This window comes from Metapseudomonas otitidis (assembly GCF_011397855.1).
In the GTDB taxonomy this organism is placed as follows: Bacteria; Pseudomonadota; Gammaproteobacteria; order Pseudomonadales; family Pseudomonadaceae; genus Metapseudomonas; species Metapseudomonas otitidis.
The window spans coordinates 5698359-5753758 of the sequence record NZ_AP022642.1; the positions used below are offsets into that span (position 1 = coordinate 5698359).

52 protein-coding genes, 1 tRNA gene and 2 riboswitches (2 of these 55 cut by a window edge) are annotated in these 55400 nt (G+C 67.5%); of the genes, 27 read left to right on the forward strand and 26 right to left on the reverse strand.

Features of this window, described 5'->3' with window-relative positions:
* From PotMrB4_RS26370 to PotMrB4_RS26400, 7 genes are all read right to left on the reverse strand, one after another.
* On the reverse strand, nucleotides 1–379 hold the 5' portion of the coding sequence (locus PotMrB4_RS26370) for a lipocalin family protein (protein WP_172434867.1). It extends 173 nt beyond the left edge of the window; 379 of the gene's 552 nt are visible here — the first part of the coding sequence; the start codon lies at nucleotides 377–379; its stop codon lies beyond the left edge, outside the window.
* The gene (locus PotMrB4_RS26375) at nucleotides 379–633 is read right to left on the reverse strand and encodes a lipoprotein (RefSeq protein ID WP_044405457.1); all 255 of its coding nucleotides are present in this window, start codon (nucleotides 631–633) and stop codon (nucleotides 379–381) included. Before PotMrB4_RS26375 ends, PotMrB4_RS26370 begins: the two co-directional genes overlap by 1 nt.
* Before the next feature lie 69 nt (nucleotides 634–702).
* Nucleotides 703–1302 carry a DUF924 family protein gene (locus tag PotMrB4_RS26380; protein ID WP_172434868.1) on the reverse strand — a complete coding sequence of 200 codons (600 nt, stop codon included), beginning with the start codon at nucleotides 1300–1302 and terminating at the stop codon, nucleotides 703–705.
* A 3-nt stretch (nucleotides 1303–1305) separates the two neighbouring features.
* Complete coding sequence (locus tag PotMrB4_RS26385) at nucleotides 1306–2316, reverse strand: class 1 fructose-bisphosphatase (protein ID WP_044405451.1); 1011 nt, start codon at nucleotides 2314–2316, stop codon at nucleotides 1306–1308.
* A gap of 159 nt (nucleotides 2317–2475) precedes the next feature.
* Nucleotides 2476–4125: a histidine kinase N-terminal 7TM domain-containing diguanylate cyclase gene (locus PotMrB4_RS26390; protein ID WP_232060771.1), complete on the reverse strand. Its 1650-nt coding sequence runs from the start codon at nucleotides 4123–4125 to the stop codon at nucleotides 2476–2478.
* Between the two features lie 183 nt (nucleotides 4126–4308).
* Nucleotides 4309–5673, reverse strand: coding sequence for a DUF3999 domain-containing protein (locus tag PotMrB4_RS26395; RefSeq protein WP_044405446.1), 1365 nt, complete (start codon nucleotides 5671–5673; stop codon nucleotides 4309–4311).
* Entirely contained in the window at nucleotides 5670–9362 is a 3693-nt protein-coding gene (locus PotMrB4_RS26400; protein WP_172434870.1) for a DUF2339 domain-containing protein, read from the reverse strand. Before PotMrB4_RS26400 ends, PotMrB4_RS26395 begins: the two co-directional genes overlap by 4 nt.
* A gap of 238 nt (nucleotides 9363–9600) precedes the next feature.
* On the opposite strand from PotMrB4_RS26400, the gene PotMrB4_RS26405 reads away from it, so the two are divergent.
* Nucleotides 9601–9999 (forward strand): YkgJ family cysteine cluster protein, encoded by a 399-nt coding sequence (locus tag PotMrB4_RS26405; protein ID WP_142013676.1) that lies wholly within the window; start codon nucleotides 9601–9603, stop codon nucleotides 9997–9999.
* Between the two features lie 66 nt (nucleotides 10000–10065).
* On the opposite strand, the gene PotMrB4_RS26410 is transcribed toward PotMrB4_RS26405, so the two are convergent.
* Nucleotides 10066–10974, reverse strand: coding sequence for a DUF808 domain-containing protein (locus PotMrB4_RS26410; RefSeq protein ID WP_172434871.1), 909 nt, complete (start codon nucleotides 10972–10974; stop codon nucleotides 10066–10068).
* A 170-nt stretch (nucleotides 10975–11144) separates the two neighbouring features.
* Nucleotides 11145–12929 carry a phosphoethanolamine transferase CptA gene (gene cptA / locus PotMrB4_RS26415; RefSeq protein ID WP_172434872.1) on the reverse strand — a complete coding sequence of 595 codons (1785 nt, stop codon included), beginning with the start codon at nucleotides 12927–12929 and terminating at the stop codon, nucleotides 11145–11147.
* Nucleotides 12930–13468: 539 nt separating this feature from the next.
* Here cptA and PotMrB4_RS26420 point away from each other — a divergent pair.
* From PotMrB4_RS26420 to PotMrB4_RS26430, 3 genes are all read left to right on the forward strand, one after another.
* Nucleotides 13469–14953 (forward strand): M4 family metallopeptidase, encoded by a 1485-nt coding sequence (locus tag PotMrB4_RS26420; RefSeq protein ID WP_172434873.1) that lies wholly within the window; start codon nucleotides 13469–13471, stop codon nucleotides 14951–14953.
* A gap of 224 nt (nucleotides 14954–15177) precedes the next feature.
* Nucleotides 15178–16821, forward strand: a complete 1644-nt coding sequence (locus PotMrB4_RS26425; RefSeq protein WP_172434874.1) for a methyl-accepting chemotaxis protein — start codon at nucleotides 15178–15180, stop codon at nucleotides 16819–16821.
* 47 nt (nucleotides 16822–16868) lie between these two features.
* Nucleotides 16869–16959, forward strand: a riboswitch (glycine riboswitch).
* Nucleotides 16960–17059, forward strand: a riboswitch (glycine riboswitch).
* Between the two features lie 21 nt (nucleotides 17060–17080).
* Complete coding sequence (locus PotMrB4_RS26430) at nucleotides 17081–17701, forward strand: trimeric intracellular cation channel family protein (protein ID WP_160480254.1); 621 nt, start codon at nucleotides 17081–17083, stop codon at nucleotides 17699–17701.
* Between the two features lie 59 nt (nucleotides 17702–17760).
* Here the strand turns inward: PotMrB4_RS26430 and PotMrB4_RS26435 are convergent, their stop codons facing one another.
* The 3 genes from PotMrB4_RS26435 to thiI all read right to left on the reverse strand — a co-directional run bounded on the left by PotMrB4_RS26435 (nucleotide 17761) and on the right by thiI (nucleotide 21620).
* Nucleotides 17761–18111, reverse strand: a complete 351-nt coding sequence (locus PotMrB4_RS26435; RefSeq protein WP_172434875.1) for a hypothetical protein — start codon at nucleotides 18109–18111, stop codon at nucleotides 17761–17763.
* 107 nt (nucleotides 18112–18218) lie between these two features.
* Nucleotides 18219–20036: a translational GTPase TypA gene (typA, locus tag PotMrB4_RS26440; protein ID WP_044405428.1), complete on the reverse strand. Its 1818-nt coding sequence runs from the start codon at nucleotides 20034–20036 to the stop codon at nucleotides 18219–18221.
* A 129-nt stretch (nucleotides 20037–20165) separates the two neighbouring features.
* Entirely contained in the window at nucleotides 20166–21620 is a 1455-nt protein-coding gene (gene thiI / locus PotMrB4_RS26445; protein ID WP_172434876.1) for a tRNA uracil 4-sulfurtransferase ThiI, read from the reverse strand.
* Between the two features lie 331 nt (nucleotides 21621–21951).
* Between thiI and glnA the strand changes: the two genes are divergently transcribed.
* The 5 genes from glnA (at nucleotide 21952) to ntrC (ending at nucleotide 27431) form a co-directional block, all read left to right on the forward strand.
* A complete protein-coding gene (gene glnA, locus PotMrB4_RS26450) occupies nucleotides 21952–23355 on the forward strand; it encodes a glutamate--ammonia ligase (RefSeq protein WP_044405511.1) in 1404 nt (467 codons plus the stop codon).
* A 196-nt stretch (nucleotides 23356–23551) separates the two neighbouring features.
* On the forward strand, nucleotides 23552–24103 hold the full coding sequence (locus tag PotMrB4_RS26455) for a DUF4124 domain-containing protein (protein WP_172434877.1): 552 nt from the start codon (nucleotides 23552–23554) through the stop codon (nucleotides 24101–24103).
* A gap of 2 nt (nucleotides 24104–24105) precedes the next feature.
* Nucleotides 24106–24723: a DUF4124 domain-containing protein gene (locus PotMrB4_RS26460; protein ID WP_172434878.1), complete on the forward strand. Its 618-nt coding sequence runs from the start codon at nucleotides 24106–24108 to the stop codon at nucleotides 24721–24723.
* Nucleotides 24724–24912: 189 nt separating this feature from the next.
* Entirely contained in the window at nucleotides 24913–25998 is a 1086-nt protein-coding gene (gene glnL / locus PotMrB4_RS26465; protein WP_044405420.1) for a nitrogen regulation protein NR(II), read from the forward strand.
* Nucleotides 25995–27431, forward strand: coding sequence for a nitrogen regulation protein NR(I) (gene ntrC, locus PotMrB4_RS26470; RefSeq protein ID WP_044405418.1), 1437 nt, complete (start codon nucleotides 25995–25997; stop codon nucleotides 27429–27431). Before glnL ends, ntrC begins: the two co-directional genes overlap by 4 nt.
* A gap of 628 nt (nucleotides 27432–28059) precedes the next feature.
* Here ntrC and PotMrB4_RS26475 read toward each other — a convergent pair.
* The gene (locus PotMrB4_RS26475) at nucleotides 28060–28434 is read right to left on the reverse strand and encodes a hypothetical protein (RefSeq protein ID WP_232060772.1); all 375 of its coding nucleotides are present in this window, start codon (nucleotides 28432–28434) and stop codon (nucleotides 28060–28062) included.
* Between the two features lie 64 nt (nucleotides 28435–28498).
* On the opposite strand from PotMrB4_RS26475, the gene PotMrB4_RS26480 reads away from it, so the two are divergent.
* Nucleotides 28499–28960, forward strand: coding sequence for a tRNA (cytidine(34)-2'-O)-methyltransferase (locus PotMrB4_RS26480; RefSeq protein ID WP_044405415.1), 462 nt, complete (start codon nucleotides 28499–28501; stop codon nucleotides 28958–28960).
* A gap of 67 nt (nucleotides 28961–29027) precedes the next feature.
* Here PotMrB4_RS26480 and secB read toward each other — a convergent pair whose 3' ends face one another.
* Genes secB through PotMrB4_RS26495 form a run of 3 tightly spaced genes read right to left on the reverse strand, consistent with a single transcriptional unit; the run spans nucleotide 29028 to nucleotide 30204 of the window.
* Nucleotides 29028–29498 carry a protein-export chaperone SecB gene (gene secB / locus PotMrB4_RS26485; RefSeq protein WP_044405414.1) on the reverse strand — a complete coding sequence of 157 codons (471 nt, stop codon included), beginning with the start codon at nucleotides 29496–29498 and terminating at the stop codon, nucleotides 29028–29030.
* Between the two features lie 36 nt (nucleotides 29499–29534).
* Complete coding sequence (gene grxC / locus PotMrB4_RS26490; protein WP_044405413.1) at nucleotides 29535–29789, reverse strand: glutaredoxin 3; 255 nt, start codon at nucleotides 29787–29789, stop codon at nucleotides 29535–29537.
* Between the two features lies 1 nt (nucleotide 29790).
* A complete protein-coding gene (locus tag PotMrB4_RS26495; protein WP_172434879.1) occupies nucleotides 29791–30204 on the reverse strand; it encodes a rhodanese-like domain-containing protein in 414 nt (137 codons plus the stop codon).
* 143 nt (nucleotides 30205–30347) lie between these two features.
* Between PotMrB4_RS26495 and gpmI the strand changes: the two genes are divergently transcribed.
* From gpmI to PotMrB4_RS26520, 5 genes are all read left to right on the forward strand, one after another.
* Nucleotides 30348–31883 carry a 2,3-bisphosphoglycerate-independent phosphoglycerate mutase gene (gene gpmI / locus PotMrB4_RS26500; RefSeq protein WP_172434880.1) on the forward strand — a complete coding sequence of 512 codons (1536 nt, stop codon included), beginning with the start codon at nucleotides 30348–30350 and terminating at the stop codon, nucleotides 31881–31883.
* 126 nt (nucleotides 31884–32009) lie between these two features.
* Nucleotides 32010–33272 (forward strand): murein hydrolase activator EnvC family protein, encoded by a 1263-nt coding sequence (locus PotMrB4_RS26505; RefSeq protein ID WP_172434881.1) that lies wholly within the window; start codon nucleotides 32010–32012, stop codon nucleotides 33270–33272.
* A 31-nt stretch (nucleotides 33273–33303) separates the two neighbouring features.
* Nucleotides 33304–34638, forward strand: a complete 1335-nt coding sequence (locus tag PotMrB4_RS26510) for a S41 family peptidase (RefSeq protein WP_074973843.1) — start codon at nucleotides 33304–33306, stop codon at nucleotides 34636–34638.
* Between the two features lies 1 nt (nucleotide 34639).
* A complete protein-coding gene (locus PotMrB4_RS26515) occupies nucleotides 34640–35623 on the forward strand; it encodes a divergent polysaccharide deacetylase family protein (RefSeq protein ID WP_232060773.1) in 984 nt (327 codons plus the stop codon).
* Nucleotides 35624–35693: 70 nt separating this feature from the next.
* Nucleotides 35694–37193 carry a hypothetical protein gene (locus PotMrB4_RS26520; protein ID WP_172434882.1) on the forward strand — a complete coding sequence of 500 codons (1500 nt, stop codon included), beginning with the start codon at nucleotides 35694–35696 and terminating at the stop codon, nucleotides 37191–37193.
* A 46-nt stretch (nucleotides 37194–37239) separates the two neighbouring features.
* Here PotMrB4_RS26520 and PotMrB4_RS26525 read toward each other — a convergent pair whose 3' ends face one another.
* The 9 genes from PotMrB4_RS26525 to PotMrB4_RS26565 form a co-directional block, all read right to left on the reverse strand.
* Entirely contained in the window at nucleotides 37240–37995 is a 756-nt protein-coding gene (locus PotMrB4_RS26525; protein ID WP_069559958.1) for a substrate-binding periplasmic protein, read from the reverse strand.
* A gap of 134 nt (nucleotides 37996–38129) precedes the next feature.
* Nucleotides 38130–38885, reverse strand: a complete 756-nt coding sequence (locus PotMrB4_RS26530; protein ID WP_172434883.1) for a substrate-binding periplasmic protein — start codon at nucleotides 38883–38885, stop codon at nucleotides 38130–38132.
* Between the two features lie 134 nt (nucleotides 38886–39019).
* Entirely contained in the window at nucleotides 39020–39790 is a 771-nt protein-coding gene (hisF, locus tag PotMrB4_RS26535; protein WP_044405405.1) for an imidazole glycerol phosphate synthase subunit HisF, read from the reverse strand.
* 22 nt (nucleotides 39791–39812) lie between these two features.
* Nucleotides 39813–40109 carry a chorismate mutase gene (locus PotMrB4_RS26540; RefSeq protein WP_142013648.1) on the reverse strand — a complete coding sequence of 99 codons (297 nt, stop codon included), beginning with the start codon at nucleotides 40107–40109 and terminating at the stop codon, nucleotides 39813–39815.
* Between the two features lie 4 nt (nucleotides 40110–40113).
* Complete coding sequence (gene hisA, locus PotMrB4_RS26545) at nucleotides 40114–40851, reverse strand: 1-(5-phosphoribosyl)-5-[(5-phosphoribosylamino)methylideneamino]imidazole-4-carboxamide isomerase (RefSeq protein WP_044405404.1); 738 nt, start codon at nucleotides 40849–40851, stop codon at nucleotides 40114–40116.
* 40 nt (nucleotides 40852–40891) lie between these two features.
* On the reverse strand, nucleotides 40892–41149 hold the full coding sequence (locus PotMrB4_RS26550; RefSeq protein WP_044405403.1) for a DUF2164 domain-containing protein: 258 nt from the start codon (nucleotides 41147–41149) through the stop codon (nucleotides 40892–40894).
* A gap of 4 nt (nucleotides 41150–41153) precedes the next feature.
* Nucleotides 41154–41792, reverse strand: a complete 639-nt coding sequence (hisH, locus tag PotMrB4_RS26555; RefSeq protein ID WP_044405402.1) for an imidazole glycerol phosphate synthase subunit HisH — start codon at nucleotides 41790–41792, stop codon at nucleotides 41154–41156.
* A complete protein-coding gene (gene hisB / locus PotMrB4_RS26560) occupies nucleotides 41792–42385 on the reverse strand; it encodes an imidazoleglycerol-phosphate dehydratase HisB (protein WP_069559962.1) in 594 nt (197 codons plus the stop codon). The genes hisH and hisB overlap by 1 nt, the downstream gene beginning before the upstream one ends.
* 131 nt (nucleotides 42386–42516) lie before the next feature.
* Nucleotides 42517–44175, reverse strand: coding sequence for an OFA family MFS transporter (locus tag PotMrB4_RS26565; protein ID WP_172434884.1), 1659 nt, complete (start codon nucleotides 44173–44175; stop codon nucleotides 42517–42519).
* Between the two features lie 170 nt (nucleotides 44176–44345).
* On the opposite strand from PotMrB4_RS26565, the gene PotMrB4_RS26570 reads away from it, so the two are divergent.
* On the forward strand, nucleotides 44346–44747 hold the full coding sequence (locus PotMrB4_RS26570) for an acetyl-CoA sensor PanZ family protein (RefSeq protein ID WP_074973856.1): 402 nt from the start codon (nucleotides 44346–44348) through the stop codon (nucleotides 44745–44747).
* Here PotMrB4_RS26570 and PotMrB4_RS26575 read toward each other — a convergent pair.
* A complete protein-coding gene (locus PotMrB4_RS26575) occupies nucleotides 44744–45958 on the reverse strand; it encodes a sterol desaturase family protein (protein ID WP_172434885.1) in 1215 nt (404 codons plus the stop codon). The genes PotMrB4_RS26570 and PotMrB4_RS26575 overlap by 4 nt on opposite strands.
* 195 nt (nucleotides 45959–46153) lie before the next feature.
* On the opposite strand from PotMrB4_RS26575, the gene PotMrB4_RS26580 reads away from it, so the two are divergent.
* The 11 genes from PotMrB4_RS26580 to PotMrB4_RS26630 form a co-directional block, all read left to right on the forward strand.
* A complete protein-coding gene (locus tag PotMrB4_RS26580; protein ID WP_172434886.1) occupies nucleotides 46154–48364 on the forward strand; it encodes an AsmA family protein in 2211 nt (736 codons plus the stop codon).
* Entirely contained in the window at nucleotides 48361–49428 is a 1068-nt protein-coding gene (mutY, locus tag PotMrB4_RS26585) for an A/G-specific adenine glycosylase (protein ID WP_172434887.1), read from the forward strand. The genes PotMrB4_RS26580 and mutY overlap by 4 nt, the downstream gene beginning before the upstream one ends.
* Complete coding sequence (locus tag PotMrB4_RS26590) at nucleotides 49425–49697, forward strand: oxidative damage protection protein (RefSeq protein WP_044405395.1); 273 nt, start codon at nucleotides 49425–49427, stop codon at nucleotides 49695–49697. Before mutY ends, PotMrB4_RS26590 begins: the two co-directional genes overlap by 4 nt.
* A 77-nt stretch (nucleotides 49698–49774) precedes the next feature.
* A tRNA-Phe gene (locus PotMrB4_RS26595) sits at nucleotides 49775–49850 on the forward strand.
* A 204-nt stretch (nucleotides 49851–50054) separates the two neighbouring features.
* Nucleotides 50055–50729 (forward strand): thermostable hemolysin, encoded by a 675-nt coding sequence (locus tag PotMrB4_RS26600; RefSeq protein ID WP_172434888.1) that lies wholly within the window; start codon nucleotides 50055–50057, stop codon nucleotides 50727–50729.
* Nucleotides 50719–52185 carry an AMP-binding protein gene (locus tag PotMrB4_RS26605; protein WP_172434889.1) on the forward strand — a complete coding sequence of 489 codons (1467 nt, stop codon included), beginning with the start codon at nucleotides 50719–50721 and terminating at the stop codon, nucleotides 52183–52185. Before PotMrB4_RS26600 ends, PotMrB4_RS26605 begins: the two co-directional genes overlap by 11 nt.
* Nucleotides 52186–52196: 11 nt before the next feature.
* Nucleotides 52197–52883: a TenA family transcriptional regulator gene (locus tag PotMrB4_RS26610; RefSeq protein WP_044405387.1), complete on the forward strand. Its 687-nt coding sequence runs from the start codon at nucleotides 52197–52199 to the stop codon at nucleotides 52881–52883.
* On the forward strand, nucleotides 52870–53676 hold the full coding sequence (locus PotMrB4_RS26615; protein WP_044405385.1) for an SDR family oxidoreductase: 807 nt from the start codon (nucleotides 52870–52872) through the stop codon (nucleotides 53674–53676). Before PotMrB4_RS26610 ends, PotMrB4_RS26615 begins: the two co-directional genes overlap by 14 nt.
* Nucleotides 53673–54323, forward strand: a complete 651-nt coding sequence (locus PotMrB4_RS26620; protein WP_172434890.1) for a tetratricopeptide repeat protein — start codon at nucleotides 53673–53675, stop codon at nucleotides 54321–54323. Before PotMrB4_RS26615 ends, PotMrB4_RS26620 begins: the two co-directional genes overlap by 4 nt.
* Before the next feature lie 2 nt (nucleotides 54324–54325).
* Nucleotides 54326–54988, forward strand: coding sequence for a response regulator (locus tag PotMrB4_RS26625; RefSeq protein WP_044405381.1), 663 nt, complete (start codon nucleotides 54326–54328; stop codon nucleotides 54986–54988).
* Nucleotides 54985–55400, forward strand: partial view of a sensor histidine kinase gene (locus tag PotMrB4_RS26630; RefSeq protein ID WP_172434891.1) — the beginning only. Its footprint extends 964 nt past the window's final position; the window shows 416 of its 1380 coding nt (coding positions 1–416); the start codon lies at nucleotides 54985–54987; the stop codon falls past the right edge of the window. Before PotMrB4_RS26625 ends, PotMrB4_RS26630 begins: the two co-directional genes overlap by 4 nt.

Below are 55400 nucleotides of genomic sequence, written 5' to 3' on the forward strand. Positions count from 1 at the left end.
CGTCCAGGTAGAGCACCCAGTAGTCACCCTTGGCGAGGTCCGGGAAGAGCCGGGTGAAGACGTTGTCGAAGCGCACCCAGAGCTTGTCGGTCTGCCCCTCCACCTGGGGCACGGCGTAGCCGCGTGCCTCCTGCCACTCGCCCTCGGGGGTGCGGCAGCGGTTGAGCACGCCGACGCGGCCCTCGCCTTCCAGGCTGTAGTGGGCCTCGGACTGGGCGCAGTTGCGCTGGAAGAACATCGGCAGGCGCGCCAGCTCGTACCAGGTGCCCTGGTAGCGCTGCAGGTCCACCTGCCCGGCGGTACGCGGCGGTTCCGCCGGGCTGCCGGTGCCGGCACAGCCGGCCAGCAGCAGGGCGGCAGCAAACAGGGCCCGGCGCATCATTTCAGCCCCTTGCCCTGGTACATCACCACCTTGTCGGCGGCGAACTGGATGCTGATGAAGGTCTGCTGGTCACCCCAGGTGCAACTGGTGAGGCCGACCGCGCCGGAGCATTCGGTGGGTTCGCCGATCAGTTGCTCCACCTCGGTCTTGGCCATGCCGGCCTTGATCTTGGAGTAGTTCTCCTGGTTGATCTTGTTACACGCGGCGAGTGCGACGCAGACGGACAGCAGGGCGAGGATACGCAGGCGCATGGATGACTCCGTTCAGGGGTAGGAACGCCGCAAAGCTTGGCACAGCGAGGCGGCGGATGCCCATTGGATTCAGAAGCGCGAGCCGGGTTCCTCGAGGAAACGCAGCTCCGCCTCGGTGGAGGCGCGCGACAGGATGGCGTTGCGGTGGGGAAAGCGACCGAAGCGGGCGATCACCGCGCGGTGCCGCTCGGCGTAGTCCAGGTAGCTGTCGAAGGGGCTGCGCTCGGTCTCGGGTACCGCATCCCGCAGGGCGGCGAAGCGCTGCACGGCCTCGTCCTGCAGGGCCAGGTCCTCGGCGTGCTCCAGCACCAGGTAGGCGAAGACGCGGCGGATCGGCGGGAGCTGCCGGTCCCACGCCTGCGCCAGGCCGTCGCGGACCTGCTCGCGGGCCAGGGCATCGCCGGCAAAGGCGCGGGGCTGGTCGCGGAAGATCATGCGCGGCAACTGGTCCAGCAACAGCAGCCGGGCCAGCCAGCCGTCCGGGCACTGGCCCCACTCGGCGAGGCCGCCGGCCAGGGCCTGCTCCACCCGCGGGCCGAAGTGCTCCCCGGCCTCGCGGTCCTGGCTGTCACGCTTGCCGAACCACAGGCCCTGGCGGCTCGCCACCACCTCGCTGGCCGGGGCCTCGGGCCCGAACCACCAGTCCAGCAGTGGCTGCCAGGGCTGCATGGGTTACTCCAGGTGGTAGCCGGTGACCCGGGCCACTTCTTCCTTGGAGCCCAGGAACACCGGCACGCGCTGGTGCAGGGACTCGGGCTGGAGGTCGAGGATGCGCTGGCGACCGTTGGTGGCGGCACCGCCGGCCTGCTCGATGATGAAGGACATCGGGTTGGCTTCGTACATCAGCCGCAGCTTGCCGGGCTTCTCCGGCTCACGGGCGTCCCAGGGGTACATGAACACGCCACCACGGGTCAGGATGCGGTGCACGTCGGCCACCATGGAGGCGATCCAGCGCATGTTGTAGTTCTTGCCCAGCGGGCCTTCCTTGCCGGCCAGCATCTCGCCCACGTAGCGGCTCACCGGGGCTTCCCAGTGACGCTGGTTGGACATGTTGATGGCGAACTCGGCGGTGGTTTCCGGCACGCGGATGGTGTCGTGGGTGAGCACGAAGGAGCCCAGCTCGCGGTCCAGGGTGAAGCCCTTCACGCCGTCGCCCAGGGTCAGCATGAGCATGGTCTGCGGGCCGTAGATGGCGTAGCCGGCGGCGACCTGCTGGGTGCCGGGCTGGAGGAAGGCTTGTTCGTTCAGGCTGTCGTTCTGCGAGAGGTACTTATCCGGGCAGCGCAGCACCGAGAAGATGGTGCCGACCGAGACGTTGACGTCGATGTTGGAGGAGCCGTCCAGCGGGTCGAACACCAGCAGGTACGCGCCCTTGGGGTACTTGCCAGGGATCTGGTAGGCGTTGTCCATTTCCTCGGAGGCCATGCCGGCCAGGTGGCCGCCCCATTCGTTGGCTTCTAGCAGGATCTCGTTGGAGAGCACGTCGAGCTTCTTCTGCACTTCGCCCTGGACGTTCTCGGTGCCCATGCTGCCCAGCACGCCACCCAGCGCGCCCTTGGACACCGCGTGGCTGATCTCCTTGCACGCACGCGCCACCACCTCGATGAGGAAGCGCAGATCGGCAGGGGTGTTGTGGCTACGGGTCTGCTCGATCAGATAGCGACTGAGGGTAACGCGGGACATGAATTGGCTCCGGATGGAATGGGGAAAAAACGCGCGCAGTTTAGCGCGACTCGCGGCGCATTGCTTCACGCCAGGCGACACGGCGGACGGCAGGCAGGGCCCTGACGAAGCGGTGCCGAAGGATCAGACGCGACACGGGCGCACAGGTTCAGTGACGGCTCAGGACGAAAGGCTCGCCAGGCTGCAGACGCGGTTGCGGCCGTTGCGCTTGGCCTCGTAGAGGGCGGCGTCGGCGATCTGCAGCAGCTCGTCGAGGCCCTGCCCCTGGCCCGGCCAGACCGCCAGGCCGGCGGACAGGGTCACCCGCAGCTCGCCGTTGCGGGTCACCAGGGCGGTGGTGGCCAGTTCACGGCGGATCGCCTCCAGGCGCTCGGCCGCCTCGTGGGCATCGGCCCCGGGCATCACCAGCAGGAACTCCTCGCCGCCGAAGCGGAATACCGCGTCCGAGCTGCGCAGGCTGCACTCCAGGTAGCCGGCGACGCCCTTGAGCACGTCGTCCCCCACCAGGTGGCCGTGGCGGTCGTTGAGCTGCTTGAAGTGGTCCAGGTCGATCAGCGCCAGGGCGATCGGGCTCTGCTCGCGCAGGCCACGGGCCATCTCGCGCTCGAAGAACTCACTGAGGTAGCGGCGGTTGTAGAGGCCGGTGAGCGGGTCGCGCAGGGCCTGCTGGCGCAACTGCTCGTGGAGGCTGGAGATGGTCCGCAGGCGCTCCTCGCTGGTGGCCAGGGCCTCGGCCAGCTGCAGCTCGCTGCAATGCCGCGCGGTGACGTCGCGCAGGTAGATCATCCGCCCCAGCACGTGGTTGCCGGTGCGGGTCAGCCGCTCGATGGCCCGGCAGCGCACCTCGAAGTAGCGCTCCGGCGCCTCCAGGGTGAGCATCGCCTCCAGATTGCCCGACTCCTGCAACAGCGCCTGCAGCGGCTGGCCGACCACCGGCCACTCCGCCAGCACCCGGCCCTGCCAGCCACCGCGCAGACCGGCCAGGCGCAGGGCCGCCGGGTTGGCCTCGATGACACGGCCCTTGGCATCCACCACCAGCACCGGGTCGGGCAGTTCCTCCAGCAGCAGGTGGCGCGCCACCGGCATCAGGTCGAACAGGCGCACACCGACGATCAGCCAGGAGAACGCCGCCAGGGTGAAGGCGAAGCTGAAGGGGGTCGGATCGAACCCGAACAGGGTCCAGCCGAAGATCACGTAGGACGCATTGGCGACCCAGGGCACGCAGGTGACGAAGACGAACGCCAGGTAGTGCCGGCGGTGCAGGCCGTGGCTGGCCAGCACCGCGCGCGCCACCACGTAGAGGCAGAACAGCATCTGCAGGTAGACGTAGACCGCCACGCCGTGGAACAGCACCCCGTGCTCATAGCGCACCGGTGCGCCGGGCAGGTCGCTCAGCGGCGACGTGCCCGGCCCGTAGAAGGCCTGGTGCCAGGGGTTGCTGGCCGCCAGCGCCCAGGCCAGCAGCGGCGCGATGGACAGCGCCAGGTAACGGCGCGGCGACAGGGGCTCACGGATGCTGTTGACGTACTGCCAGAGGAACACCGCCCAGAGCGTCGGCACCCCGACAATGCCCGGCCAGGCCATGGTGGCCCACAGCACCTTGCACGAGGCGCCCTCGGCAGCCAGCTCCAGTCCGGCGGCACCCAGCCACCAGAGGATGCCCAGGTGCATGAGGATGAAACTGGCGCGGCCAGGGAAGTAGCGCTGTCGACCGACCCAGCGCGCCAGCAGGATGACCCCGACCGCCACCACCCCGGTGAACAGCACCGGCGGCGTGAGGCTCCAGCCCGGGATCGAACACAGGCTCACCGACACGCTTCCACAGGGCGAACAGCCTCGGCACGCCGGACAAGGGCATGGGGCAGCGGGGAGGAAGCGCGTTTCACGGCGTCGGAACCTGTCTGGAAGGGAGGCGCGGCCCATGCCGCGCGACCGGGCAAAGATACAGCAAAAAGCCACCATTCATGTGACAGATGGTGGCAATGACGCCGCTTATGCGCCCTTGTTCTGGGTACGCAGCAGGCTGACCGCCATCATCACCAGCAGCCCCACGCCCAGCAGCAGGACGGCCCAGAGGCCGAAGCGCTTCCAGTCGGTCTGCTCGGCCTGGACAGCGGCCTTCTCCTCCGCCACGGCCTGGGTGACGCGCAGGTCGCCCTCGATCCGCGCCTGGCCCATCTTCGCCAGCGAGTCGTTCCGCAGGCCGGGCACCAGGGTGCCCAGCGGCAGCGCCGAGGACGTGGCCGCCGGGCGTCCGACGGCCAGCACGAAGGGGCCGGTGCCCCGCGCGAGGAACACCACCTCGGTGGCGCGCATGCCCACCCGCAGCGCCGGGCCCTGGGTGCCGAAGCCGCCGGCACGCAGGTCCACCTTCAGGCGCACCTGCTGGATGCGGTCCCAGCCGGAGAGGATCAGCTCGTCATGGACGTTCTCCTTGCCCTCCCCCGGCAGGCGGTAGAGCAGGCCCGAAGTGAGCGGCCGCCACTGGCCGGCCGGGTCGTTGCGCGATTGCAGCTGGACCGGTGCCAGGGTGTTGGGCTGCTCCAGGGCGAAACGCAGGCGCTCGGCGGCGATGGGCAGCGGCAGGTCCCAGCGGTACTCACCCTCCCCTTCACTGCGCGCCGGCAGCGGATCGGACCAGACCATCGGCGCCGGTCGGCTCTCGCGGCTGGCCGTGGTGACCCGCGCGGCGGACAGCACCGGAGCCTCGGCGTCCAGCCACAACAGGCGCAGGTAGCGGGCGGGCTGGCCCGGCAGCGCCACTTCACGCTGGTCGATGCGATCCCCGCCGAAGCTCAGCCGGGCCAGTTGGCCGGTGCCCCAGGGGCGCCAGTCCTGCAGGTCGTCGCTGGCCTCGATGGAGAAGCGCTGGAAGCCCTCCTCGCCCGTCGTCCAGTCCAGCACCAGGCGCTCCAGCGGGCCCTGGGCGGCGCTGGCGTCCAGCAGCCAGCCGCGCAGGCGCTCGCCCGGTGCGGCGGGCTCCTCCGGCACCACTTCCACCAGGGTGCCGGTGGTGCTGCGCTCCACCCGCACGCGGGGCGCGCTGTCCACATTGGCCGGGCCACGCAGGGGGAACCACTTGAGGTCCAGCGCCTGCTCGGTGCGGGCGGTGCTGCCTTCGCTGCGGGTCAGCGAGTAGGCCAGCGGCTCGCCCTCGGCGTTGAACACCCGCAGGTCACGCAGATCGCCATGGGCTGCCGCCAGTTGCAGGGCCATGGGCAGCTCCAGGCGGTACCAGGGGCCTTGCCCCTCCACCTTGAGCGGCACCTGGGCGGTGTAGTCGGCGAGCTTCTCGGCGGCGAATGCCGGGCTGGCCACTGCCAGGCAGGCGCCCAGCAACAGGGTTAGACGACTCATGTACTGACCTGCTCCGTTTCAGCGGCGCCCCGCTTGGGCGGCAAGGGCGCGAAGTAACCGACGACCAGCAGCAGCACGCCGACGCCGATGAAGGAAATGATGCGTTCCAGGCCGCCCCGGTTGCCCAGTTCGACGAAGAACAGCTTGGCCACCACCACGCCGATCAGCGCCGCGCCCACCAGCCACAGCTCGCGGTGCACGCGGCGGTGGCCGCCGACCATCAGGCCGAGGGCGATGGTGGTCCAGACCAGGGACAGCCCCGCCTGTACCAGCATGGAATCCAGCTGGGCCTGCAGGGTGAAGGGCACGCCGCCCCAGTGGTGGGCGGTGCGGAACACCACGGCCGTGGCCAGGGCGAACAGCGAGGCGCCCACCACCACCTGGGGCAGCCAGCGCTCCACGTCTTCGCCCAGGCCGAACTCGGGCAGGTAGTCGCGCAGCCACAGGCTGACCCCCAGCAGGGCGAACAGCAGGCCCAGCTCCAGCGGGTTGACCAGCGGCAGGTAGGGCAGCGGATCGGCGCTGCCGTCGCTCCAGGCGTTGGCCACCCAGAACCAGCCGAGCATCATCAGCGCCAGCGGCAGCGCGGCCCACAGGCGGTACTCGCGCGGGTGCGCGGACACCGGCCAGGGCAGGCGCGGCAGGCGGGTCATCGCCAGCAGGTAGAGGCTCGGCAGCAGCGCCCAGCCCAGCCAGCGCCAGGCGTTGTAGTGCTCGGAAAGCAGCAGGAGCAGGTAGCGCAGCTCCAGCGCCAGCACACCGAGGATCAACCAGCAGCCGAGCACGTGGGCGGCACTGCGCGCGCCCTCCGGCAGCAGGTCATGCAGGCGCTTGAGCACCAGCAGGTGAGCGGCGAACACCAGCCCCCAGCCCAGCCAGCCGAAGTCGGCCGCCGGGTGGTAGCGCGGCGTCCAGGCACCGAGCAGGGCCACCAGCGCCGCCGGCACCAGCAGCAGGCAGAGCAGTGCCAGGCCTTCCCAGCGCTCACGACGCGCCAGTTGCGACCAGGCCGCCACGCTCAGGGCCGCCAGCACCAGCGCCAGGGGCACGCGCAGCGCCGGCTCGGCGAAGCGGATGATCTCCAACAGCCCCGCCAGGGCCCACCAGCCGGCACTCCACACCAGCAGCAGCTGGGCCAGGTGGCCGAGGCTGACGCCCGGCAGGCGCGGGTCTTCGCGGCGGTGCTCGCGGTGCAGGCGCCAGGCCCCCACCAGCGCCGCCAGGGCCAGCACGGCCGGCGTCCAGAAGCCGGCATGGGCCAGCGGGCGCAGCCCCTCGCTGCTCAGCTCACCCAGCAGCAGCGGGCTGACCGCCAGGAAGGTGATGCCGGCCACGGCCTGCAGCCCCAGGCCGAAGACGAAGCTGGCGCGCAGCTGCAGGTGCAGGCTGAGCCAGATGATCAGCAGGCCGCTGCCGCCCCAGACGGCGGCGGCCGAGCGCCACGGCAGGACGAACAGCACCGCCAGGTTGATGAACACCAGGCCCGCCAGCAGCACCACGGACATGCCACGCAGCAGGCGCGCGTCGTCGCGCACCATCTCGTCCCGCGCGGCCACCAGCATGCCGCCGATCAGCGCCAGGCCGATCAGCGAGGCGGTGATCAGGCTGCGCCAGCCCAGCGCGCCGCCGGCGCCCAGGCTGTCGCGGTCGATGCCCAGCAGGAACACCGCCCCACCCAGCAACTGCACCGCAAAGGCGGCGAAGAGGAAGGTGCGCGAACGCAGGCGCAGGCCAGCGAACAGCGTGGCCAGGCCGGCCAGCGCCCAGGCGATGGCGGTGCCTTCGGCGTACCAGCACAGCGGCGCGATCAGGTAGAGGAAGCCCAGGCCACAGGCCGCCAGCACCGGCTGCAGGCCAGGCTCGTGGCTGCGCAGGCGGTCCGCCGGGGTGATGCGCAGCTGCCAGTAGCTGAACAGGCCGGCCACGCCCAGCATCAGGGCGCCCAGGGGCGCGCCTTCCAGCAGGCTGTTGCGGCCCAGCTCCAGGCCGCTGATGAAGGCCAGCGCCGCACCGGCCTGCAGGGCCAGGGCGAAGGCGCGGGCCAGCGGGCGGCCCTGGCGCAGGCCGAGCCAGAAGATGCCGGCCCCTTCCACCGCCCAGGCGGCGGAGGTCCAGCGGGCGTCCAGCCCCAGCGGGATGGCCAGGGTGCCGAACACCACGCCCAGAGCCAGGCAGGTTTCCACCAGCAGCAGCGCGCGGCCGGCGGTGCGCCCGGCCACCAGGCGCGCCAGCACCATGTAGAACAGGCCGAGGGCCAGGGCGCTGAAGGCGGCACCGAATTCCAGGTGGCGGATCACCGCGTACTGCAGGCCGAAGCCCACCAGCGGCGGGCCGAACAGCACGGTGGCGTCTAGGTAGTCGCCCTGGCGGACCGACCAGTTCAACAGCGCGTCACGCTCCGTCGGTGCGTTGGCCGCCTCGCGCAGGCGCCGACGGGCGAACAGCAGGCCGATGGCCACGTACATCAGGAAGAACAGCACCAGGAAGGGCTCGGTGCTGGCGAACAGCTCCGGCTTATAGCTGTTAATGCCCCAGGCCATGCCGATGCCGAAGGTGCCGACGAAGCCGATCAGGTTGAGCAGGCGCCAGGCCTTGAACCAGGCGATGGCGAAGATGCCGGCATTGAGCAGGGCGAAGTAGGAGAACAGCGCCACATGGTTGCCGCTGCCGGTGGAGGTGAGGATCGGCGCGGCGAAACCACCCAGCGCCGCAGCAGCGGCCAGGCCGAGTGCATCCTGCAGCACCGCGAGCACGGCCGAGCACAGCGTGACCACCACCAGCAGCACCAGCGCGGCCTTCGGGTCCAGCAGCGGGTGCAGGCGCATGGCCGCGAACACCGTCAGGTACAGCACCGCGATCCCCGCGCCCTGCAGCATCAAGGCATAGGACGGGTTGCGGCGACGCAACCACCAGCCGAGCCCCAGCAGGGCGATGGCGGCCGCCGCCACGCCGGCGTAGCGCACCTGGATCGGCACCACCATGCCTTCGGTGGCGTAGCGCAGCAGGAAGGCCAGGCCGAGGAACAGCAGCAGCACACCGACGCGCAGCACGGTATTGCCGCCGAACAGCCAGGCCTTGGCCGCGGCAAACCCGCGCTCGAACAGCGAGGGCTCGTAGCGATAACCCGGCTCGCTGCGGGGCGCCGGAGCATGCCGGACGATGGGGCGTGGTGCAGGTTGTTCCGGTTGCTGAGGCGCCGCTTCGGCGGCGGCAACGGGTTCGGGGAGGGGCTCGAGGGTCCAGTCCAGCGGCGCTTCGGGCGCGGCAGGCCCCTCGGCGGCGACCTGCGCAGCCACAGGCGGCTCCACGTCGGCCGGCAGTTCCCAGACCAGCTCGGTCTCTTCAGGCTGCGGCTCGGGCCGGGCGGTGACCTCGGGCTGAGGCACGGCGGCGGGCGTTTCCACCGCCGGGGCGGGCGGCGCGTCGGCCACCGGGGCGCGGGCCGGCCGCTCGGCGGTGCGTTTCTCCACCTCCAGCAGGCGCTGGAACAGGGCTTCGGTGCCCTTTTCGAAGCGGGTGGAGAATTCGCGGAGTTCCTTCTGCAGGCGGGCATTTTCCTGCCCCAGGCCCTGCAGGCGGATCGCCTGCCCCAGGCCGAGGCCCATCAGCCCCCCCAGCAAGGCGCCGGTGATCGATTCACCAGCCGCCGCCCCCATGGCCAAGCCGACCAGCATGAAAATCCATTGCATGCGCTGTCTTCCCGAGAGTGAGAAAGTCGCCGTGCCGGCATCGAGGCCGGGCCTTGCGGCGATGCGCCAGTATATTCGGCGCAAGGTACCGCGCCCTACAGACGAATGCCGGTTGCCTCACAGACACAGCAATTTCACGGAAATTCGGGCCGTCACGCGCCGGTCGGCGGCGCGCTGTTCACAAATTGGCCAATCCCGCTATGATGCGCGCCCCTCCAAGCCCTGACCCTGCCCTGACATGAAGACCCTGCTGATCGTCGGCGCCGATCTCGATCGCACCGAAACCTGGATCCGCTACGAGAAAAGCATGTGCCACGCGTGCGTTTCCAGCTGCTGCACCATGCCGGTGGAAGCCCGCCTGAGCGACCTGATCCGCATGGAGCTGGTGGACGAATTCGAGCGCGGCGAGCCGCTGAAGAACATCGCCAAGCGGCTGATGAAGGACGGGGTGGTGGAGCGCTTCAACCAGAAGACCGGGCTCTTCACGCTGACGCGGATGAGCAACAACGACTGCTACTTCCTGAACCGCAAGACGCGCCTGTGCACCATCTACGACAAGCGCCCGGAAACCTGCCGCAACCACCCGAAGATCGGCCCCCGCCCCGGCTACTGCGCCTTCAAGCCGATCGAAGCCTGATCGCCCTCGCCCGGACGGAACTCCTGCAGCCCGGGCTTACGCCCGGGAATGCGCAGCGGCTGAAGGTCAGCCCTTGCCCAGCACCTTTTTCACCAGGCTCACGCCCATCAGCACCACGGCGCCGGCGAGGATGCCGACCACGCCGTTGACCAGGGTCGGGACGGCCACGCCCATGGAGCCGGCAGCCTCGGCCAGGTGATGGATGGGTTCATGGGCGGCGGGGATACCGTGGGTGAGGATGCCGCCACCGACCAGGAACATCGCGGCGGTACCGATCACCGAGAGCGCCTTCATCATGTACGGCGCGGCCCGCAGGATGCCGCGACCGATGGCCTGGGCCGTCGCACTGGCCTTGCGCACCAGGTAGAAACCCAGGTCGTCGAGTTTGACGATGCCGGCCACCAGGCCATAGACGCCCACGGTCATGATCGCGGCGATGCCCACCAGCACCGCGACCTGCACGGCGAAGCTGGACTCGCTGACGGTGCCGAGGGTGATGGCGATGATTTCGGCCGAGAGGATGAAGTCGGTGCGGATCGCGCCCTTGATCTTGTCCTTCTCGAAGGTCACCAGGTCGACGTCGCTCTTGGCCAGGGCGTCGACGTGTTCGGCATGGGCCTTCTCGTCGTCTTCGGCGCTGTGCAGCCACTTGTGGGCGAGCTTCTCGAAGCCTTCGAAGCACAGGTAGGCGCCGCCCACCATCAGCAGCGGGGTCACCAGCCAGGGGGCGACGGCGCTGATCAGCAACGCGGCCGGCACCAGGATGGCCTTGTTCACCGCCGAGCCCTTGGCCACGGCCCACACCACCGGCAACTCACGCTCGGCCTGCACGCCGGAAACCTGCTGGGCATTGAGCGCGAGGTCGTCGCCCAATACGCCGGCGGTCTTCTTCGCGGCAACCTTGGTCATAAGGGATACGTCGTCGAGCACGCTGGCGATGTCGTCGATCAGGGTGAGCAGGCTGGCTCCGGCCATGGGGGAATCCTTCGTCGGTTGGGCGGTGGAACGCTGGGGCGGCATGATGCAACAGCGCCCCGCCCCATTCCATGCACGGGATGGAAAAAACCGACAAAAAAGACGCCCTCACCGCTCATGCAAAGGCGACGTGATCGGACGAAGGGGTGAAGCGACGCGGGCCGCTGGGATCAGCCCCGGGTACTGGGCGGGCCGCTCTTGAGCGGCAGTTCGTCACCCTCGCGGGCTACCTCCACCGGGGCGGGCGCCCTGGGCTTTGGCTTGATCAGGCTGAAGTCGATCAGCGACTTGGGCTGGTCCGGGTTGCCGATCAGCCGCGGGCGCTCCTTGAACGCGGCGTTCACCACGCTGCGACTGGGGTCGAAGGTGTCGAAGCGCAGGCCCGCCAGGTCCGCCCAGGTGTAGATCAGCGCACTGCTGCTCAGCGGACGCGACTCGACGCCGGCCACTTGCTGCGGGTGGTCACGCTTCCACTTCGGGCTGCTCCAGACCATGAAGGGGATGGTGTACATGGGCGAGGTGGGCGCCGCCTCGTTGCGGCCCAGCACCGTGGGGTGCTCGGGGTCGAACACCGCCTCACCGTGGTCGGACAGGTAGAGCAGGAAGCCGTTGGGGTCGGTGGCCTTGAAGCGCTCGATCAGGGTGGAGACCACGTGGTCGTTGAACAGCACGGCGTTGTCGTAGCTGTTGTAGGTGGGCAGCTGGTCGTCGGTGACGTTCGGCGGCACGCCCTGGCGGTCGGTGAAGCGCTCGAACTCTTCCGGGTAGCGGTACTGGTAGCTCATGTGGGTACCCAGCAGGTGCACCACGATGAACTTGCGCGGGGCGTCCTCGGCCAGGACCTTGGAGAACGGCTCGAAGACGTCATCGTCGTACTGGCGGGCGTTCTGGTTGCGATTGTTGTTCAGGTAGAACTGCTCGTCCGCCTGCTTGGAGAAGGTGGTGAGCATGGTGTTGCGCTTGGTCAGGGTCTGCTGGTTGGTGATCCAGTAGGTCTTGTAGCCGGCCTGCTTCATCACGTTGACGATGGAAGGCGTGGACAGGTAGGCGTCGGGGTGCTGCTCGTCGGCGAAGGTCAGCACCTGCTGCAGCGCCTCGATGGTGTAGGGGCGCGGGGTGACGACGTTGTCGAACACCTGCAGCTCGCTGCGCAGGCGGTCGAGGTTGGGCGTGGTGGCGCGGGGGTAGCCGTACAGGCTCATGCGCTGGCGGTTGGTGGACTCGCCGATGACCAGCACCAGGGTGGCCGGTGCGTTGCCGAGGCTGTCCTTCAGGCCCGGCAGGGTGGCCACGGCGCGGTTGCCTTCCAGCAGGTCCTGCATGTTCGACAGTTGCTGGCGGTACTGGCGGTAGCCCACGGCCAGTTGCCAGGGCACGGCCGGCTCCAGGCGCTTGTCGATGGCGTCCATGGCCTCGGCCATGTTGGCGTTCACCACCATCTGCCGGGTCACCGGGTAGCCCAGCAGGGCGATGCCCAGCACCAGGCTGGCCACCCAGGCGGTACGCCGGGGCAGGTGGATCGGCCGCAGACCGCGCCACAGCAGCCAGGCCACGCCGGCGTAGGCCAGCACCACCAGCGGGATCCACCAGGCGAGGTACTGGGTCAGGTACTCGCTGGCCTCGGCGGTGTTGGACTCGAACATGATGAAGATGACGCTCTGGGAGAACTCCTGGCCGTACACCAGGAAGTAGAAGAACGCCGGCAGGGAGGCGAGCCACAGGAGCACGCCGATGACGCCGGCGATCAGCCGGGTACGGGCGGGGAACAGCAGCACCGGGATCAGCCACAGGCCGCTCAGCAGGAAGGCCTGGCGGAAGCCGGTGAAACCACTGGTGCCGGTGGCGAGGATCAGGGTCTGGGTGAGGCCTGAGAACAGCCAGAAGTACAGGAACAACCGGCCAATGCCGGCCCAGTCGACCTTTCCGCGCTTCCCTGCAACCTGTGCTTGCGACATACAGACTCCCCAGTTCGAGCTTCGGATGCCGACAGGGTCGGCGCTATCCGAAGGGACTGTGCCGAACCCCCTGTGAAAACTTCGTCAAAGCAAAGTCCCACGTCCGACACAACGTAGATGACATCAATTCGCCATATAACTGACATGGTTAACGGACGCTATGGCGAAAATGCCGACTTGACCAACGGCCTCGCACAAGAAGTCGAAGCCGGCTATAACGCTCCAGGCGACCTCTCGCCCTTCGCTGCACGTCCTTTCGTCGCCTTCCCTGACTGCACCAATTTGGGTCATCCCAGCGAAACCCTTGTCGCACTAGGATTTAAGCAGGACTTAAGTTCTTCGAATTGACTCGATATCAATAAATTCTCTTCGAACATCTTTGATATTCGAAATCACCCGTCTATATCTAAGCGCTCATCGCCCTGGCCCGGGCCACCCACCGGGCCTGCGCGGTGTCTCGCTCCGCTCTCACCCCCACAAGGCCGCCGGAGCAACACGGAGTCACCCTCCGTTTCCCAACAAAAAAGGAGAACCACGCCATGCAAAGGAAACTGTTCCAGCACTCGTTGATCGTGGCTGCCCTGGCCACCCCCGCGATGGGATTCGCGGCGGAACTGATCGACGTATCCACCCTCCCCACCCCGCGCTCCGGCCTGGCCGGTGGCGACATCCGCGCCGCCCTCGGCGTGGCGGACGATGACCTGGTCAAGGAATCGAGCACCCGCCTGCCCAGCGGCACCCAGGTCACCCGCTACCAGCAGTACTACAAGGGCGTCCGCGTCTGGGGCGAGGCCATCACCGAGGCCGCCACCGGCAGCCAGCCCCGGCGCGCCGGGCGACTGGTGGCCGGCATCGAGCAGGACCTGGTGCGCGACGCCACCCCGACCCTCAGCGCCGAGCAGGCCCTGCAGCAGGCCCGCAGCCTGGTGAACACCAGCCAGCCGGTGAGCAACGAGCAGAGCGAACTGGTGGTGCGCCTGAACGAGCAGAAGCAGGCCCAGCTGGCCTATGTGGTCTCGTTCTTCGTCGGCGGGCCGGAGCCGTCGCGGCCCCACGTGATGATCGAGGCCAACACCGGCGAGGTGCTGCGCCGCTGGGAGGGCCTGGCCCACGCCGAAGCCACCGGCCCGGGTGGCAACACCAAGACCGGCCGCTACCTGTACGGCACCCAGTACGGCCCGCTGATCGTCAATGACCGCTGCGAGATGAACAGCGGCGACGTGATCACCGTGAACCTCGGCAACAGCACCAGCAACACCAGCACCAAGCCCTTCCGCTTCGCCTGCCCGTACAACGAGTACAAGCTGACCAACGGCGCCTACTCGCCCCTCAACGACGCCCACTACTTCGGCAACGTGGTGTTCCAGATGTACGGCAACTGGTTCGGCGGCCTGCGCCCGCTGAACGAGAAGAAGCTGTACATGAAAGTCCACTACGGCAACGGCTACGAGAACGCGTTCTGGGACGGCCAGGCGATGACCTTCGGCGACGGCAAGAACCGCTTCTACCCGCTGGTTTCCCTCGACGTGTCGGCCCACGAGGTCAGCCACGGCTTCACCGAGCTGAACTCCGGCCTGGTCTACGAGGGGCAGTCGGGCGGCATGAACGAGGCCTTCTCGGACATGGCCGGCGAGGCCGCCGAGTACTACATGAAGGGCCAGAACGACTGGAAGGTGGGCGCCGAGATCTTCAAGGGCACCGGCTCACTGCGCTACATGGACCAGCCGAGCCGTGACGGCAGTTCCATCGACAACGCCAGCGACTACTACGACGGCATCGACGTGCACCACGCCAGCGGGGTGTACAACCGGGCCTTCTACCTGCTGGCCCAGTCCACCGGCTGGAACACCCGCAAGGCCTTCGAAGTGTTCGTCGACGCCAACCGCTTCTACTGGACCGAGACCAGCACCTACGACCAGGGGGCCTGCGGCGTGATCCGCTCGGCACAGAACCGCAGCCGGTCGACGGCGGACGTGATCGCCGCGTTCAAGGCCGTGGGCGTGAGTTGCAAGACAGCGCTGTAATCCAGGCCTGACGCATGACCCCAGCAGGTTCGCCTGCCGGGGTCATTTCTCAACCGAGGCAAAGCCCGGCAAATGAAATCTCCGGCTCCCGGCAGACAAGAAAATTCCAGAAAACCCAGGCACGACCTGGCCACTTGCCATTCAAGTTCTGTCAGAGTATTCCGAAACAAAATGTAGGCCGGCGCAACGACGGCCGGACTCCCCTCTCGGATGGAACTGACCTCATGCCGTCGCTGCGTTCTGTCAGCCTGCAGACCAAGATTCTGCTGGCCATCACCCTGGTCAACCTGATCAGCATCGCCACCTTCATCAGCTACGCGCAGTACGTGAAGTCGCTGGACATCCGCGAGCAGATGGACAACCGCCTGCGCGCCGCCGCCCATGCCGTGCCGCGCCTGCTGGGCAACGACTACCTGGAACGCACACGAACCGCCGACGGCCTGCGCGAGGGCGAGTACCTGCAGCAGGTGCGCAACCTGGGCGAGTACGCCGGCGAGGTGGGCCTGAAGTTCGCCTACACCCTGATGGTCGACGGCAGCGGCCGGGTCTTCTACCTCTCCGACGGCGCCAGCGGCGACGAGATCGCCAGCGACAGCTACGCCAAGCACCTGGAGGAGTACAAGGACGCCAGCCCGGCGGTGATCCAGGCGGCCCGCAGCGGCCAGGCGCAGTTCGACGAATATACCGACAGCTACGGGACCTTCCGCTCCATCTTCCTGCCGATGCGCACCGCCAGCGGCCAGCCCTATGTCGTCGGCGTGGACGTGACCCTGACCAGCCTCGACCAGGCCATCACCGACAGCCTGCACAGCCTGCTGCTGATCGGCAGCGTGACCCTGGGCATCGGCCTGCTGCTGTCCTGGCTGGTGACCCGCATGCTGGTGCATGCCATTCGCGGCCTGACCAGCCAGCTCAACCAGATCGCCCAGAACCGCGACCTCTCCCGCCCGCTGGCCGTCACCAGCGAGGACGAGCTGGGGCAGATGGGCACGCGCCTCTCCGGCCTGCTGCAGGACCTGCGCCAGACCCTTGCCGGCGCCCTCGGCATGGCCGACAGCAACCAGCAGCTGGCGGAAACCTTCCTCCGCCGCGCCGACGACATCACCCAGCAGATCCAGCAGGCCGCCCACCAATTGGCGGACGTGGATCACCACGGCCAGTCCATCCAGCAGGCCGCCGGGCAATCCTCCAACCTGGCCGGCGCGGTGCGCAGCAACCTCGAGCGCACCAGCAGCGAGCTGAGCCGGGCCCACCAGGAGCTGCAGCAGCTGATCGCCGACGTGCACGGCAGCACCTCGTCCAACATCGAACTGGCCACCGACCTCGACGGCCTCAGCCGCGAGGCGGAGCAGATCGGCCAGGTGCTGCAGATGATTGCCGGCATCTCCGAACAGACCAACCTGCTGGCCCTCAACGCTGCCATCGAAGCCGCCCGCGCCGGGGACGCCGGCCGGGGTTTCGCCGTGGTGGCCGACGAGGTGCGCAAGCTGGCGGGCCAGACCAAGAGCGTGTTGAGCGACGCCCACCGGGTGATCGACCAGGTGACTGGCGCCATCCGCCAGATCGCCCAGCGAATGGGCAGCACCGCAGAGCGTTCCCGCGCCCTGGCCGGCAATGCCGACGAGGCGCTGGACGCACTGGACACCCTGGTGCGCCAGATGGGCGAGGTGAACGCCAACGTCGAGCAGGCCCTGGCCAGCAGCGAGCACATCCAGCACGCCGTGGCCGACATGTCCGGCCGCCTGGGGGACATGCGCAGCGCCTTCGAGCATACCCGCCAGGACGTGGACGCCATCAACCATTCCGCCGCCGAACTGGGCGACACGGCCCGCGCCCTGAAGAGCGGGCTGGGCGTGTTCCGCACCTGACACAGGGAAGCTGACCGCTCGCACAACTTTGGTGCAACGCATATACTCCGCGCCCCGCAGGAGAGAGGGGCGCCATGCGCTCCCGCCGAAGGCGCAAACTCCCATAATCGCTCAGGCAGCAGTCACTGCGGATTTCCATGATCGCCAACTGGAGAGCGGCCGCCGGCGAGCGGCCCACCGAAGGGGCAAACGGCACGCGCCGTAGAAACTCTCAGGTACACAGGACAGGGGGAGGGGCAGCACAACGCAGGAGTTCTGTGTGCTTACCTCTGTCTACCTGATCGCCATCTGTGCAGAAGCCATGTCCGGCGCCCTCGCTGCCGGTCGTCGCAACATGGACCTGTTCGGCGTCAGCCTCATCGCCTTCCTCACCGCCCTGGGCGGCGGCACCGTCCGCGACATCCTCCTCGGCCACTACCCGGTGAGCTGGACCCAGCACCCCGAGTACATCTTCCTCACCATCGGCGCCGGCCTGATGGCCATGCTGCTGTCACGCTTCATGCACCACCTGCGGCAGCTGTTCCTGGTGCTGGATGCCATGGGCCTGATCGCCTTCACGGTGATCGGCTGCAATGTCGCCCTGGGCCTGGACTACGCGCTGCCGGTGGTGGCGATGGCCGGGATCATCACCGGCATCTTCGGCGGCATCCTCCGCGACATCCTCTGCAACCGCACCCCGCAGGTGCTGCGCCAGGAGCTCTACGCCAGCGTCTCCCTGCTGGTCGCCCTGCTCTACCTGGGCCTGCGCCAGCAGGGCGTGAACGAGGACATCAACCTGCTCGCCTCCTTCAGCGTCGGCCTGCTGCTACGCCTTTCGGCGATCCGCTTCGGCTGGTCGCTGCCGATGTTTTCCTATGCTCCGGGGCGGTGGGAGCACTAGCCCTTTTCGAACCGCACGGGCAGAAGAGGCTCCACGCGCCCCACTGCCCGCTCTAGCCATCAGCACTCGATGCCGACCATCCATTGGGTCTTGTCAGCGTTGCTGCGGTCCAGATCAGCACGACGGACGAGCGGGTCGGTGCATCCCCGAGGCTTGATGTACTCCTCCGCTACGCGCGCCGCCTCATCGATCGTCATTGCGCGGCGGTCATCGCGCTCCACGGTGATGTAGAAGGGCTTCTGGAACATCACGATGTAGGCGTCCAGCGTGTAGCGCTGACCCGCGATCTCGAGGTTGGCGTGGTACTCGTCGAAGCGAGTGAGATGGCGGGTGTCGAGGGTGCGCGGTGATGCACAGCCAAGGGTCAGCAAGGCCAGGCCTGCCAGGCAAGCCAGCGAAGTCACTTTCATGGGTCTCTCCTGATGAAACAGCGGCACTGCCAGGGGTGGCAGTGCCTCTCAACAAAAAGTCCCCGCCGGATCGCTCCGGCGGGGGCTTTTCAGTTACTGATCGGAGATCAGACCTTGCTGCGCTCGTAGCGCTTGCGGTCGTTCTCGTTCAGCATTTTCTTGCGCAGGCGGATGGACTTCGGCGTCACTTCCACCAGTTCGTCGTCGGCGATGAATTCCAGCGCCTGCTCCAGGGTGAACTTGATCGGCGGAACCAGGGCGATGACTTCGTCCTTGCCGGAAGCGCGCATGTTGTCGAGCTTCTTGCCCTTGGTGGGGTTGATCACCAGGTCGTTGTCACGGCTGTTGATGCCGCACAGTTGGCCTTCGTAGATCTCGTCGCCCGGGGCGAGGAACAGCTTGCCGCGGCTCTGCAGGGTTTCCAGCGAGTAGGTCAGGGCGGTGCCGGTGGCCATGGAGACCAGTACGCCGTTCTGACGGTTGGTGACTTCGCCGGCCTTGATCGGGCCGTAGTGGCTGAAGGTCGAGGTCAGGATGCCGGTGCCCGAGGTCAGGGTCAGGAAGTTGTTGCGGAAGCCGATCAGGCCACGTGCCGGGATGGTGTACTCCAGGCGGACGCGACCCTTGCCGTCGGGGATCATGTTGGTCAGATCGCCCTTGCGCAGGCCCATCTGCTCCATCACCGAGCCCTGGTGCTGCTCTTCGATGTCGATGGTGACGTTCTCGTAGGGCTCCTGCTTCTCGCCGTCCTTCTCGATGATCACCACTTCCGGACGGCCTACGCCCATCTCGAAGCCTTCACGGCGCATGGTTTCGATCAGTACGGACAGATGCAGCTCGCCACGACCGGAGACCTTGAACTTCTCGGCGGAATCGCCCGCTTCGACGCGCAGGGCGACGTTGTGCAGCAGTTCCTTCTCCAGACGGTCCTTGATGTTGCGGCTGGTGACGAACTTGCCTTCCTTGCCGGCGAAGGGCGAGTCGTTGACCTGGAAGGTCATGCTCACGGTGGGCTGGTCGACGGTCAGCGGCGGCAGGGCTTCGACGTTTTGCGGGTCGCACAGGGTGTCGGAGATGAACAGTTCGTCCATGCCGCTGACGCAGACGATGTCACCGGCTTCGGCTTCGGCGACTTCGACGCGCTGCAGGCCGGAGTGACCCATGATCTTCAGGACGCGGCCGTTGCGCTTGCTGCCGTCGTCGCTGACGGCCACCACCGGGGTGTTGGTCTTGATCTTGCCACGGGCGATGCGGCCGATGCCGATCACGCCGAGGAAGCTGTTGTAGTCCAGCTGGGAGATCTGCATCTGGAACGGGCCTTCGGTGTCCACCACCGGGGCCGGGACGTGGTCGATGATCGCCTGGAACAGGGCGTCCATGTTGTCGTCCATCTTCTCGTGGTCGAGGCCGGCGATGCCGTTCAGGGCGCTGGCGTAGACGATCGGGAAGTCGAGCTGCTCGTCGGTGGCGCCGAGGTTGTCGAACAGGTCGAAGATCTGGTCGATGACCCAGTCAGGACGCGCGCCCGGACGGTCGATCTTGTTGACCACGACGATCGGACGCAGGCCGGCCTTGAAGGCTTTCTGGGTCACGAAGCGGGTCTGCGGCATGGGGCCGTCCTGGGCGTCGACCACCAGCAGCACGGAGTCCACCATGGACATCACGCGCTCCACCTCGCCACCGAAGTCGGCGTGGCCGGGGGTGTCGACGATGTTGATGTTGTAGCCGTTCCACTTGATGGCGGTGTTCTTCGCCAGGATGGTGATGCCGCGCTCTTTCTCCTGGTCGTTGGAGTCCATCACGCGCTCGGATTCCGCTTCTTTGCGGTCGAGGGTGCCGGAGAGCTTCAGCAGTTTGTCTACCAGGGTGGTCTTGCCATGGTCGACGTGGGCGATGATGGCGATGTTGCGCAGTTTTTCGATCACGGGTGTATCTCGATCAGGGGATTCGGTGTGCCGCTGAGTCTAGGCGGCCTGTATGAAGATCAGTCGATTCGGCGCGGCCGCCGGTCGGGGGGGCGGTGACGGATGCTGCCGCCGTAGAGCCCGGGCTGTTTAAGCCGGGCGATAAACGCGCACATTCGTATGCCCCTCGCTGAGCAGGTGGTGAGCGTGGAGGCGGCTCATGACGCCCTTGTCGCAATACAGGAGGTACTGGCGGTTGGCGTCCAGGTCCTTGAAGCGGCTGTTGATCGCGTAGAAGGGCAGCGCTTGCACGTCGATGCCTTCCAGCGCCAGCGGCTCGTCTTCCTGGGCGTCGGGGTGGCGGATGTCGAGGATGATCTGCCCCGGCAGGGCCTCGCGCACTTCCTCCACCTGCAGGCCCTGGCCCATCTCGTCGATCACGCGGTCGATGGCCACCAGGCGGGCGCGTTCCAGGGCGCGCTCCAGAACGGCCATGTCGAATTGCTCTTCCTCGTGCTCGATGCGGCCCGGCTTGGCGCGGGTGGTGGGGTTCACCGAGATCACGCCGCAGTACTCGGGCATGTGCTTGGCGAACTCGGCGGTGCCGATGCGGGTGGCGGTGTCGATGATGTCCTGCTTGTGGCTGGCGATCAGCGGGCGCAGCACCAGCATGTCGGTGGCCGAGTCGATCACCGAGAGGTTGGGCAGGGTCTGGCTGGACACCTGGGAGATGGCCTCGCCGGTCACCAGGGCGTCGATGTGCAGCTTCTTCGCCATGTGGGTGGCGGCGCGCAGCATCATGCGCTTGAGCACCACGCCCATCTGGCTGTTGTCGACCTTGCCGAGGATCTCGCCTACCACTTCCTCGAAGGGCACGCTGATGAACAGCACGCGCTGGGAGCGGCCGTACTTCTCCCACAGGTAGTGGGCCACTTCCATCACGCCCACTTCATGGGCACGGCCGCCGAGGTTGAAGAAGCAGAAGTGGGTCATCAGGCCGCGGCGCATCATCTGGAAGGCGGCGACGGTGGAGTCGAAACCACCGGACATCAGCACCAGGGTCTGCTCCAGCGAGCCCAGCGGGTAGCCGCCGAGGCCTTCGTGCTGGTGGTGGATGACGAACAGGCGCTGGTCGCGCACTTCCATCCGCACTTCCACTTCCGGGTTCTTCAGGGAGATGCCGGCGGCACCGCATTCGCGACGCAGGCGGCTGCCGACGTGGCGCTCCAGCTCCATGGAGCTGAAGCTGTGCTTGCCGGCACGCTTGCAGCGCACGGCGAAGATCTTGCCGGGCAGCTGGTCGGCGTAGTGCAGCTTGCACTTCTCGAAGACGTCGTCGAAATCACCCAGCGGGTATTCGTTGATTTCCAGGAAATGGGTGATGCCCGGCGTGCAGCTCAGGCGCTCGATCATCTCGGCCAGCAGCTTGGGCTCGGTGCACTGTGTCACCAGCTCCAGGTTGTCCCAGACGCCAGACACCTCGACATCCGAGTCGAGGTCGCGCAGCACGGACCGGATGTTCTTCGCGAGCTGGCGGATGAAGTGCTTGCGCACCGGCCGGCTCTTGATGGTGATTTCTGGGAAGACCTTGATGATGAGTTTCATGGAAAAACTGCGCCCGCAAAGGCGACGGAAAAAGAGGGGCGCGGATTATAGCGGAAATTGTTCAAGCTTTGACCAAAATCAATCACGCACCACAATCGAGCACCAATAAGGTGCACGACACATCAAACCGGCACGTTTATGGTGCGCAAAACTGTGCACAAACCGGCCGCAGTCCCCGCCCTGCCTGAGCTGTGGGGCTCCGGCCCATTCCTGGGCACTGGCACGCAAATTGCTCCCTTGTGAGGCAGGTCGCCCTGGCGGACTATCCCGCCCCGGCTTCACCTTTATTGGGGGTCGCATGAATGCCGCCCTCATCCACCTGGAGGACAACATGTCGAAGTCGCTTCAACTGATTAAAGAACACGACGTGAAGTGGATTGATCTGCGCTTCACCGACACCAAAGGCAAGCAGCAGCACGTGACCATGCCGGCCCGTGACGCCGACGACGATTTCTTCGAACACGGCAAGATGTTCGACGGTTCGTCCATCGCCGGCTGGAAAGGTATCGAAGCCTCCGACATGATCCTGCTGCCGGATGACAGCACCGCCGTCCTGGACCCCTTCACCGAAGAGCCGACCCTGATCCTGGTCTGCGACATCATCGAGCCGAGCACCATGCAAGGCTACGACCGCGACCCGCGCGCCATCGCCCGTCGCGCCGAGGAATACCTGAAGTCCACCGGTATCGGTGACACCGTATTCGTCGGTCCGGAGCCCGAGTTCTTCATCTTCGACGAAGTGAAGTTCAAGTCCGACATCTCCGGCTCCATGTTCAAGATCTTCTCCGAGCAGGCCTCCTGGAACACCGACGCCGACATCGAAGGCGGCAACAAGGGCCACCGTCCGGGCGTGAAGGGCGGCTACTTCCCGGTACCGCCGGTCGACCACGACCACGAAATCCGTACCGCCATGTGCAACGCCCTGGAAGAAATGGGCCTGGTGGTCGAAGTTCACCACCACGAAGTGGCCACCGCCGGCCAGAACGAGATCGGTGTGAAGTTCAACACCCTCGTTGCCAAGGCTGACGAAGTCCAGACCCTGAAGTACTGCGTGCACAACGTCGCCGACGCCTACGGCAAGACCGTGACCTTCATGCCGAAGCCCCTGTACGGCGACAACGGCTCGGGCATGCACGTTCACATGTCCATCTCCAAGGATGGCAAGAACACCTTCGCTGGCGAAGGCTATGCCGGCCTGTCCGATACCGCCCTGTACTTCATCGGCGGCATCATCAAGCACGGCAAGGCGCTGAACGGCTTCACCAACCCGTCCACCAACTCCTACAAGCGTCTGGTGCCCGGCTTCGAAGCCCCGGTCATGCTGGCCTACTCCGCCCGCAACCGTTCCGCCTCGATCCGCATCCCGTACGTCAACAGCCCGAAAGCCCGCCGCATCGAAGCGCGCTTCCCGGACCCGGCTGCCAACCCCTACCTGTGCTTCGCAGCCCTGCTGATGGCCGGCCTGGACGGCATCCAGAACAAGATCCACCCCGGCGATGCCGCCGACAAGAACCTGTACGACCTGCCGCCGGAAGAGGCGAAAGAGATCCCGCAGGTGTGCGGCAGCCTGAAGGAAGCCCTGGAAGAGCTGGACAAGGGCCGTGCCTTCCTGACCAAGGGCGGCGTGTTCTCCGACGACTTCATCGATGCCTACATCGAGCTGAAGAGCGAAGAAGAGATCAAGGTGCGCACCTTCGTGCACCCGCTGGAATACGACCTGTACTACAGCGTCTGATCCAGTCGCCTGCCCAGGCAGCGTGCCGCACCAGCGGCACGTTTCGAGAGGCCTCCTTCGGGAGGCCTTTTTTCATCCCCGCAACCCGTTCCCGGCCCGGGTTTTCAGCGACACCGCACAGCACCGGCAGCCCGAACTTGCCAGCACCGCCTACCGATGCAAGGCTTAGCGCCATTCCCATCCGGAGAGACCGGCCATGCGCCCCATGCTCGCCTGCCTGCTGCTGACGCTCGCCCTGCCCGCCAGCGCGCAGATCTACAAGTACACCGACGCCAACGGCCACACCGTGTTCACCAACCAGCCGCCGGAAGGGGGCAAGGTGGAAACGGTCGACCTGCCGCCGACCAACACCGTCGAGGCCCAGAAACCCGTTGCCCCGCCGCCGGTTACGCCCGAGAAGAAGGCCAGTGCCGCCTACGAACAACTGAGCCTTGAATTGCCGGATGAAGAGGCCCTGCGCGCCAATAACGGTACCTTCAGCGTTCCGGTACGCATAAAGCCACGCCTGCAGCCTGGCCACAGCCTGCGCCTGGTGATGGACGGACAACCCTACGGCGAGCCAGCCAATGTGCCCCGCTTGCAGGTGGTCAGCGCGGACCGGGGCGAACACAGCCTGGCTGTCCAGGTGCTGGTGGGTGACAAGGTGCTACAGCAGAGTGATGCCCAGACCTTTACCCTGCAGCGGGTCAATACCCATAGCCCGGCCCTTCGCCCGAAACCTATTCCCAAACCCACTCCCAAACCCTAGTCATGCGCACGCTCCTGCTCTGCCTGCTTATCGCCAGCCTGCCCGCCGTCGCCCAGGTCTACACCTACGTCGACGAGGAGGGAAACCGCGTCTTCACCGACCAGCCCAAGCCCGGCAATGCCAAGCGCATCGAACTGGCCCCCTCCAACGCCATGACCCCGCAGCGCGGCGCGCCGCTGGTGGCGCCGCCGGCCCCCATCCCCCGCGAACAGGGCTACCAGGTGCTGCGCATCCTGATCCCCGAGCCTGATGCCACCGTCACCGGCGACGGCGGCCTGATCGTCACCGCCACCAGCGATCCGGTACTGCGCGACGGCCACAACTACCGCCTGGTGCTCGACGGCAACGTCCAGGGTGAGCCCGGCCGCAGCCCGGTCTTCCCCCTCAGCAACCTGGACCGGGGCACCCACCAGCTGGCGGTGGAGATCATCGACACGCAGGGCCGCGTGGTGGAGCGCACACCCAACCAGCCGGTGCATGTGAAGCGCGTGTCCCTCGACCAGAAGCGCCGTGTGAACCCCTGCAAGAAAGCCGACTGGGGCGTGCGCCCCGAATGCCCGCTGAAGGACAAGCCGAAAGAGCCGGACAAGGGCATCATCGGCATCCTGCCGTTCCTCTGATCGCGCCTCGCACCATTTCGGTGCGAGCAGGCGCACCACTTTCTATACTCTCCCCATTTTGGTTCGCCCGCTGCGCCCCGGCATGCGCCGTCGCGTGGCCGGGTACCGCTGTGGGCGGCATTCCGCGCGTCTTTTCAGGGCTTGGTTTGCTTCTTGCATTTTCCCGCGCATCGCCGAGATGACCGACCCATGACCATCAACGACGCCCTGCATCGACTGCTGCTCGACAACCTGACCACCGCGGTGATCCTGCTCAATGCCGACCTGCGCCTTGAGTACATGAACCCGGCGGCGGAAATGCTCCTGGCCGTCAGCGGCCAGCGCAGCCACGGCCAGTTCATCAGCGAGCTGTTCACCGAATCCCCCGAGGCCCTGGCGTCCCTGCGCCAGGCCGTGGAACAGGCCCACCCCTTCACCAAGCGCGAGGCCATGCTGACCTCGCTCTCCGGGCAGACCATCACGGTGGACTACGCGGTGACGCCCATCCTCAACAAGGGCGCCACCCTGCTGCTGCTGGAAGTGCACCCCCGCGACCGCCTGCTGCGCATCACCAAGGAAGAGGCCCAGCTCTCCAAGCAGGAAACCACCAAGCTGCTGGTGCGCGGCCTCGCCCACGAGATCAAGAACCCCCTGGGCGGCATCCGTGGCGCTGCCCAGTTGCTGGCCCGGGAGCTGCCCGAGGAAAGCCTGAAGGACTACACCAACGTCATCATCGAAGAGGCCGACCGCCTGCGGAACCTGGTGGACCGCATGCTCGGCTCCAACAAGCTGCCGCAGCTGGCCATGACCAACGTCCACGAGGTGCTGGAGCGCGTCTGCAGCCTGGTGGAGGCCGAGAGCCAGGGCGGCGTCAACCTGGTGCGCGACTACGACCCGAGCATCCCGGACGTGTTCATCGACAAGGAACAGATGATCCAGGCCGTGCTCAATATCGTGCGCAACGCCATGCAGGCCCTGTCCGGCCAGAACGACCTGCGCCTGGGCCGCATCACCCTGCGCACCCGCACCCTGCGCCAGTTCACCATCGGCCACACCCGCCATCGCCTGGTGGCCAAGGTGGAGATCATCGACAACGGCCCGGGCATCCCCCCCGAGCTGCAGGACACCATCTTCTACCCCATGGTCAGCGGGCGCCCGGACGGCACCGGCCTCGGCCTGGCCATCGCCCAGAACATCATCAGCCAGCACCAGGGCCTGATCGAGTGTGAGAGCCACCCCGGCCACACCGTCTTCTCGCTCTTCCTGCCGCTGGAACAAGGAGCCGCATCCTCATGACCCGAAGTGAAACCGTCTGGATCGTCGACGACGACCGCTCCATCCGCTGGGTGCTGGAAAAGGCCCTGCAGCAGGAAGGCATGACCACCCAGAGCTTCGACAGCGCCGACAGCGTGCTCAGCCGCCTGACCCGGCAGCAGCCGGACGTGATCATCTCCGATATCCGCATGCCCGGAGCCAGCGGCCTGGACCTGCTGGCGCGCATCCGCGAGATGCACCCGCGCCTGCCGGTGATCATCATGACCGCCCATTCCGACCTGGACAGCGCAGTCGCCTCCTACCAAGGCGGCGCCTTCGAGTACCTGCCCAAGCCGTTCGACGTCGACGAGGCCGTTTCCCTGGTCAAGCGCGCCTTCCAGCACGCCCAGGAACAGCAGAACCTGGTGGCTCCGGCCAACCAGCCGCGCACCCCGGAAATCATCGGCGAAGCGCCGGCGATGCAGGAGGTGTTCCGCGCCATCGGCCGCCTCAGCCACTCCAACATCACCGTGCTGATCAACGGCGAATCCGGCACCGGCAAGGAACTGGTGGCCCATGCGCTGCACCGCCACAGCCCGCGCGCCGCCTCGCCCTTCATCGCCCTGAACATGGCGGCGATCCCCAAGGACCTGATGGAGTCCGAGCTGTTCGGCCATGAGAAAGGCGCCTTCACCGGCGCGGCCAACCAGCGCCGTGGCCGCTTCGAGCAGGCCGACGGCGGCACCCTGTTCCTCGACGAGATCGGCGACATGCCCGCCGACACCCAGACCCGCCTGCTGCGGGTGCTGGCCGATGGCGAGTTCTACCGCGTGGGCGGCCACACCCCGGTGAAGGTGGACGTGCGCATCATCGCCGCCACCCACCAGAACCTGGAAAACCTGGTACAGGCCGGCAAGTTCCGCGAGGACCTGTTCCACCGCCTCAACGTCATCCGCATCCACATCCCCCGGCTGTCCGACCGCCGCGAGGACATCCCCGCCCTGGCCCGCCACTTCCTCGCCCGCGCGGCGCAGGAACTGGCCGTGGAGCCCAAGCTGCTCAAGCCGGAGACAGAGGAATACCTGAAGAACCTGCCCTGGCCGGGCAACGTGCGCCAGTTGGAGAACACCTGCCGCTGGATCACCGTGATGGCCTCGGGCCGCGAGGTGCATGTCGACGACCTGCCGCCGGAACTGCTCACCCAGCCCCAGGACGCCGCCCCGGTCACCAACTGGGAGCAGGCCCTGCGCCAATGGGCCGACCAGGCCCTGGGCCGTGGCCAGTCCAGCCTGCTGGACACCGCCGTGCCCGCCTTCGAGCGGATCATGATCGAGACCGCCCTGAAGCACACCGCCGGCCGCCGCCGCGACGCTGCCGTGCTGCTGGGCTGGGGGCGCAACACCCTCACCCGCAAGATCAAGGAACTGGGCATGAAAGTGGACGGTGCCGACGAGGACGACGGCGACGACGCCTGACCCCTCCCCGCCCTCCAAGGCCGCCTGCGGGCGGCCTTTTCATTGGCAATCGCTCTGCAGCAGGCCTTTCAACGCATCAGCCGCCTGCCCCGCACCTGTGCAACCGCTCGATCGGATGCCCCAGCCCTGTGCCGAAGCGCGGGCTCAGCGTCTACCTATCAGAGCCCCTTTCAGCCCTCCGCAAAGGCACTGCCTGAACGGCTGCAGGCCGCGTATCCACTGGCTTTCAGCGTTATCCACAGCCGACAGAGCCACGCCGGAACGCAACTTGGCACAGCCTCTGCATTGGTCCTGGTACGTACAGTTTCAGGGGCCCTTGGTACAGGCAGGCCGAGAAGCCCCCTCTTTATGTGCACCACCCGCTGCCCGGTCCCGCGTCGAGCCCCGCTCCGCGACCGAACAGCGGCAAACCCTTTCGGGGGCCCAGGTACAGGCAGGCCGGGGATTCCCCTTTCTTACAACCGCTCGCCGCCGTCGCCCCAGGCACGGCAACGGGCAAGACCCTTTCGGGGACCTTGGTACAGGCAGGCCGGGGAATCCCCTTTCTTGTAGCGCTCAAGCCACGCACCGTGGCGAGCAGCCTTCAGGGGCTTCGGGTACAGGCAGGCCCGGAGCCCTTTTCTTTTCCCTACCCTTCGTGCAGGTCGATGGACAGGCGCCACTGGCCGTCCACCCAAGCCCCCTGCCACTCGCCCTTCAACGGGCGCATGGCCACGAAGTGCAGCACCGCCCCGGCGGGCGTCATCTGCAATCGCCAGTTCACCGGTCGCCCCGCCATCTGCAGGCGCCCCTGGGCCGACTGGGCGCGCGCTTCGAAGACGAAGGCCAGTGCGCCGTCACGGTGCTCGGCGGTCTGGCGCGGCGTGCGGTTGAACCACAGCACCAGGCCACCCTCGGCCACCTCGATGCGCTCCAGGCGGGTGGGCTCGGGCTCGGTGAGGCGGCCGATCATCATTCCCAGCAGCAGGCCGAAGATCGCCAGCGAGCCGATGAAGCGCGGCAACAGACGCCTACGCTCGTCCTTTTCGGCGCTAGAATGCCGCCCTGTTTCGGGCTCGGGGCCACGCATGTTCCACGTCATCCTCTTTCAACCGGAAATCCCGCCAAACACGGGCAACATTATCAGGCTGTGTGCCAACTCGGGCTGCGACCTGCACCTGATCGAGCCCCTGGGCTTCGAGCTGGACGACAAGCGCCTACGCCGTGCCGGGCTGGACTACCACGAGTACGCCACCCTGCGGCGTCATCCCGATCTGGACAGCTGCCTGGCCAGCCTCGGCCACCCCCGGGTGTTCGCCTTCACCACCAAGGGCAGCCGGCTGTTCCACGATGTCGCCTTCGAGAAGGGCGACGCGTTTCTCTTCGGCCCGGAGAGCCGCGGCCTGCCGGACGACGTGCGCAACGCCCTGCCCGAATCCCAGCGCCTGCGCCTGCCGATGCGCCCGGGCTGCCGCAGCCTGAACCTCTCCAACAGCGTCGCCGTGGCGGTCTACGAGGCCTGGCGCCAGCACGGCTTCTGCCTGGACTGACCCCGGGCCGGTCGCCGCCAACAAAAAAAGCGCCCCGAGGGGCGCTTTTTCATGGAGCCGGAACGGCTCAGGCCTGGGCTTCACCACCCTGGATACGCGCCATTTCCTGGGCGTACAGGGCATCGAAGTTGACCGGGGAGAGCATCAGCGCCGGGAAGGAGCCGCGCACCACCAGGCTGTCCAGGGTTTCGCGAGCGTAGGGGAACAGGATGTTCGGGCAGAAGGCGCCCAGGGTGTGGCTCATGGACGCCGCATCCAGGCCCTTGATCAGGAAGATGCCGGCCTGCTGCACTTCCGCGATGAAGGCGGTTTCCTCGCCGTTCTTCACGGTCACGGACAGGGTCAGCACGACTTCGTAGAAGTCGCCGTCCAGGTTCTTCTGGCGGGTGTTCAGGTCCAGCGCGACGCTGGGGGACCACTCCTGGCGGAAGATCTCGGGGCTCTTGGGGGCCTCGAAGGACAGGTCACGCACGTAGATGCGCTGCAGGGAGAATTGCGGTGCGGCTTCCTGGGAAGCGCCGTTTGCTTGTTCAGTCATTTGGCAGAACCTTCTTGTTCGTCCGTTACCGGAGGGTCAAGCCTCGAGCAGGGCATCCAGCTTCCCGGCCCGCTCCAGGGCATAGAGGTCGTCACAGCCGCCCACATGGGTCGGGCCGATCCAGATCTGGGGCACCGAGGTGCGGCCCGCCTTGCGGGTCATCTCGGCGCGTACATCGGGCTTCCCGTCCACCTTGATCTCTTCGTACTGGACGCCCTTGCTCTGCAGCAGCTGCTTGGCTCGCATGCAGTAGGGGCACCAGTCGCTGGAATAGATGACGACGTTCGGCATTTCACTTCACCAGGGGCAGGTTTTCGCCGCGCCAGCTGCCGATACCGCCGGACAGCTTGAGCGCATTGAAACCGGCCTTCTTCAGGTCACGGCAAACGGTGCCAGCATGCTGGCCCATGGCATCGACCACGATGATGGCCTTGTCCTTGTGCTTTTCCAGCTCGGCCATGCGGGCGGCGAGCTTCTCGAAGGGGATGTTCAGGGAGTCGACGATGTGGCCGGTGCCGAAATCCTTCACCGAGCGCACGTCCAGCACCAGGCCCTGGTCGGCGTTGACCAGCGCGGTCAGCTCGCGGGTGCTCACCGCACGACCGCTGCGGCGCAGTTCATGGGCGATCAGCAGCACCAGCAGGACGACGAAGATAGCGCTCAGCACATAGTGGTTAGTGGCAAATTCAATCAGGTGGGCAAGCATCGACGGGTCCCGGGGCGGTAAAATGCCGGCCAGTATACACAGCGCCACAGGTCCACCAAACCCCGGCCAGCGGTGACGTACAAGGAACTTGTACGTAAAATGCCGCTCCCTTTTTGCTCACGCCCCCTTGCGAGTCGGACGCCATGACAGCCACGCCCAAACCCCTGGTCCTGATCATCCTGGACGGCTTCGGTCACAGTGACAGCCCGGACTACAACGCCATCCACGCCGCCCGCACCCCGGTCTACGACCACCTGCGCGCGACCCAGCCCAACGGGCTGATCTCCGGCTCCGGCATGGACGTGGGCCTGCCCGACGGGCAGATGGGCAACTCCGAGGTGGGCCACATGAACCTGGGCGCCGGCCGCGTCGTGTACCAGGACTTCACCCGCGTCACCAAGGCCATCCGTGACGGCGAGTTCTTCACCAACCCGGTGATCGTCGACGCCGTGGACAAGGCCGTCGCCGCCGGCAAGGCCCTGCACTTCATGGGCCTGCTCTCCGATGGCGGCGTGCACAGCCACCAGGACCACCTGGTCGCCATGGCCGAACTGGCCGCCCAGCGCGGCGCCGAGAAGATCTACCTGCACGCCTTCCTCGACGGCCGCGACACCCCGCCCAAGAGCGCCCAGCCCTCCATCGAACTGCTCGACGCCACCTTTGCCCGCCTCGGCAAGGGCCGCATCGCCAGCCTGATCGGCCGCTACTACGCCATGGACCGCGACAACCGCTGGGACCGCGTCGAAGCCGCCTACAACCTGATCACCGAAGGCCGTGGCGAATTCGCCGCCGCCACCGCCGCCGAAGGCCTGGCCGCCGCTTATGAGCGCGGCGAGAGCGACGAGTTCGTCAAGGCCACCACCATCGGCGCGCCGGTGCGGGTGGAAGACGGCGATGCCGTTGTGTTTATGAACTTCCGCGCCGACCGCGCCCGCGAGCTGTCCCGCGCCTTCGTCGAGCCCGGCTTCAAGGAATTCGCCCGTGCCCGCGAAATCGCCCTGGCCGGCTACGTGATGCTGACCCAATACGCCGCCAGCATCCCCGCCCCCAGCGCGTTCAAGCCCGAATCCCTGAACAACGTGCTCGGCGAATACCTGGCCAACAACGGCAAGACCCAGCTGCGCATCGCCGAGACCGAGAAGTACGCCCACGTCACCTTCTTCTTCTCCGGCGGCCGCGAAGAGCCCTTCGCCGGCGAAGAGCGCATCCTCATCCCCTCGCCCAAGGTCGCCACCTATGACCTGCAGCCGGAGATGAGCGCCCCCGAGGTCACCGACCGCATCGTCGACGCCATCGAGCACCAGCGCTACGACGTGATCATCGTCAACTACGCCAACGGCGACATGGTCGGCCACACCGGCGTGTTCGAGGCCGCGGTCAAGGCCGTCGAGTGCCTGGACACCTGCCTGGGCCGCATCACCGCCGCCCTCGACAAGGTCGGCGGCGAAGCGCTGATCACCGCCGACCACGGCAACGTCGAGCAGATGGAAGACGAAGCCACCGGCCAGGCCCACACCGCACACACCTGCGAGCCCGTGCCCTTCATCTATTACGGCAAGCGCCCCGCCCGCATCCGCGAAGGCGGCGTCCTCGCCGATGTGGCCCCCACCGTGCTGACCCTGATGGGCCTGCCGGTGCCGCCCGAGATGACCGGCACCCCGATCGTCGAGCTGAAATGACCCCGGGGCAGACCGCCGGCCCCTCGGATTGGTCCGAATGCCCCGGTGCGCAGGCCCCGGGGCGTTTTTTTTACAGAGCGTGACGGGCATACTAGGCCGGTCCTCCCGCCTGGTGACGCACCCCTCATGTTCCGCGCCTTCACGTTCCTCCTCTGCGCCTGCCTCCTGGCACCGGCCTTCGCCGACGAACGCGCCCAGACCCAGCAGCAGCTGGACCAGGCCGCCAAGGACGTCGCCGAGCTGAAGAAGCTGCTCAAGCAGCTGCAGGAGGAGAAATCCGGCGTCCAGGCCGACCTGAAGAAGACCGAGTCCGACATGGGCCAGCTGGAGAGGCAGGTCAAGGACCTCCAGCAGGAGCTGGACAAGGGCGAAGGCGAGGTGAAGCGCCTGGATCAGGAGAAAAAAAAACTCCAGGGCGCGCGCGCTGAACAGCAGCGGCTGATCGGCATCCAGGCCCGCGCCGCCTACCAGAGCGGCCAGCAGGAATACCTCAAGCTGCTGCTCAACCAGCAGAACCCCGAGAAGTTCGCCCGCACCCTCACCTACTACGACTACCTCAGCCAGGCGCGCATGGAGCAGCTGGCCACCTTCAACGAGACCCTGCGCCAGCTGGCCAACGTCGAGCGCGACATCGCCACCCAGCAGGCCGCCCTCGTCGAGCAGAAAAGCGCCCTGGACGGCCGCCGCGAGCAGCTCGCCGCCCTGCGCAAGGAGCGCCAGCTGGCCCTGGCCAAGCTCAACCGCGACGTCAGCGACCGCGACCGCAAGCTCAAGGCCCGCGAGCAGGAACAGGCCGAGCTCGGCCGCGTGCTCAAGACCATCGAGGAAACCCTGGCCCGCCAGGCCCGCGAAGCCGAGGAAGCGCGCAAGCACGAACTGGCCGAGCGCCAGCGCCAGGAAGAAGCCCTCAAGCGCACCCCCGGCACCCCGCCGCGCACCGTCGAAGGCCCGCTGGTCTCCAGCGCCGGCACCTCCTACGGCGGCCCGTTCTCCAGCGCCCGGGGCAAGCTGCCCTGGCCAGTGAATGGTCGCCTGGTGGCGAGATTTGGAACTCCGCGCGGCGAAGACGAACGAACCAAGTGGGACGGGGTGCTCATCGGAGCCTCCGCCGGCAGCCAGGTGCGCGCCATCCATGGCGGGCGCGTGGTGTTCGCCGACTGGTTGCGCGGCGCCGGGCTGCTGGTCATCCTCGACCACGGCAACGGCTACCTGAGCCTGTATGGCCACAACCAGAGCCTGTTGAAGAACGCCGGCGACGTCGTCAAAGCCGGTGAGTCCATTGCCACCGTCGGCACCACCGGCGGCCAGGACACACCCGCGCTGTATTTCGCCATCCGCCAGCAGGGGCGCCCCAGCGACCCCGCGCAGTGGTGCCGAGCGCAAGGATAAGCGCCACCCAATCCCGTAGGAGTTGATACGCATGCCGCATCTGTCCCGCCTTACCCCCCTGGCCATGGCCCTGGCGCTGCTCGTGGGCTCGCCGCTCATCCACGCCGCCCAGGAGTCCAAAGCCGCCGCGCCCGCTGCAGCCGCACCGGCCCCGGCCCCCGGCAAGGCGCCCCTGCCCCTCGACGAGCTGCGCACCTTCGCCGAGGTGCTCGACCGCATCAAATCGGCCTACGTCGAGCCGGTGGACGACAAGACTCTGCTGGAGAACGCCATCAAGGGCATGCTCAGCAACCTCGACCCGCACTCCGCCTACCTCGAACCCGAAGCGTTCCAGGAGCTGCAGGAAAGCACCAGCGGTGAATTCGGCGGCCTGGGCATCGAAGTGGGCACCGAAGACGGCTTCATCAAGGTCGTCTCGCCCATCGACGACACCCCCGCCTCCAAGGCCGGCATCCAGCCGGGCGACCTGATCGTCAAGATCGACGGCCAGCCCACCAAGGGCCTGTCGATGATGGAAGCGGTCGACAAGATGCGCGGCAAGGCCGGCAGCCCCATCGTCCTGACCCTCGTGCGCGAGGGCGGCCAGCCCTTCGACGTCGAGCTCAAGCGCGCGGTGATCAAGGTCAAGAGCGTCAAGAGCCAGCTGCTGGACAAGAACTACGGCTACATCCGCATCACCCAGTTCCAGGTCAACACCGGCGAGGAAGTGGGCAAGGCCCTGGCCAAGCTGCGCAAGGACAACGGCGACAAGAAGCTCGCCGGCCTCGTGCTGGACCTGCGCAACAACCCCGGCGGCGTGCTCCAGGCCGCGGTGGAAGTGGCCGACCACTTCCTCACCAAGGGCCTGATCGTCTACACCAAGGGCCGCATCGCCAACTCCGAGCTGCGCTTCTCCGCCGACCCGGCCGACGCCAGCGAAGGCGTACCGCTGGTGGTGCTGATCAACGGCGGCAGTGCCTCGGCGGCCGAGATCGTCGCCGGCGCCCTGCAGGACCAGAAGCGTGGCGTGCTGATGGGCACCGACAGCTTCGGCAAAGGCTCGGTGCAGACCGTGCTGCCGCTGAACAACGACCGCGCCCTGAAGCTCACCACCGCGCTCTACTTCACTCCCAACGGCCGCTCCATCCAGGCCCAGGGCATCGTCCCGGACATCGAGGTCAGCCGCGCCAAGGTGACCCGCGAGCAGGACACCGAGAACTTCAAGGAAGCGGACCTGGCCGGCCACCTCGGCAACGGCAACGGCGGCGCCGACCGTCCCAGCTCCAGCAAGGGCAAGGCTGCCGCCGCGCGCCCACAGGACGACGACTTCCAGCTGAACCAGGCCCTCAACCTGCTCAAAGGGCTCAACGTCACCCGCGGAGAGTAGGGTGCGTCGTCGTGCCTGGCTGCTCGCGCTGCTGTTCGGCGCGCTGGTGGCCGAGGCCCGCGAGCCGTTGCCACCCCTGCCCCGGCTGCCCCTGGCGGCGCCGGAGCAGGCGCCGGTGGCCCAGCCGGAGCCGATCCGGCCGGGCCCGCTGGTCCTCAACCCGCGGGCTCCCACTGTCGGTGCCTCACCGGCACCCGCCCACGCACCTGTTCCTGTTCCCGCGCCTACACAACCCACGCCAACTCCGGCCAAACCCTCGGCCAAGCCCGCTGCACCGGCCAGTCACGCTCGGCCCCGCCTGGCGCTGATCATCGACGACCTGGGGCAGACCCCTGAGCGCGACCGCCGCGTCCTCGCCCTGCCGGCCACCGTCGCCCTGGCGATCATCCCCGACACCCCTCACGCCACCGACCTGGCCCGGCGCGCCCACGACGCCCGCCGCACGGTGATGCTGCACCTGCCGATGGACCCCGCTGGCGGTCCCTTCGCCTGGCACCCCGGCCTGCCGGAGGCCGAGCTGGCCCGGCGGCTGGATGCGGCGTTCACCGCCGTGCCCTACAGCCAGGGCGTGAACAACCACATGGGCAGCCGCATGACCGCCCAGCCCGAGGCCATGGCCTGGCTGATGAAGCGCCTGCAGGCCGACCACCGCTTCTTCGTCGACAGCCGCACCAGCGCCGCCACCGTCGCCGCCGCCGAAGCGCAGAAGGTCGGGCTGGCCAGCCTCTCCCGGGATGTGTTCCTCGATGACGACCAGCACCCCGAGGCCATCGCCCGGCAGTTCGAGGCCGCCCTCAGCCTGGCGCGCAAGCAGGGCACTGCCGTGATGATCGGTCACCCTCACCCGGCCACCCTCGCCCTGCTCGAACGCGAGCTGCCGCGCCTGGCCGCCCGCGGCTTCGAGCTGGTGAGCGTGCCGCAGATGATCGCCCTGCGCAGCAACCGCGCCATGGCCGCCCACGGCAAGGGCGGCCAGTACCGCTAGCACCGCGCCAGCCTGGGCAAGCGCGCGCCTGGGCTATAGGCTGGCCGCCCGCCCTGAACGGAAGCCCGCCATGCCCCTCCGCCGTGACCACTTCGTACCGCTCGCCGCCGTGGCCCTTGCCGCCGTGGTGCCCCTCGGCTTCATCTGGATCATCACCAGCGCCAAGCTGGAACTGGGTGGCGCCAGCCCCGACGAGGCCGTGGTCGGCAGCGTCGAACGCATCGAGCAGCGCGCCATGGAGCAGTACTGCACCGGCGTCGTGGCCACGCCACGCAATACCTGGCTGGTGGGACGCATGGAAGGCGACCGCTCCGAGGACGAAGCAGTAGGCCAGGACCTCGGCCAACTGATCCGTGGCGAGAAGAAGCCCGACGACGGCGACGAACCGAGCACCTTCACCCCGTTCTTCGGCGGCCTGTCCCGTGAAGCACAGACCACCTACCTGTCGCGGCTGGATGAGCAGGGCCGCTTCGTCCAGGTCGCCCGCCTGGACGAGACCGCCTGCCTGGTAGCCAATGCCGACGGCAGCAGCCTGTTCCTGCTGACCGGCGTGGATCGCCCCGGCAAGGACCCGCTGGAGGGCCTGCAGCAGACCGTGGTGCTGCGCAGCGATGACCAGGGCGCCACTTGGCAGGTGCTATCGGACGGCTTCTTCCCCGAGGCCGACAACCTGGCCTGGTCCCTCAAGCCCTACTTCCACGATGCCGACCAGGTCTGGGCCTGGGCCACCCTGCCGCAGAGCGCCACCCCCAGTGCGGCGTACGACTACGAGCCCGACACCGTCGCCGACAACCGTGCCGGCCTCTACTACTCCCCCGATCGCGGGCGTACCCGCCAGGCCCTGGCCGCTTCGGAGAACCTGCTGGTGGGCCTGGACGAGATCCGCAAACGCGCGCCCGCCGACGCCGAGTGGGGCGACAGCGCCGGGACTTTCGGCACCATCACCCCGCACGTCTGGCAGTACGACGACGACCACGCGGCGCTGTGGATCGGGCAGTCCTTCCTCTACGGCAAGCCCGGCGGGCGCTACCTCGACACCCCGCTGTTCGTCACCACCCGCGCGGAGCTGGTCCGCGAAGGCGGGCAATGGCGCATCGGCCCGCTGCAGCGGGACACCGGCGTGCTGGTGGAAGAGCTGGTGGGCACCGGCCAGGGCCAGGTGTACGGCGTGATCAGCCGGGAGGGCGAACGGGCCACGGAAGTGGCCGAGTGGCAGCGGGACAGCGGCACCTGGCAGGTCAACGGCGCGTTGCCCACGCCCTTCTGGCCGCTCCCGGCGTCCAGCGGGCTGCGGGGGTTCCTGGCGGGTAACGGCGTGCTGCTGACCAATACCGACAGTCGCTACGAAGTGCCCCAGTGGCTGTACCCCACGGAGGATGGCGAGTCGGCGCGTATTTCAGCGGATGCGGTGTTCTATTCCCGCGACGGCGGCCGCTCCTGGTCGCGCCTGGCCATCGCCGGCTACCTGGGCGTGCTCGGGCTGGACCGCAATCAGGACCAGGTGTTCTGGGCCAAGGGCAACTGGTACGACAGCAACGACCGGCGCATCTATCGCTACGGACTGAAGTAAGGCGAAGCCGGCGCTCCATTAAGGCGCGCCGGCTCGGAGGTGCTACTCAGAGGTAGTTCTTGGTCGCTTCCTCGACGAAACCTTCGGCGCGCATCTGGTCCAGGGCCTTCTGCAGTCGCTCGATCACCTCGTCGGGAGTGTCCTTGTTGAAGGCCAGGTACAGCTCGACCTCGTTGAAGCGCAGCACGGTCTGCAGCCCGGTCACGCCTTCCTGCTTGGCCAGGTAGCGTCCCACCGGGTCGGTGGTCGCCCACAGGTCGATCTGGCCCTTCTCCAGCTTCTTCACGTTCTCCTGGTCACGCAGGGCGTTCTGCGGGCTCAGGCCCTGGGTCTCCAGGTACTGGCTGACGGCGTCGTTCTTGTAGGCACCGATGCGGTACTGCCCGGCGCTCTTGAGGTCCTTCACGCTCAGCGTGCTGCCCGGCGCAGCCAGCAGCACCCAACCGCTCTTGGCCAGCGGACCGACCCACTTGAACTGCGGCTTGCGCTCTTCGGTGTAGGTGGTGGAGAACAGGCCGTAGTTGGGCTTCTCCTGGGTCAGGCGGTAGAGGCGATCCCAGGGGAAGCGCAGGGTCAGGTTGTAGGAGATGCCGGCGCGCTTGAACATCTCGCGGACGATATCGGTGCTGATGCCGTCGATGCCGTCGTCACGGGCGAAGTTCTTGTCGTCGACCGCCATGTTGAAGGGCGGGAAGTTCTCGGTGAGCAGGACCACCTTGTAGTCGGCCGGAAGCTCGGCGCGAGCCGCCAGGGAAAGGGTGATCAGGCCCAGGGCCAGAAGAGGTCTGAATAGCTTGTGCATCGTTCTACCGCTCGCGTTGGTGTTGTGATTATGGCCAGCGGCATCCCTGCGTGGGCACGGTCCCACAGACGTTCACTCAGCCCGTCCTGCCATCCAATGGCAAGCGACCGGCTGTTGGGCCGGTCGCGAGGTTCTTACAGGTAGCTGTTGATGGTCTTGTCCACGAAGCCTTCGCTGCGCAGTTGCTCCAGGGCGTCCTGGAGCTTCTTGACCACCTCGTCCGGCACGTTTTTGTTCAGCGCCAGGTACAGCGGGGTCTGGTTGAAGCGCAGCACGGTCTTCAGACCGGTGATGCCTTCCTGCTTGGCCAGGTAGCGGCCAGCGGGATCGCCGGTGGCCCAGAGGTCGATCTGGCCCTTCTCCAGCTTCTTGGCGTTTTCCTGGTCACGCAGGGAGGCCTGCGCCTCGATGCCCTTGTCGGTCAGGGCCTGGTGGATGGCATCGCCCTTGTAGGCGCCCACCTTGTACTGCTTGGCCTGGTCCAGGCTGCTGACGCTGATGGTGCTGTCACCACGGGCCAGCAGGACCCAGTCGTCCGGACCGATGGGGCCGACCCACTTGAAGGAGGCCTCGCGCTCCGGCAGGCGGGCGGTGACGAAGATGCCGTAGTCGGGCTTCTCCTGCGCCAGCTTGTAGATGCGGTCCCAGGGGAAGCGCAGGGTCATGGTGTACTTGACCCCGGCGCGCTTGAACATTGCCTGCACGATGTCGACAGCGATCCCGTCGATGTTGTCTTCCTGGGCGAAGTTCTTCCCGTTGATCGCCATGTTGTACGGCGGGAAGTTCTCCGTCAGGAGCACCACGGTGTAGTTTTCGTCCACTTCGGCGCGAACGGTCCCGGCGAGCACCAGGAGAGTGCTCGCCAGGGCGAGCAGGAGGCGTTTCGACATATGCAACTACCTTGTAAGGAGGATGGGTAAAACCAACGGGCCTGACCCCGGGTACAGGGTATCGGCCTCGGCTGCCCAGGCTGCGAACCGGATCACGGTTGCAGCCAAAGCATAAATGAAGGCAAGAATCGTGCTCAGCGCACCACGATGCCCCGGCTGGCCAAGTAGGCCTTCGCCTCCGGAACAGTGTATTCGCCGAAATGGAAAATGCTCGCGGCCAGCACCGCATCGGCCTTGCCGTCGAGGATGCCGGCGGCCAGGTGCTCGAGATTGCCGACGCCACCGGAGGCGATCACCGGGATGCGCACACGCTCGCTGATGGCGCGGGTAACGCCCAGGTCGTAACCGCTCTTCACGCCGTCCTGGTCCATGCTGGTCAGGAGGATTTCCCCGGCACCCAGCTCTTCCATCTTCGCCGCCCAGGCCACTGCATCGAGCCCGGTGGGCTTGCGGCCGCCGTGGGTGAAGATTTCCCAGCGAGGCGTCTCGCCCGGCGCGGAGACCCGCTTGGCGTCGATGGCGACCACGATGCACTGGGAGCCGAAACGCGAGGCCGCTTCGCCGACGAACTCGGGGTTGAACACCGCGGCGGTGTTGATGGAGACCTTGTCGGCACCGGCGTTGAGCAGGTTGCGGATGTCCTGCACGGTGCGCACGCCACCGCCCACGGTGAGCGGGATGAACACCTGGCTGGCCATGCGCTCGACGGTGTGCAGCGTTGTATCGCGGCCGTCGACGCTGGCGGTGATGTCGAGGAAGGTGATCTCGTCAGCCCCCTGTTCGTCGTAGCGGCGGGCGATCTCCACCGGGTCACCGGCGTCGCGGATGTTCTCGAACTTGACGCCCTTCACCACGCGGCCGTTGTCCACGTCGAGGCAGGGGATGATGCGTTTGGCTAAAGCCATGTTCTCTCTCCTACTGCCGCCCTCAGGCGGAAGGATTCAGGGCCGCGTGCTCGGCCAGCTCGGCGTCGATGAAGGCGTTGATCATTGCCCGGTAGACCTGCTCGACGACCTCGACGGGTGCACCGTTCTCGGCCGCCAGCGCCCTGACCTTGGCGATCACCTGCTCCACGCGCTGCGGCGCGCGGACGGCATCCGCGTCGGTCTTGAAGCGCGCCGCCTGACGGACATAGCCGCTGCGCTCGGCCAGCAACTGGACGATGCGCCGGTCCAGCGCGTCGATCTGTTCCCTGACCTGCTCGATGGACTGGCACTCGACCATGGGATCAGCCCTTGTAGCTGTCGCAGAAGGCCTGGGCCTCGGCGACGTCCAGGGTGCCTTCGTAGATGGCGCGACCGGTGATGGCACCGATGATGCCGGGGGCCTTGGCGGCCAGCAGCTTCTCGATGTCGCCCAGGTTGTGGATACCGCCGGAGGCGATCACCGGGATGCGGCTGGCAGCGGCCAGGGCCGCCGTGGCCTCGACGTTGCAGCCCTGCATCATCCCGTCCTTGGCGATGTCGGTGTAGACGATGGCGGAGACGCCATCGGCCTCGAAGCGGCGGGCCAGGTCCACGGCCTGCACGCTGCTCACCTCGGCCCAGCCGTCGGTGGCGACGAACCCGTCCTTGGCGTCCAGGCCGACGATCACCTTGCCGGGGAAGGCCTTGCAGGCCTCGGTGACGAACTCGGGCTCCTTCACCGCCTTGGTGCCGATGATCACGTAGCTGACGCCGGCCTTGACGTAGTGCTCGATGGTTTCCAGGGAGCGGATGCCGCCGCCGATCTGGATCGGCAGGTTCGGGTAGCGCTTGGCGATGGCGGTGACCACCTCGCCGTTCACCGGCTTGCCTTCGAAGGCGCCGTTGAGGTCCACCAGGTGCAGGCGGCGGCAGCCACCGTCCACCCACTTGGCGGCCATGCTCACCGGGTCGTCGGAGAACACCGTGGAGTCTTCCATGCGGCCCTGGCGCAGGCGCACGCAGGCACCGTCCTTCAGATCGATAGCGGGGATAATCAGCATCGGTTCAACCTGTTCGAAGTCAGTGGAGTCGGCGGTGCGCTCAGGCTTTCTCGAGCGCCCACAAGTCGCTCTCGATGCTGTCGAACCTGTCTTTCAGGTGCGCCTGCACGTCGGAGATCGCCTTGTTATAGAAATGCGGAGCGAATTCGCGGGCGAAGAAGTCCAGGACTTCCTCGGCCTCGAAGGAACCCAGCTCCAGTTCGAAGCGGTCGGCCATGAAACGCTTGATGGCCAGTACGGCGTCCTGGGTCTGGGTCGCGTCGAGTTGCAGGCTGGGGGCCTTCTTCCCGCGGCTCATGGGTTTACCAGCGGCCGTCCCAGGCGGCGAAGTTCTGCAGCAACTGCAGGCCGTGGGTGTGGCTCTTCTCCGGGTGGAACTGCACGGCGAAGCGCGAGCCCTCGGCCAGCGCGGCGGCGAAGTCCTTGCCGTAGTGGCCGCGACCGACCACCTGCTTGGGGTTGCCGGCCTCGATGTAGTAGCTGTGCACGAAATAGAAGCGCGCCAGGTCCGGGATGTTGTGCCAGAGCGGGTGGGCCACGCTCTGCTGCACCTCGTTCCAGCCCATGTGCGGCACCTTCAGCGGCTCGCCGGCTTCGGCCAGGTCCTTGCCGAAGAAGCGCACCTGGCCCGGGAACAGGCCGATGCAGTCGACGCCGTCGTTCTCCTCGCTGTGCTCCAGCAGCGCCTGCATGCCGACGCAGATGCCGAGGAACGGGCGGTCCTTGCTGACCTCGGCTACCAGGCTGTCGAAGCCCAGGCGGCGGATCTCGGCCATGCAATCGCGGATCGCCCCCACGCCGGGGAACACTACGCGGTCCGCCTCGCGGATCACGCTGGCGTCACTGGTGACCAGCACACGGCCGGCGCCGACGTGCTCCAGGGCCTTGGCAACCGAGTGCAGGTTGCCCATGCCGTAATCGATGACTGCGACGGTCTGCATCAGAGCACGCCCTTGGTGGACGGCATCTGGCCGGCCATGCGCGGGTCAAGCTCGATGGCCATGCGCAGGGCGCGGCCGAAGGCCTTGAAGACGGTCTCGATCTGGTGGTGGGTGTTGTGGCCACGCAGGGTGTCGATGTGCAGGGTCACCAGGGCGTGGTTGACGAAGCCCTGGAAGAACTCCTGGAACAGGTCCACGTCGAAGCCGCCGACGGTGGCGCGGGTGAAGGGGACGTGCATCTGCAGGCCGGGGCGGCCGGAGAAGTCGATCACCACGCGGGACAGCGCCTCGTCCAGCGGGACATAGGCATGGCCGTAGCGGACGATGCCCTTCTTGTCGCCAATGGCCTGGGCGAAGGCCTGGCCGACGGTGATGCCGACGTCTTCCACGGTGTGGTGGTCGTCGATGTGCAGATCACCCTTGCACTCGATGTCGAGGTCGATCAGGCCATGGCGGGCGATCTGGTCGAGCATGTGCTCGAGGAAGGGCACGCCGATGTCGAAGCGGGCCTTGCCAGTGCCGTCCAGGTTGATCGAGACCTTGACCTGGGTCTCCAGGGTGTTGCGCTCAACGGATGCCTTACGTTCGGCCATCACCAACTCCGCAAAATCATTGGGCGAAAGGGGCGACATTATAGGCCGAGTTTTCCACAGGCTTGAAGCCGATCGGCGGAGGAAGCCGGGCGATGCCGGCAAGACGCCGACATCGCCCGGTGCAGGGACGATCAGCCGAACAGTGCGGCGGTCTTCTGCAGGGTGATCCACACACCCCAGGCCAGCGGCAGGCCGACGGCCAGCCAGGCGGCGATCACCAGCGGGCGGCTGGACGGGTCGGCCGACCACTCCAGCACCTGGGTGCTCTGGCTGGCGTCATGGCCGATGGCGCGCTCGGCGGCCAGCTCGGCGTCGGTCATGAAGTACTTCGGCGCCACCGGGCGCACCAGCAGGTTGCACAGGAAGCCCAGCACCAGCAGGCCGGCGAGGATGTACAGGGTGATGTCGTACGCGGCAGCGCGCTCGACCCCCACGCTCAGCTGGTACTCACGGATGTAGTTCACCAGCACCGGACCGAGGATGCCGGCGAAGGCCCAGGCCGTCAGCAGGCGGCCGTGGATGGCACCGACCATCTGGGTGCCGAACAGGTCCGCCAGGTAGGCCGGCACGGTGGCGAAGCCGCCGCCGTACATGGACAGGATCAGGCAGAAGCAGAAGACGAAGAACGCCACGCTGCCCAGGTGACCGGTCCAGGGCACCAGCGCGTAGAGCAGGAAGCCCAGGGCGAAGAACACGAAGTAGGTCGCCTTGCGGCCGATCAGGTCGGAGAAGGACGCCCAGAAGAAGCGGCCACCGATGTTGAACAGGCTCAGCAGGCCGGTGAAGCCGGCCGCAATCGCGGCGATCTGCGCCAGCTGCGCGGCATCCAGCTCGTTGAAGCTCAGGTGGTTGCCGATCAGCTTGCCGCCGAACACTTCCTGCAGCAGGGGCGAGGCCATGCCGATGATGCCGATGCCGGCGGAGACGTTCAGGCACAGCACGGCCCAGACCAGCCAGAACTGCGGGGTCTTCCACGCGGTGTTCACGTGGACGTGGCCCTTGGTGATCATCGCGTTGTTGGCCTTCTTCACCGGCGCGGTCCAGCCCTCGGGCTTCCAACCGGTCGGCGGCACGCGGTACGCCAGGGCGCCGCCCACCATGAAGATGAAATAGACCACCGCCATCACCACGAAGCTCTGCCACACACCGACGCTTTCAGCGCTGGCGAAGTGGTTCATCAGCTCGGCTGCCAGCGGCGCGCCGACCATGGCACCACCGCCGAAGCCCATGATGGCCATGCCGGTCGCCATGCCGCGCTTGTCCGGGAACCACTTGATCAGGGTCGAAACGGGCGAGATATAGCCCAGGCCCAGGCCGATGCCGCCGATCACCCCCAGGCCGACCCACATCAGCCAGATCTGGTGGATGTAGACGCCGAAGGCCGAGATCAGCAGACCACCGCACCAGCAGAAGGCCGAGACCAGGCCGGCCTTGCGCGGGCCGGCGTGCTCCAGCCAGCCACCCCAGATGGCGGCCGAGCAGCCGAGGAAGATGAAGAACAGGGTGTAGATCCAGCCCAGCATGGAGATCGGCCAGTCACACTCGCTGGAGAACACCTGGGCGATGAAGCTCATCTCCGGGGAGCAGGCCACCGGCGCAGTGATGCCGATGGCCTTGGACAGCGGCAGCCAGAACACCGAGAAGCCATAGGCCATGCCGATGCAGAGGTGGATGGCCAGGGCCGCCGGCGGCACCAGCCAGCGGTTGAAGCCCGGTCGGGCGATGGTGCGCTCCTTGGAAAGGAACGCGGGCCGGACGGCATCGCCGCCCAAGCTCAGGGTACTGCTCATTGTGTCGTTATCCTGTTTTTTTGATATGCACGCAGGTGGGTCGGACGGCGCGCACAGTCTCCCCACGCACCGCCCACAAACTCACACTAGCAGGCGAAACAATCCCACGATGATTCGGCCTGCGGCGCGTATTATCCGGACCCCACCCCCTGGCCTCAACAAGGACACCCATGCCTGTCATCGTCGAACGCCCCACCCAGCTCAGCGAGCAGGACCGCACCGACCTGGGCCGCATCTACGCCGACGCCCCGGCCTGGCTGCTGCCGCCCTATGCCGACGCCGGGGACCTGGTGGCGCAAGGCCTGGCGGAGGGCCGGCTGCTGACCGGCCGCTTCAACGACCGCCTGCTGGGCGCCGCCCTGCTGCGCTGCGAACGTGACGCCTGGCGGCTCTCCCACCTGTGCGTGCGCAGCGTCACCCGCCGCCGGGGCGTAGCCCGCCGCCTGCTGGACGAGGCCACCCGCCTGGCCCGCGAGGCCGGCTGCGAACTGCGCCTGCAGGGCCCCCAGGACCATCTGGAAGCCCAGGCCCTGGCCGCCCGGCTGCACCTGCCCCTCGACCCGGCCTGCTAGGCCGGCACCACCGACGGGCGCTCCCGCAGCAGCCAGCCGAGCCAGAGCAGGCTGGCCAGGTGGAACCCCGCCAACGCCCAGCCGACCCAGGCCGGGCCGCCCGCCCACAGCACCCAGCCCATCGCCAGCACGGCCAGCCCCAGCTGCCGCGCGCCCTCCAGCCGGGGGGCCAGGCGCTGCCCGTCGAACAGCAGCCCCAGGCTCACGCAGCCCCAGAGGATCGCCAGCACCAGCAGCCAGGGTTCCCAGGCCAGGGCCTGGCGCACGCTGAGCAGAAACGCCAGCGCCAGCAGGTTGATCACCAGGAACTGCGCCAGCGCATAACCCGTCAGGCTCGCCCCGTGGCGCGGCTCATGGCGGGGCCCGTCCATCGACGGCCAGGGATGCTGGCGCACGTCCGCCGGGCGCCAGCCGGTGGGCATCCACCACAGCCGCAGCTTGTCCCACCAGGAGCGGGTCGCCCGCGCATCGGCCCACAGCAGGCGCCACCAGCTGAACTGCAGGCGCAGCGGGTCGAAGGTGCGCACCGGCGTGGTCACCCCGTACACCACCGGCTCGTCCTCCTCCTGCCAGGTGCCGAACAGCCGGTCCCAGAAGATGAACACCCCACCGTGATTGCGATCGATGTAGCGCGGGTTCTGCCCGTGGTGCACCCGGTGCAGGGACGGCGTCACCAGCACCTTCTCCAGCCAGCCGAGGCGACCGATGTGCTGGCTGTGGATCCAGAACTGGTAGGCCAGCTGCACCCCGAGCAGCACCAGGAACAGCGGCAACGGCAGCCCCAGCAGCGCCAGGGGCAGGTAGAAGGGCCAGTCGAAGGCGGTCTGGAACGCGCCCTTGCGCAGCGCCGTCGACAGGTTGAAGTCCTCACTGGAATGGTGCGGCTGGTGCGCGCCCCACAGCAGGTTGTAGCGGTGCAGGGTGCGATGCGCCCAGTAGAAGCAGAAGTCCACCGCCACGAAGCCCCCGAGCCACACCCAGGGCGAGGTCGGGTCCAGCTCCAGCAGGCGCGCGTGCTCGTAGAGCCAGGCGTAGGGCAGCACCAGCAACAGGCGTAGCGGCCCCTCCAGCACCACCCGCAGCACGGCGGTGTTGACGCTGGTGGCCGCATCGGCCAGGCGGTAGGTGGAACGCCCGCTGCGCCGCTCGTAGGCCAGCTCCAGCAGGATCAGCAGGATGTACAGCGGAAAGGCCAGCACCGCCACGTTCATGGCGCATCTCCCGTTCTTGTCGTTGTGCAGCGCAGACTAGACCAGCCGCCGCCCCCGTCACGCGACGGCACACGCCAGTCAGACGGGCCGCAGGCGCCAGCCCGGTGAACCGCCGCCACGTTTGGCCATCAAACAGCACAACCGCTGGCGCTATACTCGCGCCCTTCCTCCGGCACTCATCACAAGGACTCGTCCATGAAATCCATCGGCAAACTCCTGGGCCTGCTGCTCCTCGGGCTGTTGCTGATCATCGTGGCCCTGGGCTTCGCCCTGACCCACCTGTTCGATCCCAACGACTACAAGGATGAAATACGCCAGATCGCCCGCGACAAGGCCAACCTCGAGCTGGACCTGAAGGGCGACATCGGCTGGAGCCTGTTCCCCTGGCTCGGCCTGGAACTGCACGACACCACCCTGGCCAGCGCCGCCAGCCCCGACAAGCCCTTCGCCAACCTGGCCCTGCTCGGCCTCTCCGTGCGCGTCATGCCGTTGCTGCGCAAGGAAGTGCAGATGAGCGACATCCGCGTCGAAGGCCTCGACCTGACCCTGGCCCGTGACGAGAAGGGCCGTGGCAACTGGGAAGACATCGGCCGCCCGGCCCAGGCCGCCAGCACGCCGGCCCCCGCCGCCGAAGGCACCCCCGCGCCGGCGGAACAGCCCAAGCCCGCCGGCACCGAACGGCCGCTGAAGCTGGACATCGACAGCCTCACCGTCAACAACGCCCGCGTGAACTACACCGACGCCAAGACCGGCCAGCAGTACAGCGCCGAAGGCATCGAACTGACCACCGGCGCCATCCGCGAAGGCGCCGCCATCCCCTTCAAGCTCAGCGCCTTCTTCGGCACCAACAAGCCGGTGCTGCGCGCCAAGACCGAGCTCACCGCCAGCCTGCGCTTCGACCGCGCCCTCAAGCGCTACCAGCTGGAAGACGCCAAGCTCGGCGGCGAAGCCTCGGGCGAGCCGTTCAAGGGCAAGACCCTCACCTTCAGCGCCCAGGGCCAGCTGCTGGCCGACCTCGGCGCCAACATCGCCGAGTGGAACAGCCTCAAGCTCTCCGCCAACCAGCTGCGCGCACTGGGTGAACTGAAGGTCCACGACCTGGACAAGACCCCGCGCCTGGAAGGCGGCCTGTCCATCGCCCAGCTCGACCTGCGCGAATTCCTCACCGGCCTCGGCGTCGAACTGCCGGCCATGCAGGACGCCAACACCCTCAAGCGCTTCGAACTGGCCACCCAGCTCAAGGGCAGCCCCAGCGACCTCGCCCTGGAACAGCTGACCCTCAAGCTCGACGACAGCAGCTTCAACGGCCGCCTGGCCGTGGCCGACATCGAGCGCCAGGCCCTGCGCGCCCAGCTCAAGGCCGACAAGCTCGACCTCGACCGCTACCTGCCGCCGAAGAAGAAGGACGACGCCAGCGCCCGCCAGGCCGAAATCCAGGGCACCGTCGCCAGCGCCGGCCAGGGCACCACCCCGCTGCCCGAGAAGCCCACCCAGCAGGCCTGGAGCGAAGCCCCGCTGCTGCCCCTCGACAGCCTGCGCAAGCTCGACCTGGAAGCCGACCTGGCCTTCGGCCAGCTGACGCTGGACAAGCTGCCGATCACCGACGCCCGCCTCAAGGCCCGTGGCAAGGCCGGCCAGATCACCCTGGAGCAGCTGCGCGGCGGCCTCTATGGCGGTGAATTCGACGCCAGCGCCCAGCTCGACGTGCGCAGCGACGTGCCCCAGCTCAGCGCACGCAAACGCATCAGCCATGTGCCGGTGGAGAAGATCCTCAAGGCCCTCGACCAGAAGCCGCCGGTTCGCGGCGCCCTGGACCTCAACGCCGACCTGCGCACCCGTGGCAACAGCGAAAAGGCCTGGATCGACGCCCTCAACGGCACCGCCAGCTTCGTCCTCAACGACGGCGCCCTGCTCGACGCCAACCTGGAGCAACAGCTCTGCCAGGGCATCGCCCTGCTCAACCGCAAGACCCTCACCACCAACTACGAAGGAAAGGAAACCCCCTTCCAGGAACTGCGCGGCAGCCTCACCTTCACCAATGGCGTGGCCAGCAACCCCGACCTCAAGGCGCGTATCCCCGGCCTGACCCTCAACGGCAACGGCGACGTCGACCTGCGCGTGCTGGGCATGGACTACCGCGCCGGCATCGTCATCGAAGGCGACAAGAGCGCCATGGCCGACCCGGCCTGCCAGGTCAACCCGCGCTACGTCGGCCTGGAGTGGCCCCTGCACTGCCGCGGCCCGCTGGAGATCGGTGCCAAGGCCTGCCGCCTGGACAAGGACGGCATGGGCAAGATCGCCGCCAAGCTGGCCGGCGACAAGCTCAGCGAGAAGCTCGAAGAAAAGCTCGGTGACAAGGTCAGCCCGGAACTCAAGGACGCACTGAAGGGGCTGTTCAAGCGATGACACCCGAGCAGTTCTCCAGCGCCGTACTCGCCTGGTACGACCTCCACGGCCGCCACGACCTGCCCTGGCAACAGGGCATCACCCCGTACCGGGTGTGGGTCTCGGAAATCATGCTGCAGCAGACCCAGGTCAGCACCGTGCTCGGCTACTTCGACCGCTTCATGGCCGCCCTGCCCACCGTGCGCGACCTGGCCGAGGCGCCCGAGGACGAAGTCCTGCACCTGTGGACCGGGCTCGGCTACTACACCCGCGCACGCAACCTGCAGAAGACCGCGAAGATCGTCATGGAGCGCCACGGCGGCGAATTCCCCCGCGACGTCGAGCAGCTCGCCGAGCTGCCCGGCATCGGCCGCTCCACCGCCGGCGCCATCGCCAGCCTGTCCATGGGCCTGCGCGCCCCGATCCTCGACGGCAACGTCAAGCGCGTCCTGGCCCGCTACGTCGCCCAGGAGGGCTACCCCGGCGAACCCAAGGTGGCCAGGCAGCTGTGGGCCGTCGCCGAGCGCTTCACGCCCCACGAACGGGTCAACCACTACACCCAGGCGATGATGGACCTGGGCGCCACCCTCTGCACCCGCAGCAAGCCCAGCTGCCTGCTCTGCCCCCTGCGCGAAGGCTGCCAGGCCCACCTGCTGGGGCTGGAGATCCGCTACCCGGTGCCCAAGCCGCGCAAGGCCCTGCCGCAGAAGCGCACCCTGATGCCGATCCTGGCCAACCAGGATGGCGCCATCCTGCTCTACCGGCGCCCCTCCAGCGGCCTCTGGGGCGGCCTGTGGAGCCTGCCCGAGCTGGACGACCTCGACGCCCTCGCCCCCCTGGCCACGCAGCACGCCCTGCAGCTCGGTCAGGCCCGCGAGCTACCCGGCCTGACCCACACCTTCAGCCACTTCCAGCTCGCCATCGAACCCTGGCTGGTGCCCGTCGAGGGCAGCCACCGCGAAATGGCCGATGCCGACTGGCTCTGGTATAACCTCGCCACCCCGCCGCGCCTGGGCCTGGCCGCTCCGGTCAAGAAGCTGCTCAAGCGCGCCGCCGACGTATTGAATGCAGGAGATTCGCCATGACCCGTACCGTCCAGTGCCGCAAGTACCACGAGGAACTGCCCGGCCTCGACAAACCGCCCTACCCCGGCGCCAAGGGCGAAGACATCTTCAACAACGTCTCGAAGAAGGCCTGGGAAGAGTGGCAGAAGCACCAGACCATGCTGATCAACGAGCGTCGCCTGAACATGATGAACGCCGAGGATCGCAAGTTCCTCCAGGCCGAGATGGACAAGTTCCTCTCCGGCGAGGAATACGCCCAGGCCGAGGGCTATGTCCCCCCGAGCGCGTAAGCGCCCGTAAAGGCTGAAAAATTTTTTCAGGACACGCTTGACTCCCCCCTTCGAAATCCGTTTAATAGCGCCCCGTTGCCCAGGTAGCTCAGTTGGTAGAGCAGGGGATTGAAAATCCCCGTGTCGGCGGTTCGATTCCGTCCCTGGGCACCACCATTCAGTTCCAGGTGGTGCCAGGCATCATCAGGAACACACAGAAAACCGGCCCTAGCGCCGGTTTTTTGTTGCCTGCGTTTTAGCCCGGCAACCCGCTTCCCGCCCTCGAAAAACTTTTTTCCAGCCTTAAGCCACCTTAAGACTGCCTTCAGAATCCCTACCGATACTGCGCACCATCCAACGAACCGATGGGTGCGCCACATGACTGAGCTGGAATGGAATGCCCTGTTCCCCCTTCACTTCGGGCTGGGCGAGCGCCGCTACAGCCTGACCCTGCACCAGGCCGACGACCCGGCCCGTGCCGAACTGGAAGCCTTCGTCCACGACCGCTTCGAGCAGGCCCACGATGCCGACGTGCAGCACTTCCTGCCCGAGCTGCTGGCCCTGCGTGACGGCGCCGGCCAACTGACCGCCGTGGCCGGCATGCGCGTCGCCGCCAGCGGGCCGCTGTTTCTCGAGCGCTACCTGGATGCGCCCCTGGAGCAATCCGTGGCCCAGGCCGTCGGCCGTCCGATCGACCGCGTCGAACTGGTTGAGGTGGGCAACCTCAGCTCCCTCAACGCCGGCAACGCCCGCCTGATCATCATCGCCGTCACCTGGCTGCTGGCCGCACGCGACCTGCGCTGGGTCTCCTTCACCGGGGCCGCCGGGCTGATCAACAGCTTCCGCCGCCTCGGCCTGGAGCCGGTGCAACTGGCCGAAGCCGACCCCGAACGGCTGGGCGATGACGGAGCTGCCTGGGGCAGCTACTACGCCCTGCAGCCCCGCGTCTATGCCGGCGACATCCGCTACGGCCACGACGAACTGGAGCGCCAGGGGGTGTTCCAGCGCCTGGGGTTTCCCCTGCTCCTCGCGGAGGCCGGCCATGCAGCCTGAAGTCCGACAGTTCCACGACCTCCTGAGCCAGCACGCCCACGAGCGGGCGCACCAGGTGGCGGTCCGCGGCACCGAGCGCAGCTACAGCTACGCCCAGCTGCTGGACGAAGTGGACAGCCGCGTCGCCCTGCTGCGCGAGCAGCCCGCTGGCGTCTTCGCCTTCGCCCTGGATAACGGCCCCGAAGCGCTGTTCTGGGACCTGGCGGCGCTGTTCGCCGAGCGTCCCTGCGTGATCCTGCCGCCCTTCTTCAGCGCCGCCCAGCGTGCCCACTGCCTCGCCCAGAGCCAGGCCAGCCTGGTGCTCGCCGGTGACGCACTGAGCGACGAGCTGCGCAGCGCCGGCTTCACCTGGGGCCAGCCGTTCTGGCACCGCCCGGTTGCGGGCGCCAGCCAGTTGCCGGCCGGCACCGCGAAGATCACCTACACCTCCGGCAGCACCGGCTCGCCCAAGGGTGTGTGCCTCTCGGCCGAAGCCATGCTGCGGGTGGCCCATCAGCTGGAGCAGGCCAGCCGCTCCACCGAACCGGGCAAGTACCTGGCGGTGCTGCCCCTGGCGGTGCTGCTGGAAAACCTCGGGCTGTACGCGGCGCTGATCGCCGGGGCCAGCCTCACCGTGCTGCCGCAGCCGCAGATGGGCATCAACGGCGCCAGTGGCGTCGACTGGACGCGCCTGCTGGGCTGCATCGCCCTCAGCGGTGCGGAAAGCATGATCCTGGTTCCGCAACTGCTGCTGGGCCTGGTCACTGCCGTCGAACGCGGCCTGATGAAGGTCGGCCCGCTGCGCTTCGTCGCCGTCGGCGGTGCCCGGGTCGCCCCGAGCCTGCTGGAGCGTGCCGAGGCCGTGGGGCTGCCGGTGTTCGAGGGCTACGGCCTCTCCGAATGCGCCTCGGTGGTGTGCCTGAACCGCCCCGAAGCCCACCGTGCCGGCAGCGTCGGCCGCCCGCTGCCCCATGTGCAGGTGATGCTGGCCGAGGACGGCGAAGTATTGGTCAGCGGCAGCACCCTGCTCGGCTACCTGGGCGAGCCGCCGTTCCAGGGCCAGTGGTGGCCCACCGGCGACCTCGGTCGCTTCGACGAAGACGGCTACCTGTACCTGGCAGGGCGCAAGAAGAACCAGTTCATCACCAGCTTCGGCCGCAACGTGAACCCCGAGTGGATCGAGGCCGAGCTGACCCAGGGCGGTGTGATCCTCCAGGCATTCGTCTACGGCGAAGGCCTGGACCACAACCTGGCGCTGCTCTGGCCGCTGGACCCGAAGGCAAGCGACGACACCCTGGAGCAGGCCGTGCAGCGCAGCAACGCCGCCCTCCCCGACTACGCCCGGATCCACAGCTGGCAGCGCCTGCCGGAACCCTTCAGCAGCGCCAACGGGATGCTCACCGCCAACGGCCGCCCACGCCGCGCCGAGATCCTCACCCACTACCGCGATTCCCTTTTTGAACTCGTCAACGAATGAGGTTCGACACCATGTCTTTCTTCGACACCCTGCAAGACGCCACCGCCCAGGAACGCCAGGCCCTGTTCAATGCTCCGGTCATCCGTGACGCCCTCTCCGGCGTCGTCAGCCTGGAGGGCTACGTCGCCTTCCTCACCCAGGCCTACCACCACGTGCGCCACACCGTACCGCTGATGATGGCCTGCGGCGCCAAACTGCCGGGCCGCCTGGAATGGCTGCGCGGTGCCGTGTGCGAATACATCGAGGAGGAGTACGGCCACGAGCAGTGGATCCTCAACGACATCGCCGCCTGCGGCGGCGACGCCGAGCAGGTGCGCAACAGCCGCCCGGCCCTGTCCATCGAACTGATGGTGGCCTTCCTCTACGACCTGATCGCCCGTGACAACCCGGTGGGCCTGTTCGGCATGGTCAACGTCCTCGAAGGCACCAGCATCGCCCTGGCCACCCAGGCGGCCGGCACCATCCGCGAGAGCCTGAGCCTGCCGCCCACCGCCTTCAGCTACCTCAGCTCCCACGGCGCCCTGGACATCGACCACATGGCCACCTACCGCAGCCTGATGAACCGCCTGGACCGCGCGGAAGACCAGGACGCCGTGATCCACGCCGCCAAGGTGGTCTACCGCCTCTACACCGACATGTTCCTCGGCCTGCCGCGTGCCCAGGTGAGCCCGAACGAGGTGCGACATGCGCTTGCCTGAGTGCCGCGTGGTGCTGACCGGTGCCAGCGGTGGCATCGGTCTGCAGCTGGCCGAGCAGCTGTGCGCCGCCGGAGCCCTGGTGATCGCGGTCAGTCGTCAGAGCGACGCGCTGGCCGACCTGCTCAAGCGCTACCCCAACAAGCTGCGCTGGCTGGGCGCCGACCTGCGTGAGCCCGAGGCCCGCCAGCGGATCGTCGAGAAGGCGCGCGCCATGGGCGGCGCCAACCTGCTGATCAACGCCGCCGGGATCAACCGCTTCGCCCTGCTCGACCAGCTCGACGAAGCCGCCCTGGACGACCTGATCGACCTCAACCTCAAGGCCACCCTGCACCTCACCCGGCAGATGCTGCCGCTGCTGCGCGAGCAGAGCCAGGCGCTGGTGGTGAACGTCGGCTCCACCTACGGCTCCATCGGCTACCCCGGCTACGCCACCTACTGCGCCACCAAGTTCGCCCTGCGCGGCTTCTCCGAAGCACTGCGCCGGGAACTGGCAGACACCCCGGTGGACGTGCTCTACGTTGCCCCGCGCGCCACCCGCACCAGCATGAACAGCGATGCCGCCGTGGCCCTCAACGATGCCCTGAAGGTGGGCATGGACGACCCGCGCGACGTCGCCTCGGCGGTGCTGCAGGCCATCCAGAACAACCGCAGCGAGCTCTACCTGGGCTGGCCGGAGAAGCTCTTCGTGCGCCTCAACGGCATGCTGCCCGGCCTGGTCGACCGCGCCCTGCGCAAGCAGCTTCCCCTGATCCGCCGCTACAGCGACGCCAACCACAAGGAACACGCGAAATGAAACGCCTGATGCTGATCGGCCTGCTCCTGGCCACCCCGCTGGCCTGGGCCCTCGACCCCGCCAGCACCCAGCGCCTGGCCACCATCCAGCAGCGCTGGGCGGAGATCCAGTACAACCTGCCCGAGAAAGAGCGCGCCAACGCCTTCGAGAAGCTGGCGGTGGAGACCCAGGCCTTCACCCGCGAGCAACCCAAGGCCGCCGAAGCGTGGATCTGGAACGGCATCGTCACCAGCAGCTGGGCCGGCGCCCAGGGCGGGCTCGGCGCCCTCGGCAAGGTGAAGGACGCCCGCGCCAGCCTGGAACAGGCCCTGGCCGTAGACCCCAATGCCCTGCAGGGCTCGGCCTACACCAGCCTCGCCGCCCTGTATGACCGCGTGCCCGGCTGGCCCATCGGCTTCGGCGATGCCGACAAGGCCGAGGCGCTGCTCAACAAGGCCTTGCAAATCAACCCCGAGGGCATCGACAGTCTCTACTTCTGGGGCGACCACCTGGCACGCCAGGGCCGCTACAGCGAGGCCCGCGCTGCCCTGCAGAAAGCCCTGCAGGCCGCGCCGCGCCCCGGCCGCGAGCTGGCCGACAAGGGCCGCCGCGCCGAGATCGATGCTTTACTCAAGGACATCAAGGACATCAAGGACAAACAGGACTGAGCATGCGTCTGCTGCTGGTAGAGGATGACCCCGCCCTCGGCGAAGGGGTGCGCACCGGATTGCGCCAGGAGGGCTACACCATCGATTGGCTGCAGGACGGCGCCAGCGCGCTGCACGCCCTGCAGACCGAGGAATTCGACCTGGTGGTGCTCGACCTCGGCCTGCCGCGCCTGGACGGCATCGAGCTGCTCAAGCGCCTGCGCGGCGGCGGCGCCACCCTGCCGGTGCTCATCCTCACTGCCCGCGACGCCACCGAGGACCGCATCGCCGGCCTCGACGCGGGCGCCGACGACTACCTGGTCAAGCCCTTCGACCTCAACGAGCTGAAGGCCCGGCTGCGCGCCCTGCTGCGCCGCAGTACGGGCCGCGCCACGGTGCTGATCGAGCACGCCGGGATCACCCTCGACCCCTCCAGCCAGCAGGTCACCTACAACGGCCAGACCGTAGTGCTGACGCCCAAGGAATACCTGCTGCTGCACGAACTGCTGGCCCAGCCGGGCAAGGTCTTCACCCGCGAGCGCCTGACCCAGCTGCTCTATGGCTGGGAGGAAGAGGCCGAGAGCAACACTCTGGAAGTGCACATCTACCACCTGCGCAAGAAGCTCTTCAGCGAGCTGATCCGCACCGTGCGTGGCATCGGCTACCTGGTGGAAGGGCAGGCATGAGTTCACTGCGCCAGCGCACGCTGTGGCGGGTCATGGCGCTGCTGCTGCTCGGCACCGGCCTGCTCGCCCTGTACAACCACCACGACAGCAGCCACGAGATCGCCGAGATCTACGACGCCCACCTGGCGCAGAACGCCCGCCTGCTCCAGGGGGTGATGAGCATGCCGCTGGCCGACCCCGAGCGGCAGGCCCTCTACGCCGCCTACAACGACGCCCTGGCCAAGGCCGGCAAGCACCGCGTCGGTCACCCCTACGAGAGCAAGCTGGCCTTCCTGGTGTGGCGGGAGAATGGCGACGTGCTGGTGCGCACCCCCAGCGCCCCGCAGTTCGACCAGCCGCTGCGCGAGCCGGGCTTCAGCAACCTGACCCTGGAGGGCCGCCAGTGGCGCGGCTTCCTCCTGCCGGTGCCGGA

What these genes read in the sequence shown, in the direction of transcription:
- PotMrB4_RS26375 (WP_044405457.1), bottom strand. Translation starts at nt 633, where the DNA reads ATGCGCCTGCGTATCCTCGCCCTGCTGTCCGTCTGCGTCGCACTCGCC.
- PotMrB4_RS26380 (WP_172434868.1), bottom strand. Translation starts at nt 1,302, where the DNA reads ATGCAGCCCTGGCAGCCACTGCTGGACTGGTGGTTCGGGCCCGAGGCC.
- PotMrB4_RS26385 (WP_044405451.1), bottom strand. Translation starts at nt 2,316, where the DNA reads ATGTCCCGCGTTACCCTCAGTCGCTATCTGATCGAGCAGACCCGTAGC.
- PotMrB4_RS26395 (WP_044405446.1), bottom strand. Translation starts at nt 5,673, where the DNA reads ATGAGTCGTCTAACCCTGTTGCTGGGCGCCTGCCTGGCAGTGGCCAGC.
- PotMrB4_RS26400 (WP_172434870.1), bottom strand. Translation starts at nt 9,362, where the DNA reads ATGCAATGGATTTTCATGCTGGTCGGCTTGGCCATGGGGGCGGCGGCT.
- PotMrB4_RS26405 (WP_142013676.1), top strand. Translation starts at nt 9,601, where the DNA reads ATGAAGACCCTGCTGATCGTCGGCGCCGATCTCGATCGCACCGAAACC.
- PotMrB4_RS26410 (WP_172434871.1), bottom strand. Translation starts at nt 10,974, where the DNA reads ATGGCCGGAGCCAGCCTGCTCACCCTGATCGACGACATCGCCAGCGTG.
- cptA (WP_172434872.1), bottom strand. Translation starts at nt 12,929, where the DNA reads ATGTCGCAAGCACAGGTTGCAGGGAAGCGCGGAAAGGTCGACTGGGCC.
- PotMrB4_RS26420 (WP_172434873.1), top strand. Translation starts at nt 13,469, where the DNA reads ATGCAAAGGAAACTGTTCCAGCACTCGTTGATCGTGGCTGCCCTGGCC.
- PotMrB4_RS26425 (WP_172434874.1), top strand. Translation starts at nt 15,178, where the DNA reads ATGCCGTCGCTGCGTTCTGTCAGCCTGCAGACCAAGATTCTGCTGGCC.
- PotMrB4_RS26435 (WP_172434875.1), bottom strand. Translation starts at nt 18,111, where the DNA reads ATGAAAGTGACTTCGCTGGCTTGCCTGGCAGGCCTGGCCTTGCTGACC.
- thiI (WP_172434876.1), bottom strand. Translation starts at nt 21,620, where the DNA reads ATGAAACTCATCATCAAGGTCTTCCCAGAAATCACCATCAAGAGCCGG.
- glnA (WP_044405511.1), top strand. Translation starts at nt 21,952, where the DNA reads ATGTCGAAGTCGCTTCAACTGATTAAAGAACACGACGTGAAGTGGATT.
- PotMrB4_RS26455 (WP_172434877.1), top strand. Translation starts at nt 23,552, where the DNA reads ATGCGCCCCATGCTCGCCTGCCTGCTGCTGACGCTCGCCCTGCCCGCC.
- PotMrB4_RS26460 (WP_172434878.1), top strand. Translation starts at nt 24,106, where the DNA reads ATGCGCACGCTCCTGCTCTGCCTGCTTATCGCCAGCCTGCCCGCCGTC.
- glnL (WP_044405420.1), top strand. Translation starts at nt 24,913, where the DNA reads ATGACCATCAACGACGCCCTGCATCGACTGCTGCTCGACAACCTGACC.
- ntrC (WP_044405418.1), top strand. Translation starts at nt 25,995, where the DNA reads ATGACCCGAAGTGAAACCGTCTGGATCGTCGACGACGACCGCTCCATC.
- PotMrB4_RS26480 (WP_044405415.1), top strand. Translation starts at nt 28,499, where the DNA reads ATGTTCCACGTCATCCTCTTTCAACCGGAAATCCCGCCAAACACGGGC.
- secB (WP_044405414.1), bottom strand. Translation starts at nt 29,498, where the DNA reads ATGACTGAACAAGCAAACGGCGCTTCCCAGGAAGCCGCACCGCAATTC.
- grxC (WP_044405413.1), bottom strand. Translation starts at nt 29,789, where the DNA reads ATGCCGAACGTCGTCATCTATTCCAGCGACTGGTGCCCCTACTGCATG.
- PotMrB4_RS26495 (WP_172434879.1), bottom strand. Translation starts at nt 30,204, where the DNA reads ATGCTTGCCCACCTGATTGAATTTGCCACTAACCACTATGTGCTGAGC.
- gpmI (WP_172434880.1), top strand. Translation starts at nt 30,348, where the DNA reads ATGACAGCCACGCCCAAACCCCTGGTCCTGATCATCCTGGACGGCTTC.
- PotMrB4_RS26505 (WP_172434881.1), top strand. Translation starts at nt 32,010, where the DNA reads ATGTTCCGCGCCTTCACGTTCCTCCTCTGCGCCTGCCTCCTGGCACCG.
- PotMrB4_RS26510 (WP_074973843.1), top strand. Translation starts at nt 33,304, where the DNA reads ATGCCGCATCTGTCCCGCCTTACCCCCCTGGCCATGGCCCTGGCGCTG.
- PotMrB4_RS26520 (WP_172434882.1), top strand. Translation starts at nt 35,694, where the DNA reads ATGCCCCTCCGCCGTGACCACTTCGTACCGCTCGCCGCCGTGGCCCTT.
- PotMrB4_RS26525 (WP_069559958.1), bottom strand. Translation starts at nt 37,995, where the DNA reads ATGCACAAGCTATTCAGACCTCTTCTGGCCCTGGGCCTGATCACCCTT.
- PotMrB4_RS26530 (WP_172434883.1), bottom strand. Translation starts at nt 38,885, where the DNA reads ATGTCGAAACGCCTCCTGCTCGCCCTGGCGAGCACTCTCCTGGTGCTC.
- hisF (WP_044405405.1), bottom strand. Translation starts at nt 39,790, where the DNA reads ATGGCTTTAGCCAAACGCATCATCCCCTGCCTCGACGTGGACAACGGC.
- PotMrB4_RS26540 (WP_142013648.1), bottom strand. Translation starts at nt 40,109, where the DNA reads ATGGTCGAGTGCCAGTCCATCGAGCAGGTCAGGGAACAGATCGACGCG.
- hisA (WP_044405404.1), bottom strand. Translation starts at nt 40,851, where the DNA reads ATGCTGATTATCCCCGCTATCGATCTGAAGGACGGTGCCTGCGTGCGC.
- PotMrB4_RS26550 (WP_044405403.1), bottom strand. Translation starts at nt 41,149, where the DNA reads ATGAGCCGCGGGAAGAAGGCCCCCAGCCTGCAACTCGACGCGACCCAG.
- hisH (WP_044405402.1), bottom strand. Translation starts at nt 41,792, where the DNA reads ATGCAGACCGTCGCAGTCATCGATTACGGCATGGGCAACCTGCACTCG.
- hisB (WP_069559962.1), bottom strand. Translation starts at nt 42,385, where the DNA reads ATGGCCGAACGTAAGGCATCCGTTGAGCGCAACACCCTGGAGACCCAG.
- PotMrB4_RS26565 (WP_172434884.1), bottom strand. Translation starts at nt 44,175, where the DNA reads ATGAGCAGTACCCTGAGCTTGGGCGGCGATGCCGTCCGGCCCGCGTTC.
- PotMrB4_RS26570 (WP_074973856.1), top strand. Translation starts at nt 44,346, where the DNA reads ATGCCTGTCATCGTCGAACGCCCCACCCAGCTCAGCGAGCAGGACCGC.
- PotMrB4_RS26575 (WP_172434885.1), bottom strand. Translation starts at nt 45,958, where the DNA reads ATGAACGTGGCGGTGCTGGCCTTTCCGCTGTACATCCTGCTGATCCTG.
- PotMrB4_RS26580 (WP_172434886.1), top strand. Translation starts at nt 46,154, where the DNA reads ATGAAATCCATCGGCAAACTCCTGGGCCTGCTGCTCCTCGGGCTGTTG.
- mutY (WP_172434887.1), top strand. Translation starts at nt 48,361, where the DNA reads ATGACACCCGAGCAGTTCTCCAGCGCCGTACTCGCCTGGTACGACCTC.
- PotMrB4_RS26590 (WP_044405395.1), top strand. Translation starts at nt 49,425, where the DNA reads ATGACCCGTACCGTCCAGTGCCGCAAGTACCACGAGGAACTGCCCGGC.
- PotMrB4_RS26600 (WP_172434888.1), top strand. Translation starts at nt 50,055, where the DNA reads ATGACTGAGCTGGAATGGAATGCCCTGTTCCCCCTTCACTTCGGGCTG.
- PotMrB4_RS26605 (WP_172434889.1), top strand. Translation starts at nt 50,719, where the DNA reads ATGCAGCCTGAAGTCCGACAGTTCCACGACCTCCTGAGCCAGCACGCC.
- PotMrB4_RS26610 (WP_044405387.1), top strand. Translation starts at nt 52,197, where the DNA reads ATGTCTTTCTTCGACACCCTGCAAGACGCCACCGCCCAGGAACGCCAG.
- PotMrB4_RS26615 (WP_044405385.1), top strand. Translation starts at nt 52,870, where the DNA reads ATGCGCTTGCCTGAGTGCCGCGTGGTGCTGACCGGTGCCAGCGGTGGC.
- PotMrB4_RS26620 (WP_172434890.1), top strand. Translation starts at nt 53,673, where the DNA reads ATGAAACGCCTGATGCTGATCGGCCTGCTCCTGGCCACCCCGCTGGCC.
- PotMrB4_RS26625 (WP_044405381.1), top strand. Translation starts at nt 54,326, where the DNA reads ATGCGTCTGCTGCTGGTAGAGGATGACCCCGCCCTCGGCGAAGGGGTG.